Source organism: Erwinia magellanica, from assembly GCF_039023495.1.
Taxonomy (GTDB): domain Bacteria; phylum Pseudomonadota; class Gammaproteobacteria; order Enterobacterales; family Enterobacteriaceae; genus Erwinia.
The window spans coordinates 576717-632636 of record NZ_JBCHVC010000001.1 but is presented as its reverse complement, the minus strand read 5'-3'; the positions used below and the strand labels follow the sequence as shown (position 1 = coordinate 632636).

55 protein-coding genes, 1 tRNA gene and 2 pseudogenes (2 of these 58 running past the window's edge) are annotated in these 55920 nt (G+C 52.6%); 22 read left to right on the top strand and 36 right to left on the bottom strand.

The window, feature by feature from the left end; genetic code table 11:
- From AAH450_RS02865 to AAH450_RS02850, 4 genes are all read right to left on the bottom strand, one after another.
- A protein-coding gene (locus AAH450_RS02865; protein ID WP_342908821.1) for an efflux RND transporter permease subunit crosses the window boundary here: on the bottom strand, positions 1 to 1332 show its 5' end (the start). It extends 1764 nt beyond the left edge of the window; only the first 1332 of its 3096 coding nucleotides appear in the window; the start codon lies at positions 1330 to 1332; its stop codon lies beyond the left edge, outside the window.
- Positions 1329 to 2429 carry an efflux RND transporter periplasmic adaptor subunit gene (locus AAH450_RS02860; RefSeq protein ID WP_342908820.1) on the bottom strand — a complete coding sequence of 367 codons (1101 nt, stop codon included), beginning with the start codon at positions 2427 to 2429 and terminating at the stop codon, positions 1329 to 1331. Before AAH450_RS02860 ends, AAH450_RS02865 begins: the two co-directional genes overlap by 4 nt.
- 88 nt (positions 2430 to 2517) lie before the next feature.
- Positions 2518 to 3132 carry a TetR/AcrR family transcriptional regulator gene (locus tag AAH450_RS02855; RefSeq protein WP_342908819.1) on the bottom strand — a complete coding sequence of 205 codons (615 nt, stop codon included), beginning with the start codon at positions 3130 to 3132 and terminating at the stop codon, positions 2518 to 2520.
- Between the two features lie 163 nt (positions 3133 to 3295).
- On the bottom strand, positions 3296 to 3676 hold the full coding sequence (locus AAH450_RS02850; RefSeq protein WP_342908818.1) for a winged helix-turn-helix transcriptional regulator: 381 nt from the start codon (positions 3674 to 3676) through the stop codon (positions 3296 to 3298).
- Positions 3677 to 3783: 107 nt separating this feature from the next.
- Between AAH450_RS02850 and AAH450_RS02845 the strand changes: the two are divergent.
- Positions 3784 to 4530 (top strand): annotated as a pseudogene (locus tag AAH450_RS02845) (NADPH-dependent F420 reductase); the annotation flags it as partial.
- A gap of 3 nt (positions 4531 to 4533) precedes the next feature.
- On the opposite strand, the gene AAH450_RS02840 reads toward AAH450_RS02845, so the two are convergent.
- Together AAH450_RS02840 and AAH450_RS02835 are read right to left on the bottom strand one after the other, a co-directional pair.
- The gene (locus AAH450_RS02840; protein WP_342908816.1) at positions 4534 to 5016 is read right to left on the bottom strand and encodes a cold-shock protein; all 483 of its coding nucleotides are present in this window, start codon (positions 5014 to 5016) and stop codon (positions 4534 to 4536) included.
- Between the two features lie 137 nt (positions 5017 to 5153).
- Positions 5154 to 5399, bottom strand: a complete 246-nt coding sequence (locus AAH450_RS02835) for a DUF2543 family protein (protein ID WP_342909558.1) — start codon at positions 5397 to 5399, stop codon at positions 5154 to 5156.
- A 167-nt stretch (positions 5400 to 5566) separates the two neighbouring features.
- Between AAH450_RS02835 and AAH450_RS02830 the strand changes: the two genes are divergently transcribed.
- A complete protein-coding gene (locus AAH450_RS02830; protein WP_342908815.1) occupies positions 5567 to 6265 on the top strand; it encodes an RluA family pseudouridine synthase in 699 nt (232 codons plus the stop codon).
- Between the two features lie 125 nt (positions 6266 to 6390).
- Here AAH450_RS02830 and AAH450_RS02825 read toward each other — a convergent pair whose 3' ends face one another.
- The 7 genes from AAH450_RS02825 to AAH450_RS02795 all read right to left on the bottom strand — a co-directional run bounded on the left by AAH450_RS02825 (position 6391) and on the right by AAH450_RS02795 (position 13489).
- Positions 6391 to 6930: a DUF2058 domain-containing protein gene (locus tag AAH450_RS02825; RefSeq protein WP_306213128.1), complete on the bottom strand. Its 540-nt coding sequence runs from the start codon at positions 6928 to 6930 to the stop codon at positions 6391 to 6393.
- 642 nt (positions 6931 to 7572) lie between these two features.
- A complete protein-coding gene (locus AAH450_RS02820) occupies positions 7573 to 8088 on the bottom strand; it encodes an O-acetyl-ADP-ribose deacetylase (protein WP_342908814.1) in 516 nt (171 codons plus the stop codon).
- A 482-nt stretch (positions 8089 to 8570) separates the two neighbouring features.
- Positions 8571 to 9953, bottom strand: coding sequence for a carbohydrate porin (locus AAH450_RS02815; RefSeq protein WP_342908813.1), 1383 nt, complete (start codon positions 9951 to 9953; stop codon positions 8571 to 8573).
- Positions 9954 to 10114: 161 nt separating this feature from the next.
- Positions 10115 to 10417 carry a PTS lactose/cellobiose transporter subunit IIA gene (locus AAH450_RS02810; protein WP_318791262.1) on the bottom strand — a complete coding sequence of 101 codons (303 nt, stop codon included), beginning with the start codon at positions 10415 to 10417 and terminating at the stop codon, positions 10115 to 10117.
- Entirely contained in the window at positions 10410 to 11813 is a 1404-nt protein-coding gene (locus AAH450_RS02805; protein WP_342908812.1) for a glycoside hydrolase family 1 protein, read from the bottom strand. The genes AAH450_RS02810 and AAH450_RS02805 overlap by 8 nt, the downstream gene beginning before the upstream one ends.
- Before the next feature lie 20 nt (positions 11814 to 11833).
- Complete coding sequence (locus AAH450_RS02800) at positions 11834 to 13162, bottom strand: PTS sugar transporter subunit IIC (RefSeq protein ID WP_342908811.1); 1329 nt, start codon at positions 13160 to 13162, stop codon at positions 11834 to 11836.
- Between the two features lie 12 nt (positions 13163 to 13174).
- Positions 13175 to 13489: a PTS sugar transporter subunit IIB gene (locus AAH450_RS02795; protein WP_342909557.1), complete on the bottom strand. Its 315-nt coding sequence runs from the start codon at positions 13487 to 13489 to the stop codon at positions 13175 to 13177.
- Between the two features lie 293 nt (positions 13490 to 13782).
- On the opposite strand from AAH450_RS02795, the gene AAH450_RS02790 reads away from it, so the two are divergent.
- Positions 13783 to 14736: a LacI family DNA-binding transcriptional regulator gene (locus AAH450_RS02790; protein ID WP_342908810.1), complete on the top strand. Its 954-nt coding sequence runs from the start codon at positions 13783 to 13785 to the stop codon at positions 14734 to 14736.
- 414 nt (positions 14737 to 15150) lie between these two features.
- Here AAH450_RS02790 and AAH450_RS02785 read toward each other — a convergent pair whose 3' ends face one another.
- The 3 genes from AAH450_RS02785 to AAH450_RS02775 are packed head-to-tail and all read right to left on the bottom strand — an operon-like array spanning position 15151 to position 18949.
- The gene (locus AAH450_RS02785) at positions 15151 to 16266 is read right to left on the bottom strand and encodes a lactonase family protein (protein ID WP_342908809.1); all 1116 of its coding nucleotides are present in this window, start codon (positions 16264 to 16266) and stop codon (positions 15151 to 15153) included.
- A 9-nt stretch (positions 16267 to 16275) separates the two neighbouring features.
- Positions 16276 to 17619, bottom strand: a complete 1344-nt coding sequence (locus AAH450_RS02780; RefSeq protein ID WP_342908808.1) for an enolase C-terminal domain-like protein — start codon at positions 17617 to 17619, stop codon at positions 16276 to 16278.
- On the bottom strand, positions 17597 to 18949 hold the full coding sequence (locus tag AAH450_RS02775) for an MFS transporter (protein ID WP_342908807.1): 1353 nt from the start codon (positions 18947 to 18949) through the stop codon (positions 17597 to 17599). The genes AAH450_RS02780 and AAH450_RS02775 overlap by 23 nt, the downstream gene beginning before the upstream one ends.
- Positions 18950 to 19368: 419 nt before the next feature.
- Here AAH450_RS02775 and AAH450_RS02770 point away from each other — a divergent pair, with 419 nt between their 5' ends.
- The 3 genes from AAH450_RS02770 to AAH450_RS02760 all read left to right on the top strand — a co-directional run bounded on the left by AAH450_RS02770 (position 19369) and on the right by AAH450_RS02760 (position 21663).
- Positions 19369 to 19605 carry a type II toxin-antitoxin system CcdA family antitoxin gene (locus AAH450_RS02770; RefSeq protein ID WP_342908806.1) on the top strand — a complete coding sequence of 79 codons (237 nt, stop codon included), beginning with the start codon at positions 19369 to 19371 and terminating at the stop codon, positions 19603 to 19605.
- A 2-nt stretch (positions 19606 to 19607) separates the two neighbouring features.
- Positions 19608 to 19922: a CcdB family protein gene (locus AAH450_RS02765; RefSeq protein WP_342908805.1), complete on the top strand. Its 315-nt coding sequence runs from the start codon at positions 19608 to 19610 to the stop codon at positions 19920 to 19922.
- A 280-nt stretch (positions 19923 to 20202) separates the two neighbouring features.
- Positions 20203 to 21663 carry an AMP nucleosidase gene (locus AAH450_RS02760; RefSeq protein ID WP_342908804.1) on the top strand — a complete coding sequence of 487 codons (1461 nt, stop codon included), beginning with the start codon at positions 20203 to 20205 and terminating at the stop codon, positions 21661 to 21663.
- 90 nt (positions 21664 to 21753) lie between these two features.
- Here AAH450_RS02760 and AAH450_RS02755 read toward each other — a convergent pair whose 3' ends face one another.
- From AAH450_RS02755 to AAH450_RS02715, 9 genes are all read right to left on the bottom strand, one after another.
- Positions 21754 to 22470, bottom strand: a complete 717-nt coding sequence (locus tag AAH450_RS02755; protein WP_342908803.1) for an ABC transporter ATP-binding protein — start codon at positions 22468 to 22470, stop codon at positions 21754 to 21756.
- The gene (locus AAH450_RS02750; RefSeq protein WP_342908802.1) at positions 22467 to 23342 is read right to left on the bottom strand and encodes an ABC transporter ATP-binding protein; all 876 of its coding nucleotides are present in this window, start codon (positions 23340 to 23342) and stop codon (positions 22467 to 22469) included. Before AAH450_RS02750 ends, AAH450_RS02755 begins: the two co-directional genes overlap by 4 nt.
- Complete coding sequence (gene livM / locus AAH450_RS02745; protein ID WP_342908801.1) at positions 23339 to 24625, bottom strand: high-affinity branched-chain amino acid ABC transporter permease LivM; 1287 nt, start codon at positions 24623 to 24625, stop codon at positions 23339 to 23341. Before livM ends, AAH450_RS02750 begins: the two co-directional genes overlap by 4 nt.
- A gap of 10 nt (positions 24626 to 24635) precedes the next feature.
- Positions 24636 to 25550, bottom strand: coding sequence for an ABC transporter permease subunit (locus AAH450_RS02740; RefSeq protein ID WP_342908800.1), 915 nt, complete (start codon positions 25548 to 25550; stop codon positions 24636 to 24638).
- A gap of 98 nt (positions 25551 to 25648) precedes the next feature.
- Positions 25649 to 26764 (bottom strand): branched-chain amino acid ABC transporter substrate-binding protein, encoded by a 1116-nt coding sequence (locus AAH450_RS02735; RefSeq protein WP_342908799.1) that lies wholly within the window; start codon positions 26762 to 26764, stop codon positions 25649 to 25651.
- A 526-nt stretch (positions 26765 to 27290) separates the two neighbouring features.
- A complete protein-coding gene (fsa, locus tag AAH450_RS02730) occupies positions 27291 to 27953 on the bottom strand; it encodes a fructose-6-phosphate aldolase (protein WP_342908798.1) in 663 nt (220 codons plus the stop codon).
- 47 nt (positions 27954 to 28000) lie between these two features.
- Positions 28001 to 29260: a PTS ascorbate transporter subunit IIC gene (locus tag AAH450_RS02725; protein ID WP_342908797.1), complete on the bottom strand. Its 1260-nt coding sequence runs from the start codon at positions 29258 to 29260 to the stop codon at positions 28001 to 28003.
- Between the two features lie 10 nt (positions 29261 to 29270).
- Positions 29271 to 29558, bottom strand: a complete 288-nt coding sequence (locus AAH450_RS02720) for a PTS sugar transporter subunit IIB (protein WP_318791245.1) — start codon at positions 29556 to 29558, stop codon at positions 29271 to 29273.
- A 16-nt stretch (positions 29559 to 29574) separates the two neighbouring features.
- Positions 29575 to 30018, bottom strand: a complete 444-nt coding sequence (locus AAH450_RS02715) for a PTS sugar transporter subunit IIA (RefSeq protein WP_342908796.1) — start codon at positions 30016 to 30018, stop codon at positions 29575 to 29577.
- A gap of 221 nt (positions 30019 to 30239) precedes the next feature.
- Between AAH450_RS02715 and AAH450_RS02710 the strand changes: the two genes are divergently transcribed.
- On the top strand, positions 30240 to 31430 hold the full coding sequence (locus AAH450_RS02710; protein WP_342909556.1) for a LacI family DNA-binding transcriptional regulator: 1191 nt from the start codon (positions 30240 to 30242) through the stop codon (positions 31428 to 31430).
- A 51-nt stretch (positions 31431 to 31481) separates the two neighbouring features.
- Here AAH450_RS02710 and AAH450_RS02705 read toward each other — a convergent pair whose 3' ends face one another.
- Positions 31482 to 32603, bottom strand: a complete 1122-nt coding sequence (locus AAH450_RS02705) for a Gfo/Idh/MocA family protein (protein WP_342908795.1) — start codon at positions 32601 to 32603, stop codon at positions 31482 to 31484.
- 291 nt (positions 32604 to 32894) lie between these two features.
- Between AAH450_RS02705 and AAH450_RS02700 the strand changes: the two genes are divergently transcribed.
- From AAH450_RS02700 to AAH450_RS02685, 4 genes are all read left to right on the top strand, one after another.
- A tRNA-Asn gene (locus AAH450_RS02700) sits at positions 32895 to 32970 on the top strand.
- Positions 32971 to 33191: 221 nt separating this feature from the next.
- Positions 33192 to 33539: an HNH nuclease YajD gene (gene yajD / locus AAH450_RS02695; RefSeq protein WP_342908794.1), complete on the top strand. Its 348-nt coding sequence runs from the start codon at positions 33192 to 33194 to the stop codon at positions 33537 to 33539.
- Positions 33540 to 33806: 267 nt separating this feature from the next.
- Positions 33807 to 34157, top strand: a complete 351-nt coding sequence (locus AAH450_RS02690; protein ID WP_342908793.1) for an ArsR/SmtB family transcription factor — start codon at positions 33807 to 33809, stop codon at positions 34155 to 34157.
- Positions 34141 to 36864, top strand: coding sequence for a heavy metal translocating P-type ATPase (locus AAH450_RS02685; protein WP_342908792.1), 2724 nt, complete (start codon positions 34141 to 34143; stop codon positions 36862 to 36864). The genes AAH450_RS02690 and AAH450_RS02685 overlap by 17 nt, the downstream gene beginning before the upstream one ends.
- Positions 36865 to 37053: 189 nt before the next feature.
- Here AAH450_RS02685 and AAH450_RS02680 read toward each other — a convergent pair whose 3' ends face one another.
- Positions 37054 to 38082: an alpha/beta hydrolase gene (locus AAH450_RS02680; RefSeq protein WP_342908791.1), complete on the bottom strand. Its 1029-nt coding sequence runs from the start codon at positions 38080 to 38082 to the stop codon at positions 37054 to 37056.
- 71 nt (positions 38083 to 38153) lie between these two features.
- A complete protein-coding gene (locus AAH450_RS02675) occupies positions 38154 to 39350 on the bottom strand; it encodes an MFS transporter (protein ID WP_342908790.1) in 1197 nt (398 codons plus the stop codon).
- Positions 39351 to 39585: 235 nt separating this feature from the next.
- Between AAH450_RS02675 and AAH450_RS02670 the strand changes: the two genes are divergently transcribed.
- Positions 39586 to 40485: a LysR family transcriptional regulator gene (locus AAH450_RS02670; protein ID WP_342908789.1), complete on the top strand. Its 900-nt coding sequence runs from the start codon at positions 39586 to 39588 to the stop codon at positions 40483 to 40485.
- 415 nt (positions 40486 to 40900) lie between these two features.
- Here AAH450_RS02670 and AAH450_RS02665 read toward each other — a convergent pair whose 3' ends face one another.
- Both AAH450_RS02665 and AAH450_RS02660 read right to left on the bottom strand, forming a co-directional pair.
- Positions 40901 to 41650, bottom strand: a complete 750-nt coding sequence (locus AAH450_RS02665; RefSeq protein WP_463322694.1) for a carboxymuconolactone decarboxylase family protein — start codon at positions 41648 to 41650, stop codon at positions 40901 to 40903.
- 10 nt (positions 41651 to 41660) lie between these two features.
- Positions 41661 to 42071: a (R)-mandelonitrile lyase gene (locus AAH450_RS02660; protein WP_463322693.1), complete on the bottom strand. Its 411-nt coding sequence runs from the start codon at positions 42069 to 42071 to the stop codon at positions 41661 to 41663.
- A gap of 212 nt (positions 42072 to 42283) precedes the next feature.
- On the opposite strand from AAH450_RS02660, the gene AAH450_RS02655 reads away from it, so the two are divergent.
- Positions 42284 to 43189, top strand: coding sequence for a LysR family transcriptional regulator (locus AAH450_RS02655; protein WP_342908788.1), 906 nt, complete (start codon positions 42284 to 42286; stop codon positions 43187 to 43189).
- 281 nt (positions 43190 to 43470) lie between these two features.
- Here the strand turns inward: AAH450_RS02655 and AAH450_RS02650 are convergent, their stop codons facing one another.
- Positions 43471 to 43794 carry a nuclear transport factor 2 family protein gene (locus tag AAH450_RS02650; RefSeq protein WP_342908787.1) on the bottom strand — a complete coding sequence of 108 codons (324 nt, stop codon included), beginning with the start codon at positions 43792 to 43794 and terminating at the stop codon, positions 43471 to 43473.
- A gap of 460 nt (positions 43795 to 44254) precedes the next feature.
- On the opposite strand from AAH450_RS02650, the gene AAH450_RS02645 reads away from it, so the two are divergent.
- The 4 genes from AAH450_RS02645 to AAH450_RS02630 all read left to right on the top strand — a co-directional run bounded on the left by AAH450_RS02645 (position 44255) and on the right by AAH450_RS02630 (position 48720).
- A complete protein-coding gene (locus AAH450_RS02645; RefSeq protein ID WP_342908786.1) occupies positions 44255 to 45613 on the top strand; it encodes an esterase-like activity of phytase family protein in 1359 nt (452 codons plus the stop codon).
- Between the two features lie 270 nt (positions 45614 to 45883).
- On the top strand, positions 45884 to 47134 hold the full coding sequence (locus AAH450_RS02640; protein ID WP_342908785.1) for an MFS transporter: 1251 nt from the start codon (positions 45884 to 45886) through the stop codon (positions 47132 to 47134).
- Positions 47135 to 47744: 610 nt separating this feature from the next.
- Positions 47745 to 48056, top strand: a complete 312-nt coding sequence (locus AAH450_RS02635; RefSeq protein WP_342908784.1) for a hypothetical protein — start codon at positions 47745 to 47747, stop codon at positions 48054 to 48056.
- A 127-nt stretch (positions 48057 to 48183) separates the two neighbouring features.
- Positions 48184 to 48720 (top strand): GNAT family N-acetyltransferase, encoded by a 537-nt coding sequence (locus AAH450_RS02630; protein WP_342908783.1) that lies wholly within the window; start codon positions 48184 to 48186, stop codon positions 48718 to 48720.
- 54 nt (positions 48721 to 48774) lie between these two features.
- Here AAH450_RS02630 and AAH450_RS02625 read toward each other — a convergent pair whose 3' ends face one another.
- Positions 48775 to 49260 carry a GNAT family N-acetyltransferase gene (locus AAH450_RS02625; RefSeq protein ID WP_342908782.1) on the bottom strand — a complete coding sequence of 162 codons (486 nt, stop codon included), beginning with the start codon at positions 49258 to 49260 and terminating at the stop codon, positions 48775 to 48777.
- 338 nt (positions 49261 to 49598) lie between these two features.
- Between AAH450_RS02625 and AAH450_RS02620 the strand changes: the two are divergent.
- The 3 genes and pseudogenes from AAH450_RS02620 to AAH450_RS02610 all read left to right on the top strand — a co-directional run.
- Positions 49599 to 49733, top strand: a pseudogene (locus AAH450_RS02620) (molecular chaperone DnaJ); the annotation flags it as partial.
- Positions 49734 to 49934: 201 nt separating this feature from the next.
- Entirely contained in the window at positions 49935 to 50225 is a 291-nt protein-coding gene (locus AAH450_RS02615; RefSeq protein WP_342908781.1) for a Bor family protein, read from the top strand.
- A 243-nt stretch (positions 50226 to 50468) separates the two neighbouring features.
- Positions 50469 to 51350: a hypothetical protein gene (locus tag AAH450_RS02610; protein WP_342908780.1), complete on the top strand. Its 882-nt coding sequence runs from the start codon at positions 50469 to 50471 to the stop codon at positions 51348 to 51350.
- Positions 51351 to 51633: 283 nt separating this feature from the next.
- Here AAH450_RS02610 and AAH450_RS02605 read toward each other — a convergent pair whose 3' ends face one another.
- Both AAH450_RS02605 and AAH450_RS02600 read right to left on the bottom strand, forming a co-directional pair.
- Positions 51634 to 52116: a glutathione peroxidase gene (locus AAH450_RS02605; RefSeq protein ID WP_342908779.1), complete on the bottom strand. Its 483-nt coding sequence runs from the start codon at positions 52114 to 52116 to the stop codon at positions 51634 to 51636.
- A gap of 268 nt (positions 52117 to 52384) precedes the next feature.
- Complete coding sequence (locus tag AAH450_RS02600) at positions 52385 to 52765, bottom strand: winged helix-turn-helix transcriptional regulator (protein WP_342908778.1); 381 nt, start codon at positions 52763 to 52765, stop codon at positions 52385 to 52387.
- A gap of 99 nt (positions 52766 to 52864) precedes the next feature.
- Between AAH450_RS02600 and AAH450_RS02595 the strand changes: the two genes are divergently transcribed.
- Positions 52865 to 53596 (top strand): SDR family NAD(P)-dependent oxidoreductase, encoded by a 732-nt coding sequence (locus AAH450_RS02595; protein ID WP_342908777.1) that lies wholly within the window; start codon positions 52865 to 52867, stop codon positions 53594 to 53596.
- A gap of 250 nt (positions 53597 to 53846) precedes the next feature.
- On the opposite strand, the gene ftrA is transcribed toward AAH450_RS02595, so the two are convergent.
- A complete protein-coding gene (gene ftrA, locus AAH450_RS02590; RefSeq protein WP_342909553.1) occupies positions 53847 to 54815 on the bottom strand; it encodes a transcriptional regulator FtrA in 969 nt (322 codons plus the stop codon).
- 95 nt (positions 54816 to 54910) lie between these two features.
- Between ftrA and AAH450_RS02585 the strand changes: the two genes are divergently transcribed.
- Positions 54911 to 55345, top strand: coding sequence for a rhodanese-like domain-containing protein (locus tag AAH450_RS02585; protein WP_342908776.1), 435 nt, complete (start codon positions 54911 to 54913; stop codon positions 55343 to 55345).
- Between the two features lie 258 nt (positions 55346 to 55603).
- On the opposite strand, the gene AAH450_RS02580 is transcribed toward AAH450_RS02585, so the two are convergent.
- On the bottom strand, positions 55604 to 55920 hold the 3' end of the coding sequence (locus AAH450_RS02580) for a LysR family transcriptional regulator (RefSeq protein ID WP_342908775.1). Its footprint extends 595 nt past the window's final position; 317 of the gene's 912 nt are visible here — the last part of the coding sequence; its start codon lies off the right edge, out of view — the gene reads right to left on this strand; its stop codon occupies positions 55604 to 55606.

Below are 55920 nucleotides of genomic sequence, written 5' to 3'. Positions count from 1 at the left end.
CAGCGTGCCCGCAAGCATTGGCGCGGCCGTGTGGCTCCAGGCATAGGCGGAGGCTTTGATGCGATCGTATCCCTCCTCCATCTTCACCACCATCATTTCGATGGCGATAATGGCGTCATCCACCAGCAAACCCAACGCCAGAATCAAAGAACCCAGGGTTATACGGTCGAAGTTTTTGCCCGAGGCCTCCATCACCACAAAGACGACAGCCAGCGTCAGCGGTACGGCAGCGGCGACCACCACGCCTACCCGCCAGCCCATACTGACGAAGCAGACCACCATCACTACCAGCAGGGCGACAAAGAACTTGATCATAAATTCGTCAACGGCTGAGCTGATATTGACGGACTGATCGGTAACTTTGGTCAGTGACATACCGAGCGGCATGCCCTTATTGATTCTGGCCGTTTCCGCATCCAGCGCCTTGCCAAGGTCGAGTCCGTTCCAGCCTTCCCGCATCACGATGCCCAGCAACAGCGCTGGCTCACCCTGGTTACGTACCCTGAATGTCGCCGGATCTTCGTAGCCTCGTTCAACGGTTGCCACATCCGAAAGTTGCAGCGTCCGGCCCTGAACCACAATCGGCGTTTCGCGGATCTTCTCCAGTTTATCGAAGGCACCCTCCAGGCGGATAAAGACCTGCGGCCCGGCGGTGTCAATCGAACCGGCGGGGGTCAGTACGTTCTGATCGTTGAGGGCAGAGAAGATATCCTGGGGAGCAATACCCAGCGTAGCCAGCCTGTCATGGGAGAACGAGACAAAGATGCGCTCACTCTGCTCACCAATAATGTTGACCTTTTTCACGCCGGGCACGTGGAGAAGCTGCTGACGCATCGATTCCGCATCGCGGACCAGCAGACGCTGTGGCTCCCCTTTCGCCTTGAGCGCAAAGAGCGCAAAGGTGACGTCGGAGAATTCATCATTAATCATCGGGCCGATAACACCGGACGGCAGGTTTTTAGCCTCATCGCCCATCTTCTTGCGTGCCTGATAGAACTCTTCCTGCACCTGTGAAGGCGGCGTACTGTCCTGTAGCGAAAGCAGGGTAAAAGCCAGACCGGGGCGGGTGTAAGTCTCGCTGCGGTCATACCACTTTAATTCCTGCATACGCTTTTCAAGCGGTTCGGCTACCTGATCCTGCATCTCCTGCGCCGTAGCGCCCGGCCAGGCAGAAATTATCGTCATCTGTTTGACGGTAAAGGGAGGATCTTCAGCGCGACCCAGCCCGAAGAACGAGAGAATACCGGCGACAGTAATCAGGATGATAAGGAACAGAGTGACAGATCGCTCGCGAACAGCCAGCGCTGAAAGATTGAAACGTCCGCTGCTCATGGCTGCATCCTGCCGTTGCCCTGTTCAGCGATGCGAACCGCTTCCCCCTCATGCAGCAGATGCGCGCCCAGAGCAACTATCTCTTCTCCCGGCCTGAGACTTCCGGTGACACTTGCCGCATCGTCACTTAATGCCAGCACCTGAACGGGCCGCCATGAAACTTTGGCGGGCTTGCCTGAAATCTCCCAGACACCCGGCCCTTTACCCGGATCATAAAGGGCAGCTACAGGCACCTGGAGTACCTGGCGGCTGGTTTTATCCTCTGCAATATACAGCGTCACGGTGGCTCCAAGCGGCGCGCCTGCCAGCGCACCCTCAAGCGTATATCTGGCTTCAAAGGTGCGCGTAACCGGATCGGCGGCATCGGAGAGAAGGCGCAGTTTTGCAGGAACAAACTGTTTACCGCTACCGTAGAGCGTTGCCTGCGCGTCGCTTCCCACGGCAGGACGCAGTGTCTCAGGCAACTGCACGATGGCCTCGCGCTGCCCTGCTCTGGCCAGTCTGACCACCGGCTGCCCAGCGGTAACAACCTGACCTGGCTCTGCCAGCGTATCCATTACCATGCCGTCGGCATCGGCCAGCAGTACAGCATAGCCCGTTGCGTTTTGCGCCACATTTGCCTGTGCCAGCGCAGCGCTGAGATCGGCTCGGGCGGTCTCTGCGGCCACCTTTATTCCATCATAGGCCGATGCAGAAACGGCACCTGAAGTGACCAGACCGCGATAACGAGCTTCATCAGCAGCGGTTTGCCTGGCGCGCGCTCGCGCAGCAGCAACCGCCTGTTGCTGAGCCTGCGCCTGAAGGTGGAGATCGGCGGGATCCAGACGTATCAAAGGTTGCCCCTTTTTAACGGCCTGACCGGTATCCACCAGACGTTCCTGGATTTTTCCCTGCACTCTGAAACCCAGGTCGCTTTGAATGCGGGCGACAACAACGCCGGTAAATGCGCGCGAGGCACCCTCCGCATTTACCACGGTGGCAGCCCTGACCACAGGAGGCTGATTACGAGGATCGTCAGTGACAGAAGGATCGCCGCAGGCTGCAAGGGCAAGCGGCAACAGGCAAACAGCAAAGGTGACAGGGGTGAGCCTGAGCATGGGTTCCCTTAAAGATTAGCAGGACGGTAGCCGCATTCTCAAACTAGTGACCAATAATGTCAATAGTCACTATCTCTGCACAGCACATTCAGGGTGAGAGACTTCTCAGGATCAGTGAGGATAACAGCGCAGCGGCTGTTGAGGCCGTCTCCAGATTGTATTGCAGCTGAACCGGACTGATATAAGGCCGCATAACCAGATATATCGCATGTGTAGCCTCATCCAGCGGCGTTTTACGCTCAAATTCGCCCGTGCTGCGCCCTTCAAGAATTATTTGCTCAATGAGCTGACGCAGACGCTCTTCATGCTTTTCTGCCGAGGGCCACTTATCACGTGCTGCAACCGCGGCAATGTCATAGAGCTTGCGATCGTGAAAAAAGAGATCGCTCCCGGCTTCAATAAGCGCCTTTAGTAAACGCCTCATTTTTTCCGAGGCACCAGGCGCATCAGCGAGGGCTGAATCAACAATCCTCATGATCATCGCCAGCCGGTTGGTGCAGATCACCTCGCCAATTGCCTGCTTGGAATCGAAAAATTTATAGATATAGGCCTTTGAAAAACCGATTGCTTTAGCCAGGTCAGAGACGGTGGTTTTCTCATAGCCAAAATGGCCGAAATGCTCTGTTGCGGCTTCCACGACCCTGTCGCGGATGTTGTGGTCCGATGGCCCACGGGAGGGATTAACAGTAGTGTGTTTAGTCATTTTTCCAGCTTAGCTCAAAGTACCCTGATTAAACGAGTAACTAAAATATAATTTAGTCACAACTCCGGACTCACTCAAGGACTTTCAGTGCGCCCTGTCTGTTCCTGAACAGCTAATCAGAATCCGGTTGTGAACTCATGGTAAGGCAACCTGTTCTCAGGGCTTATTCCGCCTCAGACTTTGTAGCCATGATACGGCGCTTCTCTTCAGCCCAGTCGATCAACGCTTCCATGGCTGGCCCCAACGCAATACCGATATCGCTCAGACTATATTCAACTCTTGGGGGTACCTGCGGATAAACGGTACGGGCAACAATGCCATCACTTTCCAGCTGCCGCAGCTGCTGAATAAGCATTTTCTGGTTCACGCCGGTCACCAGCCGCTCCAGCTCAGAAAAGCGTATCGGGCCTTTTGCCGCAAATAACTGGCAGATGATGATGATTTTCCACTTGCCCTCCAGCACCTGAAGCGCCTCGGTAGTGGTTTCCGCCCATACCATTCGCTGGCTGGGATCTTCACAATTCCAGATTCGTTCTTGTTTCATACTTACCTTTTAGGGTGTTACTTACTTATTTGTCTGTTCTTGCCATATTAATCTGTACGGACTAGCATGACCAGTACTATCACCTTACATTTTCAACAAGGGGCAAAAACATGGAAATAGGCATTATTGGCACAGGCAATATCGGCAGCACTCTAGCCCGCAAATTTATCGCGGCTGGCCATCAGGTGCGCGTGGCAAACTCCCGTGGCATTCAGGGCGTTCAGAGTTTTGCTGATGAAATCGGGGCAACGGCAGCCGACATCTATGGCGCAGTTAAAGGGGCCGAAGCGATCGTTTTAACGATTCCATTACCGGCCCTGGCATCGCTACCCAAAGATCTTTTTGATGGCGTTCCCGAAACGGTCCCGCTAATTGATACCAGTAACTACTATCCGGGCTTACGGGATCCGCGTATTGCTGAAATTGATCAGGGGATGATTGAAAGTATCTGGGTGTCGAAGCAACTTTCCCGGCCAGTGATTAAGGCCTTTAACAATATTCTCGCCTGGACACTTGCAGAGTCCGGCAAGCCAAAAGGGTCGCCATCACGCTTAGCCGTGGCCGTAGCGGGCGATGACGTTAAGCACAAACAGGTGGTGATGAGTCTGGTGGAAGATACCGGTTTCGATCCTGTCGATGCTGGCTCTCTGGAAGAGTCATGGCGGCAACAGCCTTCAACGCCAGCCTACTGCTGCGATTACAATGCACAGGAGATGAAAAGAGGCCTCGCTGCCGCCGTCAGGGGCGAAGCGGCAGCGAAACGCGATCGCCTGCCGGAGCTGTTTGGTAAACTGGGTGCCAATCCCACTCATGAAGCTGTTGTAGCGATGAACCGTTCGCTTAATCCGTTGTAATTATCAGATTTTAAGCAGCTTCACCGTGGCATCAACGTCTATCTCCTCTTCCGAGAAGATTAAGGTTGTTCCCTGGAAGGTAGTGATAGCGAGTTTTTTCAGCGAGCGCATTTCACCAGCCTCAGTGGCGGATTTTGGCTTGATGCTGTTCATCAGAATCCCCACAGAGAGCACCGCATTCTCTTTATCAATGCGCGTCTCGGCAGGAACTTCTTCACTGTAAACCAGGTAAGACTTGATCGAGGTGAGCTTAATACGCTCACCTGCAATATAGATATATTTGCTTTCCGGGGCGACCTTCACAGCATACGCTGATAAACCCTTGTTATTCGTGGTGGGTTCGAAAGTCACTGCCGCATTTTTCTTGATCAGCTCGGGGTTGGCGACCTTAATCACATGAAAATAACGGTTATCCCCGTTTTCATCTTTGATAAATCCAAAACCTTTATCTTCAAACCAGGTTGTGATTGTTCCGTTCATCGCCATTACCGCCTGCTTAATCGTTTATCTGCTCAATTTTTTCAGCGCGCAGTGTAAAGCACATTGCCCGCGCAGACTACGCCTTTGGTTTAAGTGAGAGAAAAAGACCCCCTCCGCCTTTTTCACACTTGCCTCATCAGGTGTTACTCATTGCCCCACTGATTCAAAAACGCCGCTATCTCGTCGATACGTTGCCCGGCGATACCCGCTTCACTGGCCATCTCTTGTTGCGCATCCTCACTGATCTCTTCGTTGTTCTCTAAACGAGTGAACAGCAGCTGGAAATAGCGCGCCAGAGGGCCACGTTCTGACTCATCCACTGGCTTTGCACATTCTGTCGAATACTCATCCACGATGTCATAAAATTTAATTGGCACTTCTTCGTTCATCATTCATTCCCGGAGTTAAGATCTGTATCAGTTGCGGCCTGCATTGCCAGCGCCAAATAATATCATCATTATTTCCTTTTTTCAGGCCTCCCTCCAGGGCAAGAGCGGATTCGCCAGCCCGCTTAAAATTCGCTATCATCCGCTCCCCCTTTCCCGCTGGTAGCCTGATGTCGAAAATTATTGATACCTTTATCGCCCCGCCGTGCCATGAAAAGATCGAAAATCTTTTTCAGGATGAGCACCTGGTGCTGATCAATAAACCCGCCGGGTTGCTGAGCCTTTCGGGGAAAAACCCACAAAATCTTGATTCGGTGCATTACCGGCTGGTAAAGCTTTTCCCCGGCTGCACTCTGGTCCACCGTCTTGATTTCGGCACTTCCGGGTTGATGGTGATTGCCCGCAATAAGGCGGTCAATGCTGCCCTCTGCCAGCAGTTCAGCCAGCGCACAGTGACCAAAGTTTACAGCGCGCTACTCTGCGGACATCTGCACAACAATGAGGGGACGATAGAGGCAGCCATTGCCAAAGATCCGGCACTGTTTCCACTTATGTCGATTTGTGCAACCCACGGCAAGCCAGCCCGCTCCCACTATCGGGTTGTTGAGCGCTTTTATCATGAGCTGGGAGAGAGGCGCTTACTGCCGGTGACGCGGGTAGAGCTGACCCCGGAGACGGGGCGAACCCATCAACTGCGCATTCACTGCCAGCAGTTGGGCCACCCTATTTTGGGCTGCGACCTGTATGGCGGTCGTCTTCTGCCTGGCACAGAAATGACGCCGCGGCTGATGCTTCACGCCAGCGAGCTGAATTTTGTGCATCCCATTAACGGAGAGCTAATCAAAGCGCGCAGTGCCAGCCCGTTCTGAAAGCTCCTCTCTGCCGGCGTGGCCACCCGATAAAGACCTGCGTTTAATCATCAACTGGCTGAACATAAAATTTTGATGGAAAGTCCTGAAAGGCTTTTCCTGCATCAGCCTCTGCAAGCCGTTAATTACCACATCAAATCGTCAGGCACTTTAAAATCAGCATAAGGATCTTCTTCATCCTGCTCTTCCTGACTGAGTGCGCTGTTTAAGACAATACTGTTCGCATCCCGCTGGGCAATTTTATCGGCTACGCTTGCGGGGATAATGGCGTATTTGCTTTCGCCATTCTCATCAACGCTCAGGCGGGCAATGGCGAGACGCCCGTTAATCAGCTGGGCTTGAGTCGCCTTATCAACGCTGATTTTTTTGATTAAATTACCATCGGTGAAGTTAAAACCAATGTCGCCTCTGGCAATGTCGATCTTGTTCATCTCGATAAGCTGTTTTACCTGAGCTTTATGCTCTTTGGATAAAGCCGCCTGCTTATGCTGTTCACTGAGCTGTTTATCACGCTCCAGCTGCGCTTTTTTATTCTCTTCTACTGCCGCCCTTGCCTCACGCGCCTGCACCCGTGATTTTTTAGCGGTTCTTTGCACTTTTTCCATTTTTTTGCTGGAGACTAATCCCGCTTTTAGCATCTGCTCTTGTAAAGTAAGTTTTGTCATTCTGGTTCCTGAACCCGTTAGATCATGGGTGGGATTATACCTGTAATTACGGAGGCTGTGCCAGATTACAGGGCTTGCTCGTGGCAGGGCCTGGTTTTAGCCGAGGGGGAGCGGCTTAGCGAGTCAGAATTTTCAGCTGATAATGCCCTGTCACACCCCTCACCGGTCTGCCGTAGTGAGTGCAGGTTCAGTGGCCTCTCTGCTGTTAATTTAACCCTTTCTTGCATAATGGTTTTAAGCACGCCCCGGTGAGCATTTTTTACCGATGAGTAAGGGATTACCCTTTCCTGGCGCTGGCAGGGCTTTGAAGGATTTGTCGGCGGTACTGACGCCTCCCTTGCAGGAGTGGCCGTGATTACCTGCTAACATCGCTGTTCACTCCCCGGCACCCTTTTAAATATCATCTCTTTCCGTATTGAAAAGAGAGTGCCCCTAAGCGAACAGCTTTTTCAGTATGTTGATCACGCAGAAATGCCGCTCTGGCCACAGCAGAAAAGCGCGGATTTGCAACCTTACAAGAGGAGGGTTTTAACTTACCTTTAAATTATAACTTCCGTATAAATGCTGCCCGAGGCAGGAAATTACCTGCCTGCGCTTTCAAAAACTTGCGACTGGAAGAGGAGCGAGTGACAGTAAGGAGTTTTAAGCCATTAGAGTGAAGTACAGGTTGTAGTTCTCTTCATCAAAACAGACCAAATTAACCTTTTGTATTTTGGTATTTTCACGCACGCACTGCGTAATCACCTCCAGTGCAATTTTAGCGGCCCTTTCTTTGGGAAAACCATAAATCCCGGTACTGATATTGGGGAAAGAAACCGTTTCGATATCATATTGATCAATAAGTTTAAAGCAACTCAGGTAGGCATTTTTCAAAAGCTCATCTTCGTGTTGCCTCCCGCCATGCCAGCGTGGCCCAACGGTATGGATGACATAATCAGCAGGTAAATTACCGGCGCTGGTGATAACAGCATTACCTACCTTGCAGCCTCCCTGGCGATCTCTGATTACCTGACACTCAGCCAGAATCGTTGGCCCACCAGCATGATGTATTGCACCATCTACTCCGCCTCCTCCCAGTAACGAGGAGTTAGCAGCATTCACAATAGCCTGCGCAGCTACTTTTGTGATATCGCCTTGTATTAAGGTTATTTTATTCATGTTGTTCCACTCTTTTTATACTTTTGCCAGACAGGTTACTCGTTATACAGGCTGCTAAACCGTATCAGGCAACATTTCTTCACTTGAAACAGCTAACAATGCATTCACTGTAAGGTAAAACTGCTAGTTGAGTTTATATCACCTGTGACTTCTGAGGCTGGGCAGACAAATAAAATTACCTTCGGCGGCAGCTGTGATGGTAATGACATCATTATTTCAGATGTACCGGTCACTGAGTGAAGAGTGTCAGGAGCTGACAGCTGACCGCAATCGTCCGGTTGCATATCAGATCTGATGAGCCTGACTACGACAACTGAAAACCGATGCGGATTATACGAATGAAGATAAATCCGCATAGCTCGCTTTTTCATGCCAGGTGGGTACGTCAGGGTAAAAAGGACTTTTTTACAGGGACGGTTTTACCCAGGCCCGTTACGGCAGGCAGCGACATCTCAGATGCTGCCCGTCTGTTGATCACTTGATCAGAACCAGGCTTCCCACATCGCGCCAACGTTGAACGAGTCGAGTTGCGTATCGTCATCGCTGCCATTTACGCGCGCCGTGCGTTTGTTATCCACTTCACCGCCGGTAACGTAGAACCGCAGCATTGGCCGGAACTCTGGCCCCATAGCAATGGAAATATTTTGCGATAACGTCAGCTTCCAGCCATGGTTATCGCCGCCCATATCATAATCTACATGCTGATAACCCGCTTCCAGCCAGGTTGAATGAACTTCATTCCACCAGTACATAGGACGCACAATGGCGCCATAGTTTTTGCGGTTATCGCTCTCATCTGCATCGTTGGTGTAGTCATGGAAGGCGAGAAGATACTCCACCTGCGCCTGTTGCGTGAATTTATAGTTACCTTCAAAGCTGGCATAAATGGTTTTTAAGTCATCGGTTTTGTTATAGACGCTGTTATCAGAATTGTCGGAGTAGCGGGCGATGACTTTGTTAACGCCTTTATCACCGGTGTGGCTCAATACAAACGCGCCCTGCCAGGCTTTCAGCCGCTCTTCGCTCTCAACCGCTTTTGAGTCAAATCCATAGTTCGCGTAAATCTCCAGATCCAGCGGGCCAACCTTCATACCATGAATTTTTGAGGTCAACGCATAATTCCCCTTATCGCCGGTTCCTGAGCCGCCGGTACAGGTAATGCGTGAAGGGTTTGCTTCATCATCCATGACTTCCGGGCTACAGGATTCAACGGCAGCGACGCCAGCAACATCAAATTTCACCCCGCCCAGGTCAAAGTCTTTGATACCAGCACCCTGGCCATCATGATTCATCCAGAAATAGTCATTAATGCCCTGCTGGGGCCGTTGGTGAAAATCGCGGCCTGCCCAGAGATAGGCGTCAGGATTAGAGGCGAGTATATTGGTTACGCCTGCATAGGCTTTTTTGAGGTTAACCTCATCGCCCCAGTGATCGATCATCACGTTAACGTCCCAAATCGCGCCGTTATCGCCACGGAAGGCTTTGGAAAGCTGAAATTCGCCGCCATTGCCTTCATTACCCAGGCGACCGATAGCCGAAGCGCCATTATAAGAGCCATCCACTGCGACATATTTCTGATCGCCACTCTGGTATTGCGCGCCGTAACGAGCGTAGCCGGTAAACTTCACACCAAAAGGGATCGCCAAATCGGGGGATTGCGCCGTACTTTGTGGTTCAGTGATGACATCAGCCTGCTTGTTCACTGCCGCATCCATTTTGGCCTGCCGCTCCGTCAGCGCTTTATCGACGGCTTTTGCCACAATGGCGTCAATTTGTTCCTGAGTAAATTCTTGTGCGGCCACGGATGCAGAGCACAGCGAAGCTACAACCAGCAGCGAGGCTGGAAGCATTTTATCTTTTTTCATTGTTGTCTCAATATAGTTAATTATTTTCAGACAATAGCGTTCTCGCCGGACGCGGCACAAAAGCGTGCCGCGCCCGTGAGAGCTGTTTTATTTTTTATTCACAGAGGTCAGGGTTAGTTTATACAGGGTTAAGTTTATTACTCCGGCTAATGAATAATAAGCTATCGCTGATAGAGATGAATAATCTCAGCAGATAACTCACGCGCTAGCAGTGACGTCATTAAATGATCCTGTGCATGCACCATAATTAACGTCATCGGCTGCTTCGCTTCGCCAGCATCCTGCTCAATTAATTTGGTTTGCATTTTATGTGCCCGAAGCGCAAAGGTATCTGACTCTTTTAACAGCTTTTGCGCCTCCCCGATGCTGCCCTGGCGTGCTGCCTGCAACGCTTCAAAGCACAGGCTTCTTGACTGTCCTGAGTTCACAATGATTTCCATCACTGCCTCTTCTAAATCAATCATTATTTAACTCCTGCTCACTAAAGCCATTATTAGCTGACGTTGCGGCAAACCATTCGCCGCTTTTTTTCACGGTGCGCTGCTGGCTGACTAAATCGAGCTGCACAAATCCGTAGCGGTTTTTATAGCCGTTGCACCATGACCAGTTATCGATAAATGTCCACATATGGTAGCCAAGACAGTTGGCGCCTTCGCTTATTCCTTTGTGCAGCCATTTAAGATGCTCAGCAATAAATTCGATACGATAGTAGTCGTCTATTCTCCCCTCCTGCACAAATCGCTGCTCATTTTCAACGCCCATACCATTCTCAGAGATAAAACAGCGAGGATTACCGTAATTAACCCGTAAATTCGTCAGAATGTCATAGATACCAGGTTCGTAAATTTCCCAGCCACGATAGGGGTTCATTTTCCGGCCCGGCATTTCATAGTTTTCAAAAAACCACTCGGGCATAAAGGGTGAGGCGGGGTTTACCGCACTGTCACGACATTTTACCCGGCGTGGTTGGTAGTAGTTCACACCCAGCAGATCGATTTTCCCTTCTGCTATCAGTTCACTATCGCCCGGAAGCGAAGCAGGAAGCTGATCGTACTGACGGAGCAGCCCCACCAGATCGGCGGGATATTCGCCGCGCAATACCGGGTCAAGGAAGCTGCGGTTGAACAACAGGTCAGCATGATGGGCGGCGGTGATATCTGCCGGATGCTGCGAACGTGGATATGAGGGCGTAAGGTTCAGAACGATGCCAATCTCGCCGTTGTAGTGCCCAGCCCGATAGGCCTTTACCGCCGACGCATGGGCCAGAACGGTGTGATAAGCCACGGTTGCCGCTCGTTTAAAGTTGACGACGTTGGGATAGTGGAAATCATAAAGATAGCCACCTTCAACCGGTACAATCGGCTCATTAAAGGTGAACCAATGCCCTACCCGATCGCCGAAAAGCTCAAAACAGATTTGTGCATAACGACTGAATGCAGCAACGACTTCCCGGTTTTCCCATCCGCCTTTTTCCTGCATCACCATCGGCATATCAAAGTGAAAGAGCGTGATAAAAGGTTTTATGCCCTGCGCCAGCAGTTCATCAATCACGTTGTTGTAGAAGGTGACCGCTTCAGGGTTCACCTCACCCGTGCCGTCCGGGATCAGGCGGGACCAGCTCAGCGAGGTACGAAAGCTGTTGTGGTTAAGCTTTTTGAGCAACGAAATGTCTTGTTGCCAGTGTTGAACAAAGGTTGAGGTCCTGGCCGGACCGATGTTTTGATGAAAGCGCCAGGGCTGCTGCTGATACCAGACATCCCAGATGGTGGCACTTTTGCCTCCCGCCAGGCTGTCGCCTTCGGTCTGCAAGGCAGAACTGGCACTGCCCCACCAGAAATTCTCGGGAAATGTATATTTCATCGCTTTACTCTCCAGAGTGATTAGTTGGTGCCAATCGTTTCAGCAAGGGGGCTACTGCTTTGCGCTTTCTGCTCTTCTGTTTTCAACAGTGAACGTTCGTAAGCACGCAGGAAAGGCAGGTACATCAGGGCTGAGAGCACCATGCAAATCAGACACATCACCACCGGACTGATCGCCCAGTTTGCTGCCCACGACGCGCCAATCGGGGCTGGCGTTGTCCATGGCGTGAGCGACACTACTTGTGCCAGCCAGCCCATTTTGGTCGCCGTGTAAGCCAGTACGGCGTTGATCATCGGGACACAGACGAACGGGATAAACAGGATCGGGTTCATGATAATCGGTGCGCCGAACAGGATCGGTTCATTGATGTTAAAGAAGCTCGGTACCACGCCCATTTTGCCGATGGTGCGCAGATGGACGGCGCGGCTGCGCAGTAACAGGAAAGCCAGCGGCAGTGTAGATCCCACACCGCCAATAAGCAGAAAGTGATCCCAGAAGCCTTGCAGATAGATGTGCGGTAGTGCGCTGCCCGCCGCCAGAGCCGCCTGGTTGGCGGATAAGTTAGCCATCCAGAAAGGATTCATGATGCCGGTGACAATCAGCGCGCCGTGAATACCGGCGAACCAGAATATTTGACACAGCAGCACAGAGAGCAGGATCGCGGGCAGAGAATCGGAGGCAGAAACCAGCGGCGCCAGCAGATGCATAATGGCCTGCGGAATAATCATGCCGGTTTTGGCTTCAATAAATAAGTTAAGCGGATGCAGCGTACCAATAATCACCACGACAGGGATCAGGATCTCAAACGAACGGGCAACACCGGTTGGCACCTCTTTGGGTAAACGAATGGTGATGTTGTTTTGCTTGAGCCAGGCGTAGATGCGCGTCGTATAGATGGAGGTGATCAGCGCGGTAAAAATCCCCTGCCCGGAGAGATATTCCGTGGAAATGGTGCCATCACTGTAGGGCGCGGCAACCAGCAGGAAGGCCATAAATGCCAGCAAACCTGACATCACAGGATCGAGCGAAAATTGCCGCCCCAGACTCGCGCCAATACCAACCGAGATAAAAAATGTCATCACGCCCATGCTCAGATTAAACGGCAGCATCAGTTGATCGCGATAGGTGGTAGAGAAATCCAGCCAGGCTCGGGCAAAGCCATTGGTGGTGGTTTCAGAGAAAGGCGGGAAAATAAATACCAGCATGAAAGAGCCGATAATCATAAAGGGCAGCGCGGCGGTAAAGCCGTCACGGATCGCAATGACGTACTTCTGTTGCCCAAGACGACCCGCTAACGGCGTGATGGATTGCTCAATGACCGCAATCATGGATTGATATAACGAACTCATAAGCGCACCTTTTTAGTTAGCCGCTTCAATGAGCGACAGAGCGTAGTCTAAAACCTTGTCACCGCGTTGCATGCCGTAGTCCATCATCTCGATAGGCTGAACGGGAATGCCCTGGGTGGCCGCTTTTTCTGACAATGTTTTCAGCATGTATTTTACCTGTGGCCCAAGGAGCACCACCTGATAACGCGGGAACTGTTCATCAAATTCCGCGATGCCAAAGGCATTAATTTCAACCTCTAAGCCTCTTTCTGTAGCAACTTCTGCCATTTTTCGCACCAGCAGGCTGGTGGACATCCCTGCCGAGCAACACAACATTATTTTGTACATCGCCATTCCATCCTCAGGGTTTCACGCTTTAGTGTGGCGATGATTGGATATCATATGGAAACCGGTTTCCATCAATGAAGATAAGAACTGTGATACTTATCAATATCTGGGGTTTAAGGGGGTTCTTTATCCGATTTGCGTCACATAATTTCGGGCAAATTGGATAGCTGAAATATCCAAATGGAAAATGAGTTTCCATGCGAAAGGGAAATGGCTATACTTTATGCGGTGAATAAATGCGCTAACGTTTGCATTCATATTGAAAAGTAATACGCAGGGTCCACGGGAGAAAGATGTCTACTATCAACGATGTATCACGTTTGGCTGGGGTGTCAAAAGCCACAGTTTCACGGGTGTTGAGTGGTTCGCGCGGCGTTAAGGAAGCCAGTCGTCTTGCCGTACTGAAAGCGGCCGATGAACTGAAATATCGACCTAATGTGATCGCACAATCCCTGTTCAGTCAGACCACTAACTGCATCGGCGTTATCTGCGCCCAGGAAAATATCAACCAGACCACCGCCTATCTTTACGCGCTGGAGAAGCAGTTAAGCCAGCATCAAAAACATCTGCTGTTGCGCTTTGCGAATAGCCAGTCAGAGATTATGAATGCGCTGGATGAACTCAGCTGCGGTCTGTGCGATGACGTGCTGATTATTGGCGCCCGCTTTCCTCTGAACATTGCAGATGAGAATGTGGTTTTGGTGGATTGCGTGGAAGCTGAAGGGCCAAACAGCATTCAGTTTGATCACTCCTTTGCCGCTGAGACGGCCTGTAATTATTTGATTAACCAGGGCAAACGCCAAATCGCGTTGATCTATCCTGAAGCAGGCGGCGCCGCCGAGCCGGTACTCTTTGGCTATAAACTTGCGCTGGAAACGAATTTTCTGCCCTTCAACCGCAATCTGGTTATTATGGATTCGGTATCTTCTTCTGTAGCCATTCAGATGCTGCTGAACAATGCCAGTACCCGTAATTTCAACGCCCTTCTGGTGGCTAATGAACAAGAAGCGCAGAACGTGATTGCCCAGTTGCAGGCATTTAATAAATCCGTCCCCGCCGACATCATGGTATTCAGCCTGGCAGGCTCCCTCCAGTTGCCCGGTATCCCTACCATTCCCGCTATTGAATACTCAATGGATGCCATGGCTTCCAGGATTGTTAACTGGCTGACGACAAAAACCCAAAATATGCTGGGATCATCCGTGTTGCGCGGCGATCTGATCATTCCGGATATGCGTAAGCGTTAACTGGCTTCCGGTTAGCCGGAAGTGGCTGGGCGCGTTTTTGAGGTTAAGAGAGCATAATTTTTATATGCAATCACATAAGCCGCCCAGCAAGCCCGGATCAATCCTGTGTCAAAGCGTAGTCAGGTATTTAAATCAGCCTCAGGGATTGGAGCGATCAATAAGAGATGAAATCGCCACAAGGAAGTGTATAAGAAGTAACGTTTAAAGCCTTTCAACATCCCCTTCCCCACGAATAACAGTAACCGCAGCCGCAGGATTCAGCGGGATATTCCTGGTCAGTCCGTTAATTCTGGCAAGGTTTTGTTTACCCTTGCTATTGATGCCCTTCCCGATACGACCTTGCAACATCCGCGCAGAGCAGTTAAAAGGCCGCCATGAATAGCGGCCTTTCGGGTGGCTTCTTACAGGGTGAACTTAATAGGTCACCACGGTGACCCAATTCGCATCACCTCCGGCAGGTGCTTCGCCCACCCGCTTAAGCGCCCCGGTTTTAGCATTAATTTCATAGCTGCCGGTAACCGCACTCTTCTCACCGCTGGCAATCAGCCAGCGACTGTCAGCGGAAATCGCTATGCCGCGCGGCTGTTTTTCAACCTGCCAGCTGTCAATCAGCGTGAGTTTGCCGTCCTCCTTGTTAACCCGATAACCGGTAACGGTGCTGCTGGTCCGCTCGCTGACATAAAGAAAACGCCCATCCGGCGTCATGCGAATATCGGCTGCCCAGATACGCGGCGTGGTGTCGCTGTAGTCCGCTGGACGCTCTTTTCCATGTTCCAGTTTGTATTTTTCAGCCACGGCATTGGGGATCTCCGCCACTTTTACCAGTTCGCCGCTCGCTTCACGACGGAACTGCGTGATGATGCCGCCCATCTCGCCAATGTTGTAGAGATAGCGATTATCCGGTGACAGCACCGAATGGCGCGGTCCATTCTCTGCGGCAGTGCTGACATACCCCTTACCGAGCGCCGTCAACTCCCCCCCGGCGCTCAGTTTCAGCTGCAACACACGATCGGTACCGAGATTGCCGACATAGGCATTTGTTCCGCTGTCATCAACAATTACCGAATGTGCCGCATGTCCGGTCTTAAAGCTCCCGACCGGCGAGGCATTCACTTTGCCATCGCTGGCGAGCCGATAGACGTGCACCACGTCGCCATCATAAGAGGCGCCAAGCAGAAAACGCCCCTGTTTATCCGTGCTGATATAGGGATAACTGGCCGCAGCGGCCACGGAATTCGACTGGCTCAGATCGCCAGTTTTGCTGTCGATGCTCCAGCTCACCAGTTGCAGCGGTTTACTGCGAATCGCCGCATAAAGATGTTTATGATCGGCGCTCAGCGCCATCGGCATCACTTTTCCAGCGGTTTGCGTGCGTCCCAACAGGTTCAGCGCGCCCGTTTTCTCGTTAAGCGTATATCGCGCGATAGTGCCATCACTGGCTTCTGACACGTAAACAAAAGTCTGCGCCAGCAATGGCGCGCTGGCTGCAACCGACGCTAGCAGCGTCACCGTAAGTAATATTTTCTTCATGCTGCTTCCTTAGCGTACTAATGAGGGACGTTTGGCGTCATAGTGCCAGTTATCAATCAAAAACTGCATTCCCAGCGCATCGTTACGATTTTTATCCGGCAGCGCGTTGTAGAGCGCATGTGCCTGTTCGACGCGTTCCATATCCAGCTCAATGCCCAGACCCGGACCCGGCGGTAATTCCAGATAGCCATCGCGGATCTGCGGCGGTTGGCGCGTCAGTTGCTGGCCATCCTGCCAAATCCAGTGGGTATCAAAAGCGGTCTGACGATCGCCCGGCGCCGCTGCACCAAGGTGCGCCACCATTGCCAGCGAGATATCAAAATGATTGTTGGAGTGGCAACCGGTAGTCAGCCCCCATTCATTGCACAACTGCGCCACCACGTTGGCGTTACGCATCGTCCAGAAGTGCGGATCGGCAAGCGGAATGTCGATAGCATTCAGTTGCAGCGCATGATGCAGCTGTCGCCAGTCGTTAGCGATCATGTTGGTGGCAACCGGCACGCCCGTGGCGCGACGGAATTCGGCCAGGGTTTCCCGACCGGAATAACCCTGCTCTGCGCCGCAGGGATCTTCAAGATAGGGCACCTTACCCGCCAGCTGTTTACCAAACCGAATGGCTTCCTCCAGCGACCAGCTGGCGTTGGGATCAACGGTAACGCGCGCCTCAGGAAAACGAGCCAGCAGCGCTTCAACCGTTTCAACTTCCACTTCGCCAGCCTGTACGCCGCCTTTCAGTTTGAAGTCACGAAAGCCGTACTGCTCTACCGCCGCTTCGGCCAGCCGCACCACGGCTGCTTTGTCCATCGCCGCTTCATGACGCAGACGGAACCAGCCATCTTGCTCATTATCGCCCGAGCGATAGTTCATATTGGTGAGCTTGCGGTCGGCGATGTAGAACAGATAACCCAGCACCGGAATACGATCGCGCTGTTTACCGCTGGCAAGCAGATCCGCCACCGGCAGGTTGAACAGTTTGCCTTGCAGATCCAGCAACGCGGCTTCGATGGCGGCGGCAGCGTTATAAAACTTCTCCGGGTTCATCTGCGGAATATGAATGTCATTGGTATGTGAGGTTTGCTGCTGACGCGCCTCGCTGCTGAAGAGCTGGCTCAGCGTAGCGTTAAGGCGCAGCAGCGAACTGCCCTCAATCAGCGGGCGAAACTGCTCCAGCAACTGCAAGGTTGAGGCATGACACGGCGTTTCGCCAACGCCGGTATGGCCGGCAGAATCGGTCAGGATCACGATAATGCGCGTAAAGAAGCAGTTATGGGCGCCGCCAATGTTCAGCAGCATGCTGTCGTAGCCGGCAACCGGTACGATGCGCATGGATTTAATGACTGGACTGTCTGACATGGTTTCTCTCCTTGTGACCGAATGCGGGGGGAACAGGTTTACTACGCAGCAGCAGCCACAACCCGGTCACTACTGAGACGCTGGTCAGCGCGTAGAGTCCGCCGGTGGTGCTGCCGGTGTGCATTTCGAGATAGCCGAACACCGTGGGCGCAAAGAATCCGCCAAGGTTGCCAACTGAGTTGATCATCGCAATGCCAGGCGCAGCGATCGAGGCGGGCAACTCGCTTTGCGGCATCGGCCAGAAGAACGCGGCGCTTACCTTGGAGCCAATACAGGCCACAATCATCGCCACAAAGCCAAACCACGGCGAGCCAAAGGTGGCCATAAAAGTACCGCAAGCGGCGATCAGCATGGCGACGCCAAGCCCTTTACTCAGCTTATCGCGATAGCGATCGGTGGCTTTGCCCAGCATAAACAGAGCCAGGATAGCGAACAGCCACGGAATGGCTGTCAGCAGTCCGGTTTCAAAACTGTTGAAGCCCTGAATACGCTGAATAATTTGCGGTAACCAGAACACCAGGGTGTAGCCGGTCATGGTCATGGTGAAGAAGATCAGGCAGTAAGACAAAAGGCTGCGATCGGCGAGCAATCCCCAGCGACCATGCGTTACCGCATGCTCTTCACGTGCAGCATCTTCCAGAGCCAGCTGCTGCGCCAGCGCCTGTTTCTCTGCATCGCTGAGCCATTTCGCCCCTTCTGGTTTAGAGACCAACACAAGTGCTCCCAGCAAACCGATCGCTATCGATCCGCCGCCCTCCATAAACATCACCCATTTCCAGCCGGCGATGCCGCCAACATCATGCATCATCAGGATTGCGCCGGTAAGCGGGCCGGAGAAGAGAAAGGCGCTGGCTGTTGCACTTAACACCATGGCGGTAGCACGTCCTCGCCAGGCATTCGGCACCCATTGACGAAAATAGAACAGCACGCCAGGGAAGAAGCCAGCCTCCGCTACACCGAGCAGGAAACGCAGCAGATAGAAATGCAGCGGCGTGCTAACGAAACCGGTCAGCACCACCACCATGCCCCAGGTGATCATAATGCGCGTGAGCCACACACGTGCACCGAGCTTCTTCAACATCATATTGCTCGGCACTTCAAACAGCGCATAGCCGATAAAGAACAGCCCTGCGCCTAAGCCGAAAGCGGCGGCACTGATACCCGCATCGGTTTGCAGTTGGGCTTTCACGAAACCAATATTGGCACGGTCAATCTGGTTAACGATAAGCATCAATGCCAGCATCGGAATGATCCGGCGGAAAAACTTGCCGATGGCGGAAGCGATATGCGCCTCGTGATCGGGTGATAATTCATAGCGTTGTTGTGTCATGCGTCACCTGTAGGGTCAAAAGCACCGCTATAGGTATACGCAGCTGAAATGGCAGGCGGATATGTGGTATTGCCCGATAACGCTCAGGCAAATGCCCTATGCTTGTTAAAATTCATAGGGTTATGTTAATTTCCGTGGAGGATTTTAGTGCTGGTTTGTGCGCTGGCTCACTGGCGACGTATGATTAATTTCGCCTGATACAGGCATTTTGCGGAAGTTTACCGGCCAGGATAAACATAAGAGTGATATCCCGCTGATTAATCCATGACATTAACAACTTGCTCGTTTGTTCCGGCCCGTTAACATACTTAACAGAGTTCTGTGCCGGCCCCCCCGATTTTTTCGCTCCTTTGCCTTGTTAGTGTTATGCTACGTCCAATTAGCCGTGTTGATTACACGGCATCTGACGCGAGGTATTTATGACCGCAACACAACGAGCAACACAAAGCGTTACCATGACCGTAGAACGAACCTTACTCAGCCGTGCGCGTGAAGCTGGAATTAATCTTAGCGCCACCCTGACCGCAGCCCTTGACGCTGAACTACGCCAGTACGAAGCGAAAAAGTGGCAGGAGGAAAATAGCGAAGCGCTGGAAGCGCTTAACCGCTTTCACGATGAATTCGGTTGTTTCAGCGACGAGTACAGGACATTTTAAGCATGCAGTTCACTGTATACGGTAACACCGGGAAAAGCGCCCTCTATCCCCTGCTGCTTGATGTAACCAGCGATATTATCGGCCAGTTAAACCGCAGGATTGTTGTTCCCCTGCTGCCTGTTGAAAAGTACCCAGGCAGCACACGCCCCGAACGGTTGGTTCCGCTTATCAGACTGACCGACGATAAAGAATATGCAGTTATGACGCATGAGATGGCAAGCATTCCCGCTCGTTCTCTGGGGGCAGTATTCTGCGATGCTTCCCATTATCGTACCCAGATCAAAGCCGCGATTGATTTTCTTCTCGACGGTATTTAATCCCCCTTTAAGGCTGCTATTTTCGTTTCGGTCAGCCCCAAAATTTGGTTCGCCAAACAGTCACTGTTTCTTATGGATATGCTTCTGCTACACAGAGAAGGCATCAGCTCATTCAACACATAACGTTGAATGGTTGAAGCTCAACTCCGTATATAAGGCGAGCAGGCGTGAGATTTTTCCCAGCAGGGTCAGGTAATTACCTGTTTTCCGGCAGGCGTTCACGGTAAAAATATGCCAGGATGCTGTGAAGATAATGAGAAACCGAGACCAGGGAGATACCATGACTCAGCCTTCTGCCCCGAAAGGGTTGTCCGTAGCCGGGGCGCTGGACAAGCTGGACGCCCTCTATGAAGAGGCCGTTACCGCGCTTCGCGAAGCGATTACCACCTATATCAGCAGCGGTAAGTTACCGGACGAAGCCGCGCGCGCCAGCGGCCTGTTCGTTTACCCTGAACTGCGCGTGAGCTGGGAAGGTGACGATGCAGGCCACCGCCTCACCAGAGCCTTTGGCCGCTTTACCCGTCCGGGCAGCTACGCCACCACCATCACCCGCCCGGCCCTGGCCAGGCATTACCTTTCTGAACAGCTTGAGATGCTGGCCGGCGAATATCCGGTGACGCTGGAAGTGAGACCCTCCAGCCAGGAGATCCCCTTCCCTTATGTGATTGATGGCTCCAACCTGGGGCTGGACCGCACCATGAGCGCCGGGCTGGCCAAGCACTTCCCCACCACTGAGCTGGCACAGATTGGCGATGAAAACGCCGATGGTCTCTATCAGCCGGGCGAAGCGTTCCCGCTCTCTCACTTCGATGCGCTGCGCACCGATTTTTCGCTGGCCAGGCTCCGTCATTACACCGGCACGCCCGTTGAACATTTTCAGTCCTACGTGTTGTTCACCAACTACACCCGTTATGTGGATGAGTTTGTCCGCTGGGGCTGTGAACAGATAGCAGACCCTGACTCGCCTTATGAGGCGTTATCCTGCGCAGGCAGCATTTTTGTCACGGCGGAAACGCCCGATCCTTTGCAGGTCATCTCTGGACTGGCGTGGAAAAATCACCAGATGCCCGCCTGGCATCTGATCGCTAAAGAGGGCCAGGGGATCACGCTGATTAACATTGGTGTGGGGCCATCCAACGCTAAAACCATCTGCGACCATCTGGCGGTGTTGCGCCCTCATACCTGGCTGATGATTGGTCACTGCGGCGGGCTGCGCGAGAGCCAGACCATTGGCGATTACGTGCTGGCTCACGCCTATCTGCGCGACGACCACGTGCTGGACGATGTGCTTCCGCCCGATATCCCGGTTCCCAGCATCGCGGAAGTACAGCGGGCGCTTTATGACGCCACCAAGCAGGTCAGCGGTATGCCTGGCGATGAGGTTAAACAGCGACTTCGTACCGGTACGGTGGTGACTACCGATGACCGTAACTGGGAACTGCGCTATTCCGCCTCCGCGCTGCGTTTCAACCTCAGCCGTGCGGTAGCCGTAGATATGGAGAGCGCCACGATTGCCGCGCAGGGTTATCGCTTCCGCGTGCCTTACGGAACGTTACTCTGCGTCTCTGATAAGCCATTGCATGGCGAGATCAAGCTACCTGGCCAGGCCAACCGTTTCTATGAAGGGGCGATCTCTGAGCATCTGCAAATCGGCATTCGTGCTATAGATCTGCTGCGCGCCGAAGGGGATAAACTGCATTCCCGCAAACTGCGAACCTTTAACGAGCCGCCGTTCCGCTAGGGCTAAAGCCAGCCTGCCAGTGCTGGCTGGCTGGCTGGCTGAAATGCTATCTCAGCCTCTCCCGAGAGAGGCTGAAGCTAAACGTTAATCTTAAGTCCCCCCAAGATAGGCGCTTCTCACCTCAGGATCTGCCAGCAGCTCCTGTCCGGTACCGGTCAGACGGATCTGCCCGTTCACCATCACATACGCCCGGTCCGAGAGCTTTAGCGCGTGGTTGGCGTTTTGCTCCACCAGAAACAGCGTCATTCCTCCCTGCGTCAGTTCCCGCAGGATCTGAAAAATCTGCTTCACCACAATGGGTGCCAGCCCCAGACTGGGTTCATCCAGCAGCAGCAGCTTTGGCCTGCTCATCAGGGCGCGGGCGATGGCCAGCATCTGCTGTTCGCCGCCTGATAAGGTCATGGCCCGCTGGCTGCGCCGCTCCTCCAGACGGGGGAACAGGCTGTACATACGCGCTTTATCCTCGTTCTGATATCGACTGCCAATGGGGATGGTGCCCATTAGCAGGTTCTCCTCTACCGTCATATCGGGAAAAATACGCCGCCCTTCCGGCGCCTGTGCAATGCCGTTGCTGGCAATAAAGTGGGTCGAACTGTGGCTGATATCTTTCCCGCGATAGAGGATCTCCCCCGCAGCAATACGCGGCTGACCAAATATCGACATTAACAATGTTGATTTCCCGGCACCATTCGCGCCAATCAACGCCACCGTTTCGCCTTCATTCACCGTCAGCGAAATCTCTTTTAATGCCTGAACAGGGCCGTAGAAAACGCTGACATGGCGAAACTCAAGCAGGATCTGGCTCATCCGGTAATCTCCTCTTCTTCCGCACCCAGATAAGCTGCAATCACGCTGGCATTACTCTGGATCTCTGCGGGGGTGCCGCGGGCGATGACATCGCCATGATCCAGCACAATCACATGGTCCGAAATCTCCATCACCATGCCCATATCATGCTCAATCAGTAATACCGTCACCCCATGCTGCTGGCGAAGGAAACGGATTATTTTGCTCAGCGCCTGGGTTTCCACCGGGTTCAGCCCCGCAGCAGGTTCATCCAGACAGATCATTTCCGGCCCGGTACACATGGCGCGCGCAATCTCCAGCCTGCGCTGCTGACCATAGGAGAGCGTACCGGCCAGCCGGTTGACGCACGCCACCAGATCCACCACCTCCAGCCAGTAAAAAGCGCGGTCGAGGGCCTGATTCTCCGCTTTGCGGTAGCCTGGCGTGTTGAGTATCCCGGCAATCAGATTGCGGTTTGCCTGCATGTGCTGCGCCACCAGCAGGTTCTCCACCACCGACATCTCGCGGAACAGGCGAATATTCTGGAAGGTACGGGCCAGGCCAGCCCGGTTAACCAGATGCGTGCCGCCGAACATTTTGTAATAGATCCTCGACCCCAGTCGTGCAGGGTTAAGAAAATCGCCGTAACGGATTTTCTGCCCCAATATCTGAATGACATCGGTCCTGCGGGAGTGGGCGTTGAGCAGTATCGAGCCGCCGGTGGCCTGATAAAAGCCGGTAAGGCAGTTAAATACCGTAGTTTTCCCCGCGCCGTTTGGCCCGATTAACGCCGTGACCGAGCCGCGCTCAATCTCCAGGCTCACGTCGTTCAGTGCTTTGATGCCGCCGAAATGCATCATCAGATGTTCAACACGCAGAATGCTGTCGCTCATGGTGCTACTCCCTTGCGCATTGCCACGCCCACACGACTGGTGCGCACCAGCCCGCGTGGCCGCCAGATCATCATCACCACCATCAGTACGCCAAACAGCAGAACGCGGTATTCGGCAAAGCTGCGCAGAAGTTCGGGCGCCACGGTCAGCACAAAGGCTGCCAGCACCACACCCAGCGTCGAACCCATACCGCCCAGCACCACGATGGCGAGGATCAGCGCCGATTCAAAAAAGGTAAAGGAAGTGGGGTTAACGAAGCCCTGATAGGTGGCGAAGAACACGCCCGCAATGCCTGCGGTTGAAGCACCCAGCATAAAAGCAGAGAGTTTAACCAGCACGTGATTTAACCCCATCGCGCGGCAGGCAATCTCATCTTCACGCAGCGCTTCCCATGCCCGCCCGATTGGCATGCGGGTCAGCCGGTGCTTGATAAACAGCACCAGCAGCACCACCAGGATCAGGACGGCATAGATAAAGATAAACTTCAGGTTAGGGTTGTAGGTGGTATGCAGAAACTCATGGACAGGCACCCCGCCCTCTTTGGCTCGCCGGGCAAACTCCAGGCCAAAAAAGGTGGGTGCAGGCACAGAAACACCGTTGGGGCCGCCGGTAAAACTGACCCAGTTGGTCAGCACCAGACGAATAATTTCACCAAAGCCCAGCGTGACGATAGCCAGGTAGTCCCCGTGCATTCTTAATACCGGGAACCCCAGCAGCGCGCCTGCTAACGCTGCGAGTAGTGCGCCAAGCGGCAGCATCGCCCAGAAGCCCAGCCCGAGATATTGATACCCCAGCGCCAGACCATAAGCACCGATGGCATAAAACGCCACGTATCCCAAATCCAGCAGCCCCGCCAGCCCCACCACAATATTCAGCCCCAGGCCCAGCAGCACGTAGATCAGCCCCAGAATAGCCACGGTGAGCAGGTATTTTGTGGCAATAAAGGGAAACAGGATCGCCAGCGCCAGCAGCAAGGGGATGATCCAGCGCAGGCGGCTGCGGTAATCCGCGGGCCGGACATAAACCCCGTCATCAGCGCCTTCAAAACGGGCGACAAATTTACGTCCGGTGGCGCTCTGCAACGTCAGGCTCAGCAGCAGTCTGCCCGCCATCACCGCAGCGACCAGGATCGCCACCCGCTGTGGGGAAAGTTCAAAACTGTAGCCCTTCAGCACTATGCCGACAATCGGCCCAAACACCACCAGCGCGCACAGCCCCGCCAGCACCGTATCGATCAGGCTCTGCCTGATAGCCAGCCCCGGCTTCGTTGCAGCATCCGTCATCACAGACTCCTTACACCTTGGTCACCAGCGGACGTCCCAACAGCCCCTGCGGGCGGAAAATCAGGATCACCACCAGCAGCGCAAACGAGAACACATCTTTGTAGTCGGAGTTCACCATTCCGGCGAACTGCGCCTCGGCAATGCCCAGCAGCAGCCCACCCAGCATCGCACCTGGCAGGGAACCAATGCCGCCCAACACCGCTGCGGTAAAGGCTTTGATGCCGATAATAAACCCGGCATAAAAGTCGAAGGTGCCGTAGTTCATCGTCACCAGCACCCCAGCCAGACCGGCCATCGCTGCGCCGATAACAAAGACCAGCGAGATAACCCTGTCGGTATTGATGCCGAGTATGGAGGCCATTTTTCTGTCCTGCTGCGTGGCGCGACAGATCCTTCCCAGCCGGGTGTACTGAATAATCCAGGTGAGGAGCGCCATGCCAGCCAGCGCCGCCGCCAGAATAAAGACTTTGGTCCAGGTGATTTGCACCACACCATCGCCAACCTCAAATCGCAGCACGCCCGTCAGCAGCGTAGGGATCCCCTGCTGATTGGGTCCCTGGCTGATTTGCGCATAGTTCTGCAAGATAAGTGACATGCCGATAGCTGAAATTAACGGTGCCAGCCGGGTAGAGTTTCGCAATGGCCGGTAGGCAATACGTTCAATTGTCCAGCCATAAACGCCGGTGACGACGATGGTGAAAATTAGCGTGCCGAAGATCAGCAGCGGGAAAGAGTGAATACCAAAGTAAGAAAGCAGCGCCAGGCCAATTGCGCAGAGGTAAGCGGAGATCATATAGACTTCGCCATGGGCAAAGTTGATCATGCCGATAATGCCATAAACCATGGTATAGCCGATGGCGATCAGGCCATAGACGGCCCCCAGCGTCAGGCCATTGATCAGCTGTTGCAGAAAGAATGCTTCCATTGTGAAAAGTCTCGCCTGAAGTAGGCCAGCGCTGGCACTTCCCGCGCTGGCTTAACGTTTGCGATCTTCTGCCTGTGGGCAGAAAGGAGTGCCCGGGATTAAAGCTGGTGATACTTGCCTTTGTCGTCCCATTTATAGACCACATAGTCCGAGACTTTCAGGTCCCCCTTGCCATCCCACGCTTTCTGTCCCATTACCGTATCGACGCTGTGGCTCTTCAGCCACTCGCTGGCTTCTTCATTATCTTTACCTGCGCCGTTATAGGCGGCGGCAATTGCCTGGATAGAGGCGTAGGCGTAGAGGGTGTAGCCTTCCGGCTCAAAGCCGCCGGCGCGGAACTTCTCAATTACCGATTTACCCGCAGCAAGGGTGCGCGGGTCATTGCCAAAGGTCATCAGCACGCCGTTGGTATACTGAGGGCCGCCCGCCGCAGTGACCATCTCCTGGGTGACGATACAGTCGCCGGAGAAGAATTTGGCCTGTACGCCCTGCTCACGCATCTGGCGCACCAGCGGGCCGGCCTCCGGATGGCAGCCGCCGAAGTAAACCACATCAGGCTTGAGCGAGCCGATCTTGGTCACCAGCGCATTAAAATCTTTTTCTCCACGAGACAGCCCTTCATAGAGCACTTCTTTGGTGCCGCGTTTCTCCAGCGCGGCTTTGGTGGCGTCCGCCAGCCCCTGACCATAGGTATCTTTGTCGTGGATCACGACGATCTTCTTCGCCTTTAAAACGTCAAGCATGTAGTTAGCCGCAACCGTACCTTGCTGATCGTCGCGTCCGCACATGCGGAACATCCCTTTCATGTCGCGCTCGGTGATTTTCGGGTTGGTGGAGCCAGGCGTAATGGTCAGCACACCCGCTTCGTCATACACTTCTGATGCAGGCATGGTGGAGGAGGAGCAGAAATGGCCAACAACCGCTGAGACTTTGGACTCATCCACCAGCCGGTTAGCCACCGCTACAGCCTGCTTGGGTTCGCAGGCATCATCACCCTGCACCAGCACGATTTTCTCCCCCTTGATGCCGCCAGCCGCGTTGATATCCGCCACCGCCTGCGACGCCCCTTTCCAGTATTGCGCCCCGTAGGTGGCATTCGGGCCGGTAAACGGGCCTGCCACGCCAATCTTCACATCTGCCTGCGCAGAGAGCGCCGTACTCAAACAACCAGCTATGACAACCTGAAGGGGTAACTTAAGCAGTTTCAAAGACATTATGTATTCCTCAGCACTGTTCAGAACTAAACGCCGGCCAGCGGCGCGGGAAACATCATTGAGTGAGTCGAAAATCTGATAAGAAGCGGGCCGCGAACGGCTGGTAGTGAACAAGCAATAATCTCGCCATGATGGTGAGAAGCACCTGATTTCCTTAAAAGATGTGAAGTGACGCGGCGTAAGCTGCTGTTCTACGCTCTTTTCAGGAGGGCATTTTCCAGCGGCAAGCGTAACAGCCCTGACAAGGCTGACCGGGAAACGGGGTTTCCTGACCGGCCAGAGAGGTAAACATAGCTGCACTGCCTGTAGAGTGCGCACTGCGCTGGTGCAAAAATGCGGGAGGGATCAATAGAGTGGGGAATTTTTTACCGTGAATGTGAAGCAGCCGAAAAAAAACGGGCGCTTACGCTCCCGTTTATTCCGACGCTATAACTCAGGCACCGTGGCCACTCTGGCTTTACCGCCGCAACGGGCAATAGCGCCTTCAGCCAGGTTGCGCTTCCCTGCGCAACGATTGCGGTGACTATTACAGTGCCACTGCACCGTATGCTGCTGACCAGTCGTGATCAAAACGGTTTAACGCATCTTCCACCGCCGGATCCATCAGGAATAACTCTGCCACAGCAGGATCAACCGTAATGGCTTTACAGCCTGCCAGCATGCACTCCAGCACCTGCCGCGGCGTGCGGAAGCTGGCGGCCAGTACCTGAGTCTCGGGACAGTGCAGATCCACAAGCTTTTGCAGTTCGCGTACCAGACCAATCCCGTCACCGCCCTGACTGTCCAGACGATTCACATAGGGCGCAATATAGCTGGCCCCCGCCAGCGCGGCATAAAACCCCTGTCCGGCACCGTAAACGGCTGTACCTAGCGTGGGGATATCAAGCGCCCTGAGCTGTTTGATAGCCGAAAGTCCGGCGTGCGTCACCGGCACTTTCACCACCAGTGAAGGGATCGCCTCACGCAGCTTGTGTGCCTCTTCCACCATCTTTTCGGCATCGCGCCCCAGTACCTGGGCAAACAGCTGGCCTTCCGCGCCGATGGCCTCCTGCAACTCCTGTAGCACCGAATAAATGTCGCGTTTACCGCGCGCAACAATACTTGGATTAGTTGTAACGCCCTTAATGGGCAGCACGTTTGCCAGACGACGAACCACGGCCACATCTGCGGTATCTAAATAGAATTCCATTATTACCTCGTACATGTGCGGCGGAGAGTAAACTCCACCGCCGTGAGTTAGCGAACAATAATGCCCAGAAGGATGCCCAGCGCACCAAAATCGGAGTCGCTGAAGGTAGTGTTTGCCAGGCCAATACTGCCCAGCACCGGCAGCAGGAAGACCGGCAGGAAGGTGATCAGTAACCCATTGGTAAAGGCACCCAGTATTGCCCCACGGCGACCGCCGGTGGCATTACCAAAGACGCCAGCCGCTGCGCCGACAAAGAAGTGCGGCACCACGCCTGGGATTATCACCGTCATGTTCAGGAAGTAGAGAATGAACATGCCGAGCACACCCGCAACAAAGCTGCTGAGGAACCCTACCAGCACCGCGTTAGGCGCATAAGGGAAGACCACCGGGCAGTCCAGCGCCGGTTTGGCATTCGGAACCAGCTTGTCAGAGATCCCCTTAAACGCCGGAACGATCTCAGCGATGACCATCCGCACGCCCTGTAGCACGATATAGACGCCAGCCGCAAAGGTGATCGATTGCATCAGCGAGAACATAAACCAGTTTTTGCCCCCGGCATTCAGCTCTTTTACCGTCGCCGGGCCAGCAACCAGACAGGTGAAAATAAAGATAAAGAACATGGTGAAGGCGATCGCTACCGGCGTATCGCGCAGGAACAGAAGGCTTTTAGGCACATCCATATCTTCAGTGGACTTCTCTTTATTGCCGAATTTGCTGCCAATAAAGGCGGAGAGCAGCTGAGATATGGCCGAAAAATGCCCAAACGCCACATCGTCAGATCCGGTCACCTTTTTCATATAAGGGTGGATAATCGCCGGGAAGAAGACCATAGATACCCCCACCACCACGGAACCAACCGCAATCAGCGTGGCGCCTTTCATGCCAGCGGTCGCTAAGATCACCGCCACCATCATCGACATAAACAGCGTGTGGTGCCCCGTCAGGAAGATATATTTCCACGGCGTGAAGCGGGCAATGGCAATGTTAATCACCATGGCAAAGAACATGATCATCGCCATTTCTGTGCCAAAGTTCTTTTGCGCCACGGCCACGATAGCTTCGTTGTTCGGCACCACGCCGGCAATGCCGAAAGCGTGATGGAAAATTACCGCAAAATCACCGAGTGACGAGACGATCAGGCTGGCTCCGGCACCAAGGATCAGGAAGCCCATAATGGTTTTCACCGTGCCTTTGATGCACTCGGTAGCCGGTTTTTTCTGGGCGATTAACCCGATCAGCGCAATCAGACCTACCAGTATGGAAGGTTCTGACAGCACGTCACTCATTAAAAAACGGAAAAATTCCATTTATCAGTCCTTATAGTGCGCCCAGTTCGGTCAGTGCTGCGGATAACCGCGTTTTCATGTCAGCCTTGTCTACCATGTTTTTCAGCGACACGATTTTACCGTTTACCTGCTGAGCCTGTAGCTGCTCAGCAATATCACTGGTGCCCACGTAGATATCACTGGGGGTACTTTTCGCCGATCCCAAATCGACATGATCGACTTCCGCCGCCACGCCGAGATCTTTAACAATACTTTTAATGCTCATTTCCATCATCAGGCTGGTGCCCAGGCCATTTCCACAAACAACGGTGATTTTCATAAGATTTCCTCTGGGATTAATAACGTGAAATTACGGAAAGAATGGTGTTTATCTCTTTTGCTGCCATCAGCGTCGCGGTATCTTCTTCACAATCAAAGAGCGCGGCGAGTTGCGCGATAGCCTCGATATGGCTGTGGCTGTCTGTAGCGGCCAGCACAATCAGTAGTCGCACCGGGTCGTTACCTTCGGAATCAAAATTGACCCCTTCCTGAATCACCGTCAGGCTCAGCGCCAGCCGGTTTACGCCCTCTTCGGGACGAGCGTGCGGCATGGCGATACCGGGGCCGACAACGTAGTAAGGCCCGATAGCCTCATGGCTGCGGTAGATAGCCTCCAGATACTCTGGCTCAATAGCGCCGTTAGTTAACAGCGGCTCGCAGGCCAGGGCTATCGCCTCGCGCCACCCTTTACAGCTGGGATGAAGACGAATGACATCGGGTGTCAGTAAATCGGTCAGCATTGCAGGGTCACCTCGTTGAATGAGCCTGTGCAGCGTAGCGGTCGGGCTGCGAGAATAATGTGACGGGGATCTTAAAAGATAACGCTAACTGTTAGCGTTATCAGACTCTGTGATCGGGTTATCACAAGTGCGGCTTACGCTTGCTGTTTGACGCGCTGCACAGGCACACTTGCCGGATGAGGTATCGCGACGCGGGCCATGATGAAGTTGGAGAGAAGGAAATGCGCAAACGTCGTACCAGCGGCAGAGTGACGTTGCAGGATATTGCCGACTACGTTGGAGTAGGAACCATGACCGTTTCACGCGTGATGCGCACGCCGGAACTGGTCTCTGACAGCATACGCAGCAAGGTTGAACAGGCTGCGCGCTCGCTGGGCTACACGCCCAATCACGATGCCAGCGCCGTGGTGAAGAGCACCCAACGCGTAACGCTACAGGATGTCTCGCGCCATGCTGGCGTAGGCGTAATGACCGTCTCCAGAGCGCTGCGCGATCCGACGCTGGTGGCTGACAGCTCATTAAAGAAGATCAATGCGGCGATTGAGGCGTTGGGTTACGTCCCCAATGCCTCCGCCAGCGCGTTAGCGGCATCCCAGCCTAATACAGTGGCGGTGCTCTACCCCTTCCAGCAGGATCGCGCCAGCGCCCGTTTTTTGCAGGCGCTTCAGAACACCGTCAGCAAACAGCAGTTTGAACTGGTGATGGCTTGCCATGAATACCATCAGCATGGCGAAGCCAGGATTGTGCAGAAGCTGTTGCAGAATCGCCCGGCGGCGCTGGTCCTGCTTGGCGCACCGCTCTCCAGCCAGACGCTGGAAATCATCGGGGCTGCTGAACTGGTGACGGTAAACGTCGGCGGTGCAGAAGCCTTTAATGCTGATATCTCTCTTGATCTGGCATTTACGGAAGCCGCAGAGCGGCTGACGCTAAAACTGCTGGCAGCGGGTTACCGAAAGATTGCCTATATTGGTGCGCATACTGATAACCGCCTTCAGAAACAGCAGCTTAACGGCTGGCGCAAAGCCATGCTTGCCCAGTACCAGAATGCCGATCTGATCCGCACCGTGCCGGATGCGCCCAGCCTGCAATTTGGGCGTTACGCCATGAGCGAGCTGCTGCAAAGCCATCCCGATATGGATGCCGTGATTTGCAGCCATGAAGAGATCGCTTTTGGCATTCTTCACGAGTGCCAGCGCCGCTTGCTGAAAGTGCCTTATGACCTGGCCGTGGCTTGCCTGGAAGGCTCTGCTGACTGCGATCACACCTTCCCGACCCTGACCGCAATGCGCCTGGATTATGCTGCGCTGGGTCAGCAAGTTGGCGAGCGGCTGATGAGCATGCTGGAAGCTACCCAGACAGAGCCGCTGGTTGAGCGCATCAATTACACCCTTGAATGGCGCGCCAGCACCTGAAGGCTTATTTGCCTGGCCTGCCTGGGAGCCTTACATCTCTTTGCCTTTCTGTTAAACCCCGATCCAGCGGCGCTCCAGGGCGGAAATGGCGATGGCTTCCAGCACTTTTGAAACCTGCAACCCTTCGGCAAAATCTGGCCACATGCGATCGCCAGCGGCGATGCCGTTGATCAGGTCACGGATCTCAACGGTTTTCTGGTCATTAAAGCCAATGCCATGCCCCGCCGAAACACAGAAACTGGCATAGTCAGGATGAGCCGGGCCGGTGAGGATAGTTTTGAACCCCTGGCGCCCGGCAGGATCGTCATGGCTGTAAAGCTCCAGCTCTGCCATCCGCTCCTGGGTATAGCGCAGGGTTCCTTTCGTGCCGGTGACCACGTAGGTCAGCCCCATTTTACTGCCGCAGGCGATACGTGAAGTTTCAATCACGCCGTGCGCCCCGTTGGTAAAACGCAGCAGCGCGCTGGCCTGATCTTCGTTTTCCACATCACGCAGCCGGGAGGGATCTTCAGGGTCCGGGCGCTGCTTTATCACCGTCAGCGTGTCGCCGGATACCTCACTGATATTCCCCACCAGGAAGTGCGCCATATTGACGATATGCGCGCCCAAATCCCCTAATGCACCCAGTCCGGCCAGCGCCTTCTGGCAGTGCCAGTCGAGCGGCGTGCTGGGGTTTGCCAGATAATCTTCGTTATGGGTACCGTAAAAATGCACCACTTCGCCAATTTCTCCGCGGGCGATGATCTCCTTTGCCAGCTGACTGGTGGGATTTTTCATATAGTTAAAGCCCACCAGCGTTTTTACCCCCGCCGCTTCTGCTGCTCGGGTCATCTCTTCGGCATCTGCCACATCCAGCGCCAGCGGCTTTTCGGAATAGACATGCTTACCGTGACGGATCGCCTCCAGCGCCATCTCTTTGTGCAGAAAGTTGGGTGCGCAGATATCCACAACATCAATCTCAGGATCGGCCACCAGCTCACGCCAGTCGCCCGTCGATCGGTTAAACCCCAGCAATGCAGCCTGCTGCTTCGCCACCGCCGGATTCACCTCCGCCACCATTTCCCGCACGATCTCCCCCTTCAGCGAAAAAACTGTAGAAGCCTGTGCGTAAGCAATTGCGTGGCAGCGTCCGATATAGCCGGTGCCAATCAGTCCAATTCTGACCTTTTCCATTGTGGTTCCTTGCAGGTGAGCGAAGCGCGTGCATGGAATGTATATTTCAAAATAAGGGGCGACAATCAAAAAATGAAATAAACGTGATCATTCTGACGAAAGTATCTGCAATGCTTGTCGTCATCTGCTCCAGCTATGCGGGGCCTTTCGCACACAACGGCGAAGATAAACTTGCCCCAACCTGAGGAAATTTCAACAAAATGCTGCTTTATTCAGCAGTCAGTAAAAAAGGTGCATTCAGCCTTTGACATCCATCAGCCCTCTGGATATTATGCGCCCCGTTCCAACAATTCCTCTGTAGTTCAGTCGGTAGAACGGCGGACTGTTAATCCGTATGTCACTGGTTCGAGTCCAGTCAGAGGAGCCAAATTAAAGAAAGCTGATATCGCAAGATATCGGCTTTTTTGTTTTTTCATTTCCGCCAGCTTTTCCGCCTCTCCGACCCGCACGTTCCCTGCCTGATTAACAGAGAGGCGGGTGATTGGTGGCTGTCATCGTCACCGCCGCAATGTTCTCCTTCTGTTCCGTTTTGGGATATATTGGGGGCACTCTGGTAAAATTATCTCCTGATAACAGGTAACAACGGCAATGGCTCTGATCCCAAAAAACTACACGCGGCTGGAAAGCGGCTACCGTGAGAAAGCGTTAAAAATCTATCCATGGGTATGTGGGCGCTGTTCGCGGGAGTTTGTTTATTCAAACCTGCGTGAATTAACGGTTCACCATATCGATCACGATCATACCAATAACCCGGAAGATGGCAGTAACTGGGAGTTGTTATGCCTTTATTGTCATGATCATGAACACTCCAAGTACACTGAAGCTGACCAGTACGGCACAAGGGTGGTGGCTGGTGAGGATGCGCAAAATGATATTGATGCAGCTACCTATAATCCTTTTGCCGATTTAAAGTCGATGCTTAATAAAAAGAAATAATGTCAGAGACTTCAGCTTCTGCCTGTGAGTTCAACGGGGCGAAGCCACGCTATCCTTAAACAAGGATAGCGTTCCCGGATCCCCAAAACCCCCTCTTTGTTTGCCTTGCCTGCCTCTCATCTGGCCTTCCCCTGCCGGCAGGAACGTTGTCATGTCTGTGGATTAACCTGGCCGGCTGCGGTTCAGGAAACTTAGCATATGCATCCTGGCTGTTTATATCAGTGCCTGCTAATATATGTCATATTAATCCTCACTGATATAAGAGCCATGGCTGAAATCCTCGATCCCAAAATTAAGTTTCTCCGCGGTGTGGCGGAGAAAACCCGCCTGACTATTCTGCTGACCCTGCGTGAGGGCGAAAAAACCGTCAATGAAATCACTGCGCTCACCGGCGGCACCCAGTCCAATATTTCACAGCATCTTGCCTGTCTGAAGGGCTGCGGGATTATCAGCCGCCGTCAGGAGGGAAAATATTGTTTTTACGCGCTGTCCGGCCCGCACATGCTGGACTTTCTGAACATGCTGGACGTCCTGATGGATGAGATCGGCTGCGATGTGGCCTGCTGCGCTATGAATGCATCACTGGTGCCGGGAGAAAAAGATGAACAGGAAGCCTGATTTTAAGGGCGGTAAACCTGGCCCGATATCCGCCGCCAGACCTGTGATTTTTTCCGGCGCCCCAACAGTGACCGGTCTGAAGCCGCTGCAACCGGTTAAGAAAGAAGAGCAGCCAGGCGTTTGTGAGGATAATTGCTGTGCGCCCTCTTCGCCTGCCGTGCGCTTTACGCCGGTAAGCAGCACAACTGGCCCGGCAAAGGTTTTACGTCCCCTCGCCATGCCGCCTGCGGCCCCACTCTGTGAGGCTGACTGTTGCGCACCCCAACCCGCCATCCGTGAGGACTCATGCCGTGAAGCCTGCTGCGCGCCAGCGGCGGAATCAGTGGCGGTCGCCCCAGGCTGCTGTGCTGACAAAGAGTGCAGCAGCAGCGCCGCGTCTCCGGCAGAGGCTGTGGCAACCAGGCCTGTCACCCGACTGGATTATCGCGTCGGCGGCATGGACTGCCCCTCCTGTGCTGCCACTATCGTGCGTAAGGTGACGCAGATGAGCGGCGTATCTGCCTGCGATGTGAACTTCAGCGCCGGAACCATGCTGGTTGAACTGAGCCAGCCAGATGTTCGTCCGGGCGTGGAAAAAGCCGTACAGCAGCTCGGGTTTACGCTGGACGCAGAGCGCCATAATGATGCAGATAACTATCTTATTCAGGGGATGGACTGCGCTGCCTGTGCGGTCACTATTGAAAAGCACCTGCTGAAAACGCCTGGTGTGGAGGCGGCAGATGTCAGCTTTGCCACCGGACGCCTGTCGGTCCGGCATCAGCTGACGCCTGAGCAGATCATCAGCGAGGTAAAAAAAGCGGGTTATCAGGCGCAGCAGCTTTCAGAAGCGGCCCCTCTGGTGAAAACGGGTCGTTTCGGCGGCCTGGGCGCGCTGGTGATTTCCGGCGTGGCGCTGGCCGCGGGCTTTTTGTTCTCGCATCTGCCTGTGCATCCGCTTATTCCGGTCCTGCTGTATGCGTTGTCGATTATTGCCGGTGGGTTAAAGCCGTTTCGCAGTGCCTGGTATGCCATCCTCAGCCGCTCGCTGGATATGAATGTGCTGATGTCTGCTGCCGCGCTGGGAGCAGCAATTATCGGTCAGTGGATTGAAGGCGCAAGCGTGGTGTTTCTGTTCTCTCTCGGCACCGCGTTACAGACGCGCAGCATCGAAAAAACGCGCAACTCCATCCGCAGCCTGATGGCGCTGGCACCGGAAACAGCCACTGTTCGCCGCAACGGTGAGTGGGTCAGCACGCCCGTGTCGCAGGTGCAGCCCGGCGACATTATGCTGGTGAAGCCTGCCGACCGCCTGGCGCTCGACGGCGAGGTCGTCAGCGGTGAATCGGGTGTGAACCAGGCCCCCATTACCGGCGAGTCCATTCCCGTGGACAAAGCGCCAGGTGACGATGTCTACGCAGGCAGCATTAACCATAATGGCGTGCTGGAAGTGCGGGTGAGCCGTCCGGCCTCGGATACCGCCCTGGCCCGTATCATTCATATGGTTGAGGATGCGCAAAACCGTAAGTCCCCGACGCAGAGTTTCGTTGAGCGTTTTTCTGCCATCTATACGCCGGTGGTGTTTGTGGTAGCGCTGCTGATTATGGTGCTGCCGCCGGTGCTGGGTGTGGGAAGCTGGGCCGACTGGTTCTATCGCGGGCTGGAACTGCTGGTCGTCGCCTGTCCCTGTGCGCTGGTTATCTCAACGCCGGTTGCCATCGTATCCGCCATCGGCAATGCGGCACGGCACGGTATTCTGGTCAAAGGCGGTATTACGCTGGAAAAACTGGGCAGCATCCGCGCGCTGGCGTTTGATAAAACCGGCACGCTGACCGAGGGCAAACCGCGTGTCACCGGCTGGCAGGTCTTCGGTGGCGATCCTGCACAACTGCTTGATATTGCCCTGAGTATTGAGACCCACTCCACCCATCCGCTGGCGGCGGCAGTCAGTGCCTGGGCGCGTGAACAGGGTGCAAAAAGTCTGGATGTCTCATCCCGACAGGTCATTCCCGGTAAAGGTGCTGTTGCCACGCTGGAGGGCACTCTCTGGCAGGCGGGTAATGAAAAGCTGTTTGCGTGCGTTGAGTTCCCGCCGGAAATCCGCAGTGCGCTGGATGAGATGAAAAATCGGGGTGCATCCCTGGTGCTGCTGGGGACAGAGAATGCGGTCTGTGGCGTATTTGCCATTTCCGATGCCATCCGCGCCACTACTTTAAGCGCGCTTAAAGAGCTGCGTACCGAGGGCATGACGCACACGCTGATGCTGACCGGCGACAATGAGGGTACCGCACGCACTATCGCCGCGCAGGCGGGGGTGGATAGCTGGCGTTCAGAACTGCTGCCGGAAGATAAGGTCAGCGTGATTGAGGAGTGGCAGCAGAAAGGTCTGCGCATTGCCATGGTGGGTGATGGTATCAATGATGCTCCGGCGCTGGCTGCGGCAGATATCGGCATCGCTATGGGGGGTGCCGGTACAGATTCTGCGATAGAGACCGCAGATGTGGTGCTGATGTCAGACAGGCTGGAGCAGTTGCCGCACGCCTTTGCTCTGAGCAGACTCACGGCAACCATCATCCGTCAGAATATTATCTTCTCTCTGGCTATTAAGGTTGTGGCGCTGTCGCTGATTTTCCCCGGCTGGCTGACGTTGTGGATGGCCGTGCTCAGCGATACCGGCGCAGCTTTACTGGTTACCCTCAACAGTCTGCGCCTGCTGCGTTTTCTGCGCTGAACTCTTTAGCGACAGTGGCAGGCGGAGTCAGGAACTGCTGACTCTGCCTGCCATTCACAGCATGCTCAGAGGCGGCGTTAAACATTTTCCGGCGTATTTTTTAACGCTCTTTTTATCAACCGCCCGGTGTTTTCCGGGCGGGAGTGATAACTGATTAACGGGCAGGCAATTAACTTTACTCCATTGGCTCTATTTCAGATTGGCTTTGTAAAAAGCAGTCAGCTTGTCAAAAGGGATCAAATCAGTGCGGTCGTACAGGTCAACATGGCCTGCACCCGGCACGATATAAAGCTCTTTCGGTTGGCCTGCTCGTTTATAAGCATCTTCACTGAACTCTTTCGAATGTGCCCGATCGCCAGTAATAAACAACATCGGACGCGGAGAGATGGTTTCAATATCGTTGAACGGATAAAAGTTCATAAACTTCACGTTACTGGTCAGCGTCGGGTGCGTTGTTAATTCAGGCGAGGAACCTTTGGGGGTAAACTCACCGCGCGGCGTACGATAAAAGTCGTAGAACTCTTTCTGAATGGGATGAGTATTCTCGTCGATTTTATCTACCGTTCCGCTGGTATATTCGGTTTTGCCGCCGGTGAACTCGACATAACGTTGCTCAGCTGCATCCGCGATAATTTTTTTACGCTGCTCCAGAGTTAAAGAGTGATGAAGTGCGTTACGGTTGACCGAACCCATGTCGTACATACTGACAGTGGCAATGGCCTTCATGCGGGGATCTATTTTCGCTGCGCTTATAACGAAACTGCCGCTGCCGCAGATCCCCAGAACGCCAATGCGATTTTTATCTATGTCAGATCGCGTGCCAAGATAATCCACCGCCGCGCTGAAATCCTCCGCATAGATATCCGGCGAGACGGCATTGCGTGGCTGTCCGTCGCTTTCTCCCCAGAAGGAGAGATCGATGGCAAGGGTAACAAACCCCTGCTCAGCCAGCTTCTGGGCATACAGGCTGGCGCTCTGCTCTTTTACTGCTCCCATCGGATGGCCGACGATAATCGCCGGCATTTTTGCCTGCCGACCGCTGTTTTCAGGAATATATAAATTCCCGGTGACATTCATCTGATACTGATTTTTAAAGGTTACTTTTTGATGAGTCACCTTATCGCTTTGATAAAAATTATCTGCCCCGTTTGTTTTATCGGCTGCGGTAGCAGTAAAGGAAGTCACTATCAGCCCTAAAAGCATGGTAAATATTTTCATTTAAATATCCTCATGGTGAGACCTGCGGAAATAACATTTTCAGAAAAATAATTGCGCCAGCTCTGCTGCCGTCAGGCCCGATGAGTGGCCTCTTTACGGGATGTCAGGAACGCAAGGAGGGCAGCCACAACCAGTAAAATAGCGCTGAGGATGAAAGCGGTCTGCCAGCCGCTGTGATCGAAAGCCAGCCCGCCAGCTGTCGATCCGAGAGCAATAGAAAGTTGGATCACGGCAACCATTAACCCACCGCCTGCTTCAGCATCGTCCGGCAGCGTCCGGGTTATCCATGACCACCATCCAACCGGCGCGGCGGTGGCGACCAGCCCCCAGAGTGCGAGCAGTGGAATAACGGCGCTGAGGTGATGGCCTGTTACGATCAGACCTGTGACAATCACGGTCATCAGCAGAGGGATGACGATCAGCGTCGGGTAGAAAGCGCGACGCAGCACAGTGCTGATCAGCAACGTACCGATAAAACCGGCAATACCAATAAGCAGCAGTACCAGCGACAGTGTGGACACGCTGACCTGCGTAACGGTTTCCAGGAACGGACGCACATAGGTGAAAAGTGCAAACTGGCCCATAAAAAAGAGTCCGCAGGCGGTCATTCCTGCTGCTACCAGCGGATTGCCGAGCAGCCGGAAAACATTCTTAGTCTTTTTCTCCTGCTTCTCAGAAGCCATAGAAGGAAGAGTGACCCACTGCCAGATAAAGGCGATCAGCGCGATCGGGGCAAGACAAAGGAAAGCGCCACGCCAGCCCATTACAGAGCCAAGATAGCTGCCAAGCGGCGCAGCAATCACTGTAGCCAGCGCGTTGCCGCTGTTGAAAATAGCCAGCGCACGCGGCACCTGATTTTCAGGCACCAGACGGATCGCCGTCGCCGCTGACAACGACCAGAATCCGCCAATCACCACGCCGATAAGCGCCCGGCCAGTCATATAAGTCAGGTAGTCAGGGGCAAGCGCAACCACCACGCCTGAGAGGGCCATTAACACGGTCAGTCCCAGCAGCAGTGCCTTGCGGTTAAGACTGCCGGAAAGTGCTGACACAGACAGACTGGTTAATACCGCAAGCGCCCCCGAGATGGCGATGCCCTGGCCGGCCTGCCCCTCGCTGACACCAAGATCGTGGGAAATCGGACTCAGCAGACTGACTGGCATAAATTCGGACGCAACCAGCGTAAACACACACAGTGTCATTGCCAGCACACCGCCCCAGTGGGCGGCAGGCTGATGGTCCAGAGTATTGTTCGCAAGTGAAGACATTACGTTTACCTTTTTCTTAGCCGCCTCTGAATTCAGGCCAGCCGGATGCCTGTTTTTATTCCGGTGAATAAAAAACAGTAAGAGTAAAAATTATCGGGAAAGCCGGACGGTCGTTTTTTCACGACGCCGGTAAAACTGACTGATGTGAATTCTACAGGCATGGCGTATGCTTAACCGCTAATAGATTCTTAATAGCTTTATAAGTAAAATTTATAAATGATGCGGGAAAGTGGTGATGAAGCGTAATTTTAATGACCTGATGGCTTTTATTACGGTAGCGCGCGAGGGGAGCTTTACCCGCGCAGCTGCGCAGCTGGGGGTGACGCAGCCAGCGCTCAGCCAGGCCATTACCGGGCTGGAAAATCGGCTGAAAATCCGCCTTCTTACGCGCACCACACGCAGTGTTTCGCTGACCGCTGCCGGAGAGCGGTTGCTACTGGCGATTGGCACCCGCTTTGATGAAATTGAATCCGAGCTGGATATGCTCACTGAACTGCGCGATAAACCGGCAGGAACGGTGCGGATTACCTGCGGCCCCAGCGTACTCCATACCATTTTATTGCCCAAACTGGCCCCGCTACTGCGCGCCTATCCCGACATCAAACTGGAATTTGATGCCAACCACGGCTTTCGTAATATCGTTGCCGACAGGTTTGATGCCGGAGTCCGTCTGGGAGATACCATCGACAAAGATATGATTGCAGTCTCTATCGGGCCACAGTTACGGATGGCTGCGGCGGCCTCGCCTGAATATTTTGCTGCTCATCCCGTTCCCCTCACCCCGAAAGATCTTGTTCATCACAACTGCATCAATATGCGGATGACCAGTTCGGGCGGGATTTATGTGTGGGAATTCGATAATAAAGACGGGCCGGTAAACGTGCGCGTTGAGGGCCAGCTGACATTTAATACCACGGCGCATATGACTGATGCCGCCCTTGCCGGGCTGGGAATAGCCTTTTTACCCGAGGAGGAGTTTGGTACGCATATCGCAGAAGGTCGTCTGATCCGCGTGCTGGAAGAGTGGTGCGAACCTTTTCCGGGATATTATCTTTACTATCCCAGCAGGAAACAGCCTTCCCCGGCGTTTTCACTGGTTCTGGATGCGCTTCGAAGAAAGAGAGAAGGAGATTAACGCCGCTGAAGGATCTGATCGGAGCGTAAGCTACGCTGGTTGTCACCGGCAGGCTGAACCCGCCTGCGGATACAAGCAGAACCAGTGATAAAGATGCCCGGCAGAGGTAAGCGCTGACGCATGAACGGACAGCCCGGATCCCTGCATCAGATATTTATGGCATCAGTTGGCAGTAAAACCGCCCTCAACGGGTAAGCCAATACCCATTAAACCAGAGCAAGGCAGCAGCGGCTTCGTTGAGCCGCCGGGGCGGTTTATGACCTGCGCCGTCCAGGGCTTCTTTCCGGGTTTCCCTTCTGGAAGAGACCACCGGCGTTAACAGGTTCATCACCCTGATAATTTGGTGATCAGGCTGCTGTTCCGGCAGCAGAACAGCACTTACCCTGGTCTTCCACCTGCGGAGCAGAGGCGCATATTAATCAGCGCCTACAGAATCGAGTGCCACTCGCAGGCGTTCCGCAGTACTTTTTTCACCTTTTTCTTCGAAAAGCGGGATAAGCCCGGCGAGCTGAGAATAAGTAAGTCCTGTGTTCATACTTATACTCAGATGGGCTTTCAGCTGAGACTCCACGCCGCTCATGCCTGCCAGCGCGCCTACTGTAGCCAGCTCACGACTTTTCCAGTCAAGGTTATCGCGGGCAAAGATATCCCCAAACAGATGCACCTTCAGATAGCGATCGATAGCAGGGGCAAAGTCGAAAAGAGGCCCTTTTACAAGGCTGCCAACCAGCGATGTCTGGTTTCGGGTACCGACAGCGAGCATCTCATCAGGCTCTGGCAGCGGTCGCGGCGGATTGCCTTCAGCATCTTCAATTCCCTTCTCTCTGCGGGCATCAACGACCTTCATCAACTCACCCAGCGCGTTCAGGCTGCGGGGAAAGCCGGCATAAGCGTAAAGCTGGACCAGCACTTCCCGGCAGTCAGTGACGGTCAGCCCTGAATCTAAACCCTGCTGAAGGGCAGCGCTGAGTTGAGCCATATCGCCTGTCGCAGCATACATTGCAATAACCGCGATATGCTTTTGTTGCAGCGTCAGGGGTTGCATCTGCTGTTGATTCATCATTTTATTTCTCTCTACAGAAGGTTCAGAGGTCTCTGCGGCATAGCTGACGGGAGCCGCCAGCGCAGCGCAGAAGAGCAGCGCAGAATTAATGCCTCGCCTCATCTTGTTATCCTCAGGACTTTTCAGGTGATGCGTACTGCTCGTCGCTTACCTTTTCCATCCAGTCGACAACTTTACCTTCCTGCGCCTCGGCAATAGCGATATGCGACATGCTTGTTTCAGGCGCTGCACCGTGCCAGTGCTTCACGCCTGCGGGTATCCACACAATATCTCCGGGCCGGATTTCGCGTGCGGCTCCGCCCCACTCCTGCACAAGACCCAAACCGGCAGTGACAATCAGCGTCTGGCCGAGCGGATGCGTATGCCAGGCCGTGCGGGCAGAGGGTTCAAAGGTAACGGTTGCTCCACCTACGCGGGCAGGTTCAGTACCCTGAAACGGGGAGTCAATACGGACCGTTCCGGTGAAATATTCCGCCGGGCCTTTAACAGAGGGTTTTGCTCCACTTTGCATTACGGTAATCATGGGTAAGTGCTCCTTTGAATGAACAGCTGAAACAGAAAGCGCAAGGGAGATAGCAACAGCGGCAAGTCTCTTCATACGAACTCCGTTTGTCAGTGGGGTGAAATAAGCCAGGGAGAGATGTCCTGCCTGTTAATACGACATTCAGTTTAGAACTAAAGGGATTGGTTGATAAGATGGCCAAATGTGAATGCGTATGTGCACAGGATGCAACAATGAGTTATGAAAATCTGAACGATCTGCGCGCCTTTCTGATTGTGGCGCGTGAGAGTAATTTTACCCGTGCAGCCGCTCAGCTCGGTATGTCCCGCTCAGGCCTCAGCCACGCTATTACGGCTCTGGAGGCGCGGCTTGGCGTCAGGTTACTGACGCGCACCACGCGCAGTGTTTCGCTGACGCAGGCGGGTATGCGTCTTTATAACAGGTTGCAGCCAATGCTAAGTGAGCTGGACAGTGAACTGGCTTCTCTTCGCGCTCTGAGTGAGAAACCGGCAGGGATTGTACGGATTACCGCACACGATCATGCCATTGCCTCTGTGCTCTGGCCGCGACTCCAGGCCCTGCTGAAGCACTATCCGGAGATTCAGGTCGAGCTGAGCGTTGACTATGCGCTGACTGATATCGTGGCACAACAGTTTGATGCCGGCGTCCGGGTAGGCAATATCGTGGATAAAGATATGATCGCCGTAAGGATCGGGCCTGACTTTCATATGGCGGTGGTCTGCTCGCCGGACTACCTTAACGGAAAAAAACGGCCTGAAATACCCGGTGATTTAACGGCGCATCTGTGTATTAACCTGAGACTGCCGACACGCGGAGGGCTTTACGCATGGGACTTTGAGAAAGACGAAAAAAAGTTATCTGTGCGAGTGCAGGGACAGACTGTTTTTAACAATACCTATCTTATGCTACAGGCCGCATTGGACGGCATGGGTTTTGCCTATATTCCACTGGATCTGGCGCAAAGCTATATTGCATCGGGAGAGTTAACAGCGGTGCTTGAAGAGTGGTGGCCCCATTTTCCGGGCTATCATCTTTATTACGCCAACCGGCGCCAGATGGCCCCGGCACTGGCTGAAGTTATCAGTGCGTTGCGATACCCGCAAAGAGAAGCAGAGTGATGACTCCGTAACGCTCTTAAGGGGAGGATTGCTGCCCTAAAAGGGATCTGTAACAGGTCAGGGAAGGCGAACTAACGGGTATCGGTGGTTATTCTCTGTGTAGGCTACCTGTATAAAAACAGGCTTAGGGTAAAATATTTCTCTGTTCGCTCCTGGCACAAAGCGGACTTACGGCAGGCTAAGTCCGCTATGAGCGAGAAGCGGACCTTTAAAAGTCCGCTAACATTTGAGGTAAACGACCTTTTAATCTAACCCGGAGGGACTCTCAATAAAAATTGAGTTTATGGGAAATAGAACCATGCTGTTGAAATAAGATTATTTTTAACTTCAAAGACAGCCATGCTTTCCAAAGGAGCGGGAGACAAGCCATATATCAATTCGTGATCGAAAACTTTAGTACCCAGCACAGTTCTGGAAATGAGTTCGGCTCTAAGTTCACGATTATTAACGTAAAACTCACGTAATGATTCTTTTCCTATGGTTGAAGGGCTTTCGGTGGGCATCCGGTAGCCTTTAAACTCCTCTGAAAAACAAGACATGAACGCTTCAATATCATGAGAATTATATGCTTCAAACTGTGCCTTAACAGGCGACTCTGCTGACATATCAACCTCGCTTCATTTTGATTAATTATGCAAAATAATAGCATTTTAATTCAAAAAAGGAAGTGGGTTCGTCTTCTAATAATCAAATTTTATCCGGCCATGAACTCTGTCCGCTCATAGCACACGGTGCGTCCGTGTCAGGCTGGTTTGTGCCAGAAGCGGACGTTCCCGGTTCAGGGAAAAGACGCCCCCAGACTGAACATCTTTAGCTACCTTGCCAGGCGATGCCTCTCAGTGAACTTTCTGCCTTAGGCATTACGGGCAAGTGTCCGCATCAATGCCACCGCCTTTGTCCTGAAATTTTGAACATAATATCTAAACATACAGGTTCATTCTCTCACCATCCCCTTCTCAACGGTGAAGAAATCAATCGGTTAGCAGCCAACATTTCCCGGAGATTTCATTTTTCTGTCATTTTTATTCTTTACGCTGTTAGCTTCCCTGTATGGATATTAAAAATATGAAAATAAAAGCTATTTCTCTGGTTGTCGGCTGTGCGCTCTCTTCGTCAACGCTCGCGGCGCAGCCGCAGGTCGAGCGCTATATCGTCAGTTTTCCCGAAGGTACACGCGTAAGCTACAACGGCGCGTTTGCCAGCGCGTTTCCAAATGGTTTGCCGGTGGGGATTGGCTCCGGTTTGCTGTTTACCGGCAAGCAGGGGGATGCGTTCACCTTCGCAACCGTCACCGATCGCGGGCCGAATGCTGACTCGCCTGATGTGGGTAAGAGAGAGGCAAAAATTTTCGTCACGCCAGAATTCGCCCCACTGCTGATGAATATTCGGGTGCAGAACGGCAAAGCGGAGGCCACGGACGCCCGACCATTGCATGACGATAAGGGCAATATTAACGGATTGCCGTTGCAGGATGGCGTCATCGGATCAACCAATGAAATCGCGCTAAACGATACGTTGAAAGTGCTGCATGGCGATAACCGCGGTCTGGATACGGAAGGCATTACGCCGGACGGCAAGGGAGGGTACTGGCTGTGCGATGAGTATGGTCCGTTCCTGATTAACGTCGATGCGCGCGGCAAGATCCTGACAATTAACGGGCCGCAGGCAGCAGAGGGGGAGAAATCCATCGCGGGCGGTCTGCCGAACGTTCTCAAATGGCGTCAGCCAAATCGTGGATTTGAAGGACTCACCCGCATGCCGGACGGGCGTATCATCGCCGCGGTGCAAAGCACGCTGGATATCAACGGTAAAAGTAAAAAGCAGGCGCGCTTTACCCGCCTGGTTAGTTTCGATCCGGCGACCGGGAAAACCGCGATGTATGGTTACCCTATCGACAGCGCCGCTTACGGTAAAAACAGCGACGCAAAAATTGGTGATATCGTGGCGCTCGACAATCAGCATATCCTGCTGATTGAACAAGGCAGCGACAAAGACGATGCGATGCGCAATCTTATCTATAAGGTGGATCTTAGCCCGGCTACCGAGCTTGCAGCGTTCGATAAGCCTGGCGAGTATCCGGAGTTTGACGACGAGAAAGCGCTGGCGCAGCGCGGCATTAAGCTCGCCGCTAAAACGCTGGTGGTCGATTTACGTCAACTCGGCTGGCAGCAGGAGAAGGCTGAAGGTCTGGCGCTGATCGATAATAAAACGCTGGCCGTCACCAATGACAATGACTTCGGCGTGAGAACGGTCATGCAAAATCCGGTTGAAGGTAAGAAGCGTAAGGATTATCGGGTGACCGAACAGGGGACGCTTACGGTAGATGATAAGCCGGTTGCAACGACTATCGGCATAAAGCCGCTGAAGAAACCTGAGTCAGACAGCGAGTTGTGGATTGTCACGCTGGCGGCACCGCTGAAATAAACGCCCTTCCCACCCCAGGCTGCGTCCCTTAATTGCATCACTTTTTGTAAAAGAGCCGGATGCAGCCCAGTTTTGCTATCGACAGATCATTCCTCGGCGTTTGGTTACAGCGGGCTACGGGCCAGACATCGTCCGCTATGAGCGAAGAGCGGAAGTTATTTCCCTGCTTGTCTAATCTGCACAATGCAGTGTAACGATCAGATCATGCTAAAGTATTAGCAAAAACAGGAGTTTTAAAAAAGAACCTCTAACCCAGAAGCCATTTTCATAATGAAAACATTTAATAAAAAAGTTAGCGCTTTTCACTTCAGTCCTTTTCGTAATCTGTTTGCTGCTCGCCTTCTTACCGTACTGGGTAATGGTATTGCACCGATTGCATTAGCGTTCGCAGTGCTTGATATTGGCGGGTCGGTGTCTGATTTAGGTCTCGTTGTTGCGTCCCGCTCCATCTTTAACGTTGTATTCTTGTTGATTGGAGGCGTATTAGCGGACCGCTACTCTCGTAACCAAGTATTGGTATCCTCTTCAATTATTGCGGCAGTTTCGCAAGCTATTGTCGCATGGTCTGTGCTGGACGGTTCAGCAACTGTGATGAGTCTGGCATTACTTGGAACTTTAAATGGAGCAGCAGCTGGCATCGCATTACCTGCATCCTCAGCGCTGGTTCCCCAAACTGTTCCAGTGCAGAATTTGCGAGCAGCAAATGCATTAATTCAGCTTGGTATTTATGGCGGTACAATTATCGGCACTTCGCTTGGTGGGATCCTAATCAGTTCTGTCGGACCCGGTTGGGGACTGGCAATTGATGCGATAGGTTTCGCAGCCTCTGCACCGCTTTATTTCTTAATTCGCATTACATCAATCAAAGCATGCCCACCATCAGGTAATATCTTGCAGGACTTAAAAGAAGGATGGGAAGAATTCGCAAGCCGAGCTTGGGTATGGGCAATTGTGGTCCAATTCACCATTATCAATGCAGCATTTAGTGGCGTAATGATGGTACTCGGCCCTGTGATTGCTGATGCTTCTTTTGGGCGAGCCAATTGGGGAATTATGGTTGCTGCGCAAAGTGTTGGCCTTATGACAGGTTCGTTCTTCGCCCTAAGATGGCGTCCACGACGCGATCTCTTTATTGGTGTAATGCTAGTCGCATTTTGCTCAGTTCCCATTTTTATGCTTGGTCAACCTACTTCTGCAACGTGGCTTATTACAGCTTTTTTTATTGCTGGCGTAACTTTCGGTCTGTTCGGAGTCTCCTGGGCTCATTCATTACAAACTCATATTCCTCAGGAAAAATTGGCTCGCGTGTACGCCTATGACGCTGTCGGTTCGTTTGTGGCTATTCCCTTCGGTGAACTGGTCGCCGGGCCGCTGGCAATACATTATGGTAGTAGTAATGTGCTTCTGGTTTCAGCGATGGCAGTAGTCATAGCAACTTTAGGAACCTGCCTGGTCCCAGGGATTAGACAACTCGACAATTTTTCACAGGTTAAGTCGCAAAAGGCTACTACCTCCTCATGACAATACTCAAAAAAATTACAAAACTTGAAGTGCAAACTATTGCCTGAGACTTTATAAGACGATTGAAAATGCCTAAGGAATTAGCATTTCCTGAACTCTTGAACTTCCGCTTTTGGCACAAAGCAGACAAGTGGAGGGGGTGAGTTCGGTATGAATGAAAGTCAGGCCTGAAAGTGGCAAGTTAAGCAGCAGAAAAGATGTTTAATCTGAAAACGCAAACAGGGCGCCTTCTAATGAAAGTAAACAACTGCCTGACTTGTGGTCAGCCTATGAGCAAACTACCAGACACCTTAAATCTGGATTGTGGAGGAGACTGTTTAAGTTGTATGGCCTGGCATGGTGATCCAGACGCAATAGAGGATTTTGAGAGACTTACTGGCGAGAAAGTTGATGTTCATGGACGTTCATATCGTTCGTTTAAGATTGAAGGTCAGTCATGAGCGAGAAGCGGACGCGCGCCGTTCACATCCCGGCGATGCACCCTACTTGCTGGTAACCTGCAAAAACACCCGGATTGAACATAACATTCGGGCGGCGAATCACAGTCGTGCACCAACAGAATTCGCAAAGTGGTATGGTTATCCTCCCGTAACAAGGAGAGGAAAAGTTAATGATCGTACGTACATGGCACGGCTGCGTTCCACTGAGGCATGCGGAGGGCTTTGCAAAACACCTTGAGAAAACGGGTGTTGAACATTCCAAAAGCGTTCGTGGTAACCGGGGAGCACAAGTGCGCAGAGAAACTCAGGATAACTGGGAGCATTTTTTCCTTGCTACTTACTGGCAGGATCTCGATGCGGTGAAGGAATTTGCAGGCGAGAACTATAACGTGGCCGTAACCTACCCGGATGACGAAGAGTTTGAGTTGCTTTCAGATCCCTACGTATTCCAGCACGAAGTGGAAGCCGTCTCACCACTCTAGCCATATTTCAAGGTGACCCCGCAGGCCATCCGTATTGAACATAACATCTGTGTTGTGAACCTGAAGTATTACAGATATAAAACAGCAAGATAATTCATAAAATGAACAAATAATTCGGGAAATTATTTTGCAGATAACCTCATCTCGACTGCATCTTCGCCCTGTAATCACATCAGACGCAGATGATCTTTTCAGGATTTATGGCGATCCTGCTACGAACACGTTTAATCCCTCCGGTCCTTATCCTGATATTCACCATGCACGAAATGTGTTGGCTCGATGGATAAGCCACTGGGAAACTCACCTTTTCGGGAGCTGGGCTATCTCGCTGAAGGATACACCCGAAAGGATCATTGGTTTTGGTGGGCTAAGCATCATCAGTTATGCCGATATCTCTATCAATAACCTGGGGTATCGTTTTTCCACTGAGTCATGGGGAAAAGGCCTGGCAACAGAGTTTGCTAAATACGCGGTCAACTACGGATTCGGTGAGATAAAACTACCTGAGATATCTGCCGTGGTAAGAGCAAACCACCTGGCATCGCAGAAAGTCCTAACTAGTGCGGGACTCCGGTACCTGCGGGACGTTCATGATGTGCAAAATGCGCCCGCAAGCATGCTGTTTACACTGACCCAAGATGAGTGGGAACAAAAGTCAGAGTAAGGGGGCTGGTCACTCCCTTTTAACATAACACCGCAATAGCGCCCTTAGACGAAATCACTGTGCAGGCATAGCAAAGGTCTGCAAGCGCTCATGATCCAAACGAAAGTACTGCTTTTCCTCGATCAGGGACGCACCGATAGACAGATAGAACTCGGCGGCTTTCGGATTGGTGGTTTCAGCAGTCCAGTCAAATCGTGTGCAACCATGCTCAATTGCAAAAGCCGCTATAAATCGCATGAGGGATTTCCCTACCCCCTGACCTCTGACGGCCGCTGATGTGAAGAGATCTTTCATATACGCCTGGCCGGAGCATTTTGGAGCAGGAAACATCAGCGTGAACGTGGCAAAACCGACAAGCGTTCCGTTGTGCCATGCTCCGAGGACCGTTACACCAGAGTAAGCAGAGAAAACCCTGTTGGTCAGATAGGAAAGCATTTCGTCATAGCTGACAGCCTTGTCCCCAAAATAATACGACTCCATTTCGACAAAAACACTCGCCAGTTCCGGAATATCCGACGCATCACATATCTCGATTCTCATCCACTTTCCCTTTATTTTTTACAGTCTGCCCTTCACTCGTATTTACCCTAACATCAGTTGCGCCCCCTCCATAAAGCGCCTCAGCGCGTTTGTGCGCCCTCCGGCCCGAAAGACACAGCATACCATCCCGATCCGCAAAAAACGCCCCTGATAAGTTTTAGCACGGTGCATGGCTATGCACAAAAGTGCCTGGCCGGGATTTTAGCGGCTAAAATCCGGTGAACGCCCTGAAAGAGGTTGTAAAACTGTACCTTATAGCGGTGAACGGGCGCGGAATTCTTTCGCGATCGTGAGGCGCTGGCCAAGCCGACAGGCGCGACAGAAACTTACAGGCAGCTTTGAGCGAGAAGCATAAGTCGCTGCTGCGTGAGCTGGAATAGAGCTTTGGTGGTGCGGCGGGCGACAAGAACAGTCCGCATTCAAAAAGCTTTCTCGATGGCGTCAAAAAGTTCTTCGACGATTTGACTCGCTAAGCGGAAACGCTGCGGTAAACATAAAAAGCCCCTGCTGTGCAGGGTTTTTTTTTATTGCTGTACTATTCAGCAAAACGTATCCGTTAGGCGTACTTAAAAATCTTTCTCATGTTTCCGCTTTCGTTGTCGATAACCTGATTGCTGGCTGAGTGATGATTTCACTCAGCATTTATTTTTTCATTTCAGGCAATAAGGATATTTATGAACAAGCTTTGTGTTGCTGCGTTGTTGGCTCTGAGTTTAACCGGCTGTGCGCAGCAGACTTTCGTAATGAAACAGAATCAAGTTGGCGCGGCGACGAAAACCATCAGCCAGCCGTTCTTTGTTTCAGGTATCGGTCAGCGTAAGAGCATTGATGCGGCACAGGTGTGCGGCGGCCAGGAAAAAGTTAGTCGGGTTGAAGTGCAGCAGACGTTTGTTAATGGCTTACTGAGTGTGGTGACGTTTGGTATCTACACGCCACGTGAAGCACGCGTTTATTGCGCCATCTGATAATGCCTCAGGCCGGTTCGCCGGCCTAATCCTGCGCCTGTTATTAAATCGCATTAGTATATTGTAACTATTAAATTCTGCTGTCGCACCGCTGCGCGGTCCGCTATGAGCGAAGAGCGAACGTTTAACTGATGATGCCTGAGTTTCTTCACTCTGCTAAGCATAATATCCCGACCACGAATCACACCGCCTTCCACATCATGTTATGTTTAAAGCCCGCCCAGAACATGAGGACAACAAATAATGTCATTCAATAATAAAAAACTATTTATTACTCTCTTATCCCTCTGCACATTTCAGACTTATGCAGCACAATGCACAGCGGAAATCTTAGCTAAGAACAAACTGAACAACTTCATCCTTAGTAGCCAACAGACAAGAACTGGAATTCCCAAATCTATATCAATCACTATTGATAGTCCTGATGGGTATCTCCGCGCATCGATTCAAAGCAACTTTAGTCAATGTGGTGAGCTAATTGGCGGCCGTATGGAGGAGGTCAAAACCTCCACAAGTCAGAAGACAGTTTTCACGGCAACCTCTGAAAGCCAGTTGAATAAAACGGAATTTGGCTGGCGCATCCAGCTGGACTCAAAAGGGCTCGTAGCCGATAAAAACAGTCAGAAAACCACTCAGGTATATCGGCAGACACTTGAGGGAATCTACCAGCTTAACGATAAAGGAATTATTAGCCGTGCGGTTAGTCGTTCGGTTATCGCGGCCACAAAACTGGAAGATAATGACAAAACCGCAGTGAGCACAATCGACTACGCCTTCAATTCATCAGGACTATTGGCAAGCGCAGCAAGCGAAGGAAGTATGGCGATAGATAATAATACGGTTGTATATAGTTATGATGTTAATCATCGGCTGATCAAATCTCAATCACCCTCAACCATTGAAGAGTTTGGCTATGATAACGAGGGCCGTGAGTTGACCATGAGCAAGACCCAGACCTATTTCACCATCGAAAAAAACTTGGCCACCTGCGAGGAGTGGAACTCACATGGAGAATGCATTAGCGCCAATATGGATATCACGATCACCCCCACTGATCGTACAGGTAAACAGTATGTGAACAAACATAACGCCGTAATGACGGCGAAATATGAATACTGGAACTGACCCTTTCACCTGCTACATAAGGCGTCAAAAGGGTATGGGATCCGAATCTGGATCATTTATTTCATCCAGGTTCTGAACTGAACCGCCCTGGCATAACTCGGTCGAATGGCCGGCTTCCCGTTAATTGATCCGGCATAATTTCAGCAATGTCCGCTTCTGGCACACAGCGGCCTGTCGCTGGCTTACAGTCCACTATGAGCCAAAAGCGGACGTTAACCTCACACAGAGGTAATCATTTTGTCGGAATTACGCTGAAGATAAGTGGTTCAGATTACATAAGCACTCAGATTTCAAGTGCAGCAAGGATGACGGCTTCCATTTTCTCCGGGGTGGAGATCGGTGCAAAACGCCTGAGTGGTTTTCCGTCGCGTCCGATCAGGAACTTAGTAAAGTTCCATTTGATCCACCCGCCCGGTACGCCGGGCAACTCATCTTTCAGGTAACGAAACACCGGGTGCGTTGCGGCGCCGTTGACGTTTACTTTTTCGAACATCGGGAAGCTCACACCGTAGTTGATGTGACAGGTCTGCGCGATTTCTTCGGCGCCGCCGGGTTCCTGCTTACCAAACTGGTTGCAGGGAAAACCAAGAACCACCAGCCCCTGTGCGGCGTACTTCTTGTAAAGCGCTTCAAGGCCTGCGTATTGAGGCGTGAACCCACAATGGCTGGCCGTATTAACCACCAGAACCGTCTTGCCAGCGTAGTCGGCCATAGAGATGGGCTTGCCACGCAGACTGGTGGCAGAAAGTTGATAAAAAGTGGTCATGTCAAAATCCTCAGAATTGCTCACCTCACAGATCAGTTCGGTAAGACAGGTTAACCGCCTGTGGATCAGAATTGCGCATTTGCACGTCCGCTACTGGCATTTAGCCGTCTTAGGGCTTCTGGCGGCGTCAACTATGTTCAGAATCCAGGCGTGCGGGCTTGTTTACTGTTGATAAGTTTAATACGAGCATTCGTCCATGATGGATCGTTCCGTCGTAAGCCCGAAAGAATGAGCGGTTTATCGCAGTGTTATTCAACGTTACGACTCTTCAGCAAATCTCTTCCGTATGCCTGGTATCATATTCCAGCTGAGCCTGCCCCATTTCAGTTCCATGTTTTAACGCCCATTCGTAGAGCGCAACAAAAGGTTCCTGAAGCGTTTTTGCCAGTGCTGTAAGACTGTACTCCACGCTCACCGGCGAAGTAGGCAGTACTTTCCGATTCACCAATCCATTGCGCTCAAGCCGCTTAAGCGCATCAGACAAGGCTTTGTGCGTAATTCCATCCAGCCGGCGGCGGAGTTCATTGAAGCGTACGGGTTCACTACAAAGTACTGTGAGGATTAAAATCGACCATTTATTGGTTATGTTCTCTAGCACCGGTCGGGTTTTTCCTATTTCTGTCAGGCTGTTACTGTCAATCTGATTCATGGCGATATACTCCGCGATACCTGGTATAAACAAAGTGCGTAATTGTTATTAAGTATAAAAATTATATCATCTGTTTTCCATCCCTGACGGAGTTTGCAGATGAACAGGTTAGAAAATAAAGTTGCCCTGATCCTGGGCGGCGCAAAAGGTATTGGTCTTGCTATCAGCCAGCGATTTGCCAGTGAAGGTGCAACAACCTGGTTCACCTCGCGCCGAAACGAGGAGTTAGAAGCAGCCAGCCACACCCTGGAAGGCAATGTCAGGCCGCTACGTGCTGATGTCAGCCAGATCAGCGAACTGACACGTATAGTTGAGTTGATAGAAGCGGAGTCCGGCCAGATAGATGTGCTGGTCATCAACGCCGGAATGGCGGAATACTCGCCTCTTGATGAAGTCACCCCGGCACATTTTGATGCGACTTTCAGCCTTAATGTACGCTCCCCACTTTTTGCTCTCCAGGCAGCCCTTCCCCTGATGAAAGCGGGAGCAAGTGTAGTATTGATAGGTTCGATTGCCGATGTCATTGGTACCAAAGGATATGGCGTGTACGGCGCCAGTAAAGCGGCACTTCGGTCTTTTGCCCGCACATGGACAGCTGAACTCTCCGCCAGGGGCATTCGCATTAATGTTGTCGCCCCTGGCCCTGTCGATACGGAGATGATGCAGGCCGCCTCCGAAGAGCTGCGGAGTGAGATAATCAGCGCAATTCCGTTATCAAGAATGGCCAGACCGGAAGAAGTGGCAAATGCTGCACTATTCCTTGCGAGTGATGAAAGCAGTTATATAGCCGGAGCAGAAATCTGTGTGGATGGTGGGCTGACACAGGTTTGATAAATCGGGTTCAGTTTCACTGCGATCCGGGAAAAGATAAATAAAAGAGGAACCGGGCTACTCCCCGGTTTTGCCTTTTATAGGGCTGTTAACCTGAGTGCCTGTGCTCACATTGCCGTTTATTTATGCGCCCGGCCAGATGCGCTTCAGGAGAGTGCTGCGGCCATGCGCAAAAGCGGATCTACAGATCAAACATGCTGCAAGGTTTGTCAGGCGATATCACCATGAGGGACGAACTTGATGAACTGACTCATTCCGCGCTTGTTCCTCCAAAATTTTTACGGTAGGAAGAAGGTGATATCCCAACAGATTTACGAAACACAGCCCGAAAAGTTTCCATAGATCTGAAGCCGCAGCGTTCCATAACTTGCTCGTTGTTATGATAACTACTTTCCAGTAATTCACGCGCAAAGTTCATTCGCATTTGCAGCAACCATGCTTTCGGCGTAGTCCCCATCGCATCTCTGAAACGCCTCAGAAAAGTGCGTTCCGACATTAATGCTTTCTCCGCCATTTGACTGACTGACAGTGCACTGCCCAAATTTTGAAGTACCCACTCAAGTACAGGTGCAATTCCATCGCGAGGCTTTTGTGCAACAGGAGAAGGTATAAATTGGGTTTGTCCGCCAGAACGTTGAGGAGCCATTACCAGACGTCGTGCAACGATATTGGCAACATGCATGCCGTAATCACGACTAATCAAATGAAGACAGGCATCAATTCCCGCCGCGCTACCCGCCGATGTGATGAGCTGACCACTGTCGACATAAAGAACATTGGGATCAACAGTTATCCTGGGATAGCGCTCTGCCAGTTCATCCGTATATCTCCAGTGTGTCGTTGCGCGCTTTCCGTCCAACAGCCCTGCTGCGGCAAGAACAAAAACACCTGAACATATCGAGAGCAGGCGTGCTCCGCGATGGCAGGCATCACACAGTGCGTCCAGTAATTCCTGAGGTGGCCTTTCGTCGCGATTGCGCCAGCCAGGAATTATAATGGTTCGGGCTTCCTTCAGAGCCTCCAGTCCGAAACCGGACACCACCTGAATTCCTCCTGCTGCCTGCATTGGATAAGGATCAACAGACACTATGCGGTGTTTATACCAGGGAAAGTTAAATTCAGGGCGTGGAAGGCCAAAAATTTCTACGGCAATACCAAACTCAAATGTACAAAGCCCGTCATAGGCAAGAATATCCACTAAACCCGGTTGATTTAACATTGGCGGAAAATGACCACTTATTGTCAGATACGCCACTTTATCAGTCTCAAGCTGCTTAATACAATCAATGCACCTTCAGACCAGAGATACTACTTATGCCCGGCTTAATCAGTGAAATACCTCCCGCCACGCCCCAGGAGTCTCTGCAACATTTTAGCCGTCGTTTAGCCTTTGAAACCGATTGTTCCGATGTGCATCAAAGCCAGAAGTTGGGCAATATTGACTATGTACTGGTAGACGTAAGGAGTTATGAGGCATTTTCGATATCCCATATTCCAGGCTCAATCAATATTCCAACTCGCTCCATTACTAAGGAGCGGATGTCCGAATTTCCAGGCGATACCTTATTTGTTGTCTACTGCGCAGGCCCTCACTGTAATGGTGTTCACCGGGCAGCGGTACGTTTGGCTGGTTTGGGTTTTCACGTAAAAGAGATGATCGGTGGTCTTACTGGTTGGCTTGACGAAGGCCTTCCCCTGGAGGGAATAAGCCCCTCTGCCCGAACTGAAGGAATGTCCTGCGCATGTTAAGACGTTAAATAAATATTCGGGCAGTGGAATACCCGGACATCAAACTGGAATTTGATGCTAACCAGGGTTTTCGTAATTTCGTGCCGACCTGGCATGGCATGTGGTTTTCAAATCTTCAGCAATTCGTGTCAGGTCATATTCTGTTCAGGGCGAGTCTGTGCTGTGTGGTAAACCCAAACTTTATACGGTTTGGGGTTGGCTCTTTCTGACTGGCTGCTTTGAGCGAGAAGCGGTCATAAGCACCGCACTTACTGTAAGTCAGGATTTCACTGCTGTGCGCAGGAACTCTACAAATGCGCGTACTCGCGCCGACAGATGACGATTCTGGGGGTAGAGAATCGAAAACGGGCGAGAGCGACCACCGTATTTTTGCAGGACCTCTACAAGCTCTCCACGTCTTAAAACGTCTTCCACTGCAAAGCGATAGGTTTGATAAAGGCCTCCGCCCGCGTTGACCCAGGCGACAGCCCCTAACGCATCATTAAGTACACGCATCCGGCTCGTTATCTGTTTCTCGACTGAAGTCCCTGATTCATCGGTGAACAGCCACTGTAGCGGGCGCCCTGTATTCGGGG

What these genes read in the sequence shown, in the direction of transcription:
- AAH450_RS02855 (WP_342908819.1), bottom strand. Translation starts at nt 3,132, where the DNA reads ATGACTAAACACACTACTGTTAATCCCTCCCGTGGGCCATCGGACCAC.
- AAH450_RS02645 (WP_342908786.1), top strand. Translation starts at nt 44,255, where the DNA reads ATGAAAATAAAAGCTATTTCTCTGGTTGTCGGCTGTGCGCTCTCTTCG.
- AAH450_RS02605 (WP_342908779.1), bottom strand. Translation starts at nt 52,116, where the DNA reads ATGACCACTTTTTATCAACTTTCTGCCACCAGTCTGCGTGGCAAGCCC.
- yajD (WP_342908794.1), top strand. Translation starts at nt 33,192, where the DNA reads ATGGCTCTGATCCCAAAAAACTACACGCGGCTGGAAAGCGGCTACCGT.
- AAH450_RS02690 (WP_342908793.1), top strand. Translation starts at nt 33,807, where the DNA reads ATGGCTGAAATCCTCGATCCCAAAATTAAGTTTCTCCGCGGTGTGGCG.
- AAH450_RS02820 (WP_342908814.1), bottom strand. Translation starts at nt 8,088, where the DNA reads ATGAATAAAATAACCTTAATACAAGGCGATATCACAAAAGTAGCTGCG.
- AAH450_RS02755 (WP_342908803.1), bottom strand. Translation starts at nt 22,470, where the DNA reads ATGAGCCAGATCCTGCTTGAGTTTCGCCATGTCAGCGTTTTCTACGGC.
- AAH450_RS02720 (WP_318791245.1), bottom strand. Translation starts at nt 29,558, where the DNA reads ATGAAAATCACCGTTGTTTGTGGAAATGGCCTGGGCACCAGCCTGATG.
- AAH450_RS02760 (WP_342908804.1), top strand. Translation starts at nt 20,203, where the DNA reads ATGACTCAGCCTTCTGCCCCGAAAGGGTTGTCCGTAGCCGGGGCGCTG.
- AAH450_RS02765 (WP_342908805.1), top strand. Translation starts at nt 19,608, where the DNA reads ATGCAGTTCACTGTATACGGTAACACCGGGAAAAGCGCCCTCTATCCC.
- AAH450_RS02795 (WP_342909557.1), bottom strand. Translation starts at nt 13,489, where the DNA reads ATGTACAAAATAATGTTGTGTTGCTCGGCAGGGATGTCCACCAGCCTG.
- AAH450_RS02585 (WP_342908776.1), top strand. Translation starts at nt 54,911, where the DNA reads ATGCCCGGCTTAATCAGTGAAATACCTCCCGCCACGCCCCAGGAGTCT.
- AAH450_RS02660 (WP_463322693.1), bottom strand. Translation starts at nt 42,071, where the DNA reads ATGATTACCGTAATGCAAAGTGGAGCAAAACCCTCTGTTAAAGGCCCG.
- AAH450_RS02805 (WP_342908812.1), bottom strand. Translation starts at nt 11,813, where the DNA reads ATGAAATATACATTTCCCGAGAATTTCTGGTGGGGCAGTGCCAGTTCT.
- AAH450_RS02850 (WP_342908818.1), bottom strand. Translation starts at nt 3,676, where the DNA reads ATGAAACAAGAACGAATCTGGAATTGTGAAGATCCCAGCCAGCGAATG.
- AAH450_RS02685 (WP_342908792.1), top strand. Translation starts at nt 34,141, where the DNA reads ATGAACAGGAAGCCTGATTTTAAGGGCGGTAAACCTGGCCCGATATCC.
- AAH450_RS02770 (WP_342908806.1), top strand. Translation starts at nt 19,369, where the DNA reads ATGACCGCAACACAACGAGCAACACAAAGCGTTACCATGACCGTAGAA.
- AAH450_RS02600 (WP_342908778.1), bottom strand. Translation starts at nt 52,765, where the DNA reads ATGAATCAGATTGACAGTAACAGCCTGACAGAAATAGGAAAAACCCGA.
- AAH450_RS02655 (WP_342908788.1), top strand. Translation starts at nt 42,284, where the DNA reads ATGAGTTATGAAAATCTGAACGATCTGCGCGCCTTTCTGATTGTGGCG.
- AAH450_RS02785 (WP_342908809.1), bottom strand. Translation starts at nt 16,266, where the DNA reads ATGAAGAAAATATTACTTACGGTGACGCTGCTAGCGTCGGTTGCAGCC.
- AAH450_RS02635 (WP_342908784.1), top strand. Translation starts at nt 47,745, where the DNA reads ATGATCGTACGTACATGGCACGGCTGCGTTCCACTGAGGCATGCGGAG.
- AAH450_RS02860 (WP_342908820.1), bottom strand. Translation starts at nt 2,429, where the DNA reads ATGCTCAGGCTCACCCCTGTCACCTTTGCTGTTTGCCTGTTGCCGCTT.
- AAH450_RS02735 (WP_342908799.1), bottom strand. Translation starts at nt 26,764, where the DNA reads ATGTCTTTGAAACTGCTTAAGTTACCCCTTCAGGTTGTCATAGCTGGT.
- AAH450_RS02825 (WP_306213128.1), bottom strand. Translation starts at nt 6,930, where the DNA reads ATGACAAAACTTACTTTACAAGAGCAGATGCTAAAAGCGGGATTAGTC.
- AAH450_RS02715 (WP_342908796.1), bottom strand. Translation starts at nt 30,018, where the DNA reads ATGCTGACCGATTTACTGACACCCGATGTCATTCGTCTTCATCCCAGC.
- livM (WP_342908801.1), bottom strand. Translation starts at nt 24,625, where the DNA reads ATGACGGATGCTGCAACGAAGCCGGGGCTGGCTATCAGGCAGAGCCTG.
- AAH450_RS02640 (WP_342908785.1), top strand. Translation starts at nt 45,884, where the DNA reads ATGAAAACATTTAATAAAAAAGTTAGCGCTTTTCACTTCAGTCCTTTT.
- AAH450_RS02750 (WP_342908802.1), bottom strand. Translation starts at nt 23,342, where the DNA reads ATGAGCGACAGCATTCTGCGTGTTGAACATCTGATGATGCATTTCGGC.
- AAH450_RS02840 (WP_342908816.1), bottom strand. Translation starts at nt 5,016, where the DNA reads ATGGCGATGAACGGAACAATCACAACCTGGTTTGAAGATAAAGGTTTT.
- AAH450_RS02650 (WP_342908787.1), bottom strand. Translation starts at nt 43,794, where the DNA reads ATGTCAGCAGAGTCGCCTGTTAAGGCACAGTTTGAAGCATATAATTCT.
- AAH450_RS02625 (WP_342908782.1), bottom strand. Translation starts at nt 49,260, where the DNA reads ATGAGAATCGAGATATGTGATGCGTCGGATATTCCGGAACTGGCGAGT.
- AAH450_RS02815 (WP_342908813.1), bottom strand. Translation starts at nt 9,953, where the DNA reads ATGAAAAAAGATAAAATGCTTCCAGCCTCGCTGCTGGTTGTAGCTTCG.
- fsa (WP_342908798.1), bottom strand. Translation starts at nt 27,953, where the DNA reads ATGGAATTCTATTTAGATACCGCAGATGTGGCCGTGGTTCGTCGTCTG.
- AAH450_RS02610 (WP_342908780.1), top strand. Translation starts at nt 50,469, where the DNA reads ATGTCATTCAATAATAAAAAACTATTTATTACTCTCTTATCCCTCTGC.
- AAH450_RS02670 (WP_342908789.1), top strand. Translation starts at nt 39,586, where the DNA reads ATGAAGCGTAATTTTAATGACCTGATGGCTTTTATTACGGTAGCGCGC.
- AAH450_RS02680 (WP_342908791.1), bottom strand. Translation starts at nt 38,082, where the DNA reads ATGAAAATATTTACCATGCTTTTAGGGCTGATAGTGACTTCCTTTACT.
- AAH450_RS02830 (WP_342908815.1), top strand. Translation starts at nt 5,567, where the DNA reads ATGTCGAAAATTATTGATACCTTTATCGCCCCGCCGTGCCATGAAAAG.
- AAH450_RS02725 (WP_342908797.1), bottom strand. Translation starts at nt 29,260, where the DNA reads ATGGAATTTTTCCGTTTTTTAATGAGTGACGTGCTGTCAGAACCTTCC.
- AAH450_RS02705 (WP_342908795.1), bottom strand. Translation starts at nt 32,603, where the DNA reads ATGGAAAAGGTCAGAATTGGACTGATTGGCACCGGCTATATCGGACGC.
- AAH450_RS02710 (WP_342909556.1), top strand. Translation starts at nt 30,240, where the DNA reads ATGCGCAAACGTCGTACCAGCGGCAGAGTGACGTTGCAGGATATTGCC.
- AAH450_RS02675 (WP_342908790.1), bottom strand. Translation starts at nt 39,350, where the DNA reads ATGTCTTCACTTGCGAACAATACTCTGGACCATCAGCCTGCCGCCCAC.
- AAH450_RS02775 (WP_342908807.1), bottom strand. Translation starts at nt 18,949, where the DNA reads ATGACACAACAACGCTATGAATTATCACCCGATCACGAGGCGCATATC.
- ftrA (WP_342909553.1), bottom strand. Translation starts at nt 54,815, where the DNA reads ATGTTAAATCAACCGGGTTTAGTGGATATTCTTGCCTATGACGGGCTT.
- AAH450_RS02595 (WP_342908777.1), top strand. Translation starts at nt 52,865, where the DNA reads ATGAACAGGTTAGAAAATAAAGTTGCCCTGATCCTGGGCGGCGCAAAA.
- AAH450_RS02810 (WP_318791262.1), bottom strand. Translation starts at nt 10,417, where the DNA reads ATGATTGATTTAGAAGAGGCAGTGATGGAAATCATTGTGAACTCAGGA.
- AAH450_RS02780 (WP_342908808.1), bottom strand. Translation starts at nt 17,619, where the DNA reads ATGTCAGACAGTCCAGTCATTAAATCCATGCGCATCGTACCGGTTGCC.
- AAH450_RS02790 (WP_342908810.1), top strand. Translation starts at nt 13,783, where the DNA reads ATGTCTACTATCAACGATGTATCACGTTTGGCTGGGGTGTCAAAAGCC.
- AAH450_RS02835 (WP_342909558.1), bottom strand. Translation starts at nt 5,399, where the DNA reads ATGAACGAAGAAGTGCCAATTAAATTTTATGACATCGTGGATGAGTAT.
- AAH450_RS02665 (WP_463322694.1), bottom strand. Translation starts at nt 41,650, where the DNA reads ATGAGGCGAGGCATTAATTCTGCGCTGCTCTTCTGCGCTGCGCTGGCG.
- AAH450_RS02800 (WP_342908811.1), bottom strand. Translation starts at nt 13,162, where the DNA reads ATGAGTTCGTTATATCAATCCATGATTGCGGTCATTGAGCAATCCATC.
- AAH450_RS02740 (WP_342908800.1), bottom strand. Translation starts at nt 25,550, where the DNA reads ATGGAAGCATTCTTTCTGCAACAGCTGATCAATGGCCTGACGCTGGGG.
- AAH450_RS02615 (WP_342908781.1), top strand. Translation starts at nt 49,935, where the DNA reads ATGAACAAGCTTTGTGTTGCTGCGTTGTTGGCTCTGAGTTTAACCGGC.